A 56,212-nucleotide genomic window follows, 5' to 3' on the forward strand; every position below is an offset into this window, starting at 1 on the left:
GCCGACGCCGCCCCCGGACCGCCGTTGAAAACAAAGGTCACGGGACGAGGCGGCTGAGACGCCCCGCTTTGCTCCGCCCGATAGGAGACGGTGAAAATCCGCGCCGCCACCTCCTCTTTCGGGCCGTCGCGCAGCGGCAGAAACTCCGCTGTGGCGCTGTAGGCCAAGGGACCGGGCGCCAACGGCAAGACATGCCGCGTGACCCGACGCTGCGCGTCGAAAGCCGGTTCGCTCGGGGACTCGGTCGTTGGCCCCTCCGCCTTTTCCGGGCGATCCTGCGCCCATCCCGGATTGGCCATCACACCCCCAATCAGGACCGCCCCCAGCGCCACCGGCAGCGGGGCGGAGAACAGCGCGAACAGACGATGGGAACGCGGCGGCATGGCGACCTCTTGATTTGAAGCACTGCGCCGACATATTGCGACGATGGGGAGCGGGCGCAACGGGCGCTCAGCCTCCATCGCCGCCGCCACTCATGAAATTTGGTTGGATCCCATGCGGATAAACAATTCGTAGCACTTTTCCGATACTGTCCCGCCAATCTCTCTTACCGGGAACGACACCATGGCCTCCCTTCTGCACGCCCCCATTCGTGCGCGCCTGTTTCTGGGTTTCGGCGCAGTTCTGCTGCTCTTGGTGAGCCTGACGGTGGTCGGCGTCAACGAAGTGCGGAAGATCGAAACCGATCTCACCGTCATCAACGACGTGAACAGCGTCAAGCAACGTCACGCCATCAATTTCCGGGGCAGCGTCCATGACCGCGCCATCGCGCTGCGCGACGTGGTGCTGGTCCCCGACTCCATCCTGCCAACGGTTCTCGGCGACATCGACCGGCTCGCCAGCTTCTACGCCGACGCCGAACGGCAGCTCGACGCGATGGTCGCCACAATGACCAACCTCAGCGCCGAAGAGCGGGCGATGATCGCCGCCATCAAGGAGATCCAGACGCGCACGCTGCCTCTGGTCAAAAAGGTGATCGACGCCCGCAAGGCCAACAATGTCCCGCTGGCGCAGGAAACCCTGCTGGCCGACGCCCGCCCGGCCTTCAACGAATGGCTGGCCCGCATCAACGCCTTCATTGATTTGCAGGAAAAGAAAAACAACGTCCTGGCGGTTCGGGCCAGCGGCCTCGCCCATGGCTTCCAAACGCTGATGGTCACGCTGTGCGGCGTCGCCCTGCTGCTGGCCGTCGGCTTCGCCCTGTGGACGCTGGGGGCGCTGCGCCCGCTGCGCCGTCTGACCGACAGCACCTTGAAACTGGCCAAGGGCGACCTGAACGTCGATGTGCCGCAGGCCAGCGGCAACGACGAGATCGCCCAGATCACCGGCGCGGTCGAGATTCTGAAGACCAACGCGGTCGAGGCCGACGCCTACCGCCGCCGTCAGGCCGACAACGAGCACGCCGCCGAAGCCAAGAAGCAGGCCGAGATGAACGCGCTGGCCGACCGTTTTGAAAGCCAGGTCAAGGGCGTGGTCAACAGCGTGTCGTCGTCTTCGGACGAAGTTCGGACGCTGGCCCGCGCGTTGAGCGCCACGGCGGAGCAGACCGAGAGCAAGGCGACCACCGTCGCCGCCGCGTCGGAACAGGCGTCGGTCAACGTCCAGACCGTGGCCGCCGCCGCCGAGGAGCTGGCCGCGTCGATTTCCGAGATCGGTCGCCAGATCGGCGAAAGCACGCGCAAGGCCAAGCAAGCCGCCGATCAGGCCGACGGCACCAACCGCATCGTCGATGGTCTGTCGTCCAAGGCCAACCAGATCGGCGACGTCGTCAATCTGATTTCCAGCATCGCCGGACAAACCAACCTGCTGGCGTTGAACGCCACCATCGAAGCGGCGCGTGCCGGCGAGGCGGGCAAGGGCTTCGCCGTCGTCGCCAGCGAGGTCAAGTCTCTGGCCAACCAGACCGCCAAGGCGACCGACGACATTTCCCAGCAGATCAACGAAATCCAGGCGGCGACCGCCGACGCGGTGGCGGCGATCAAGAGCATCGCCGCCACGATTGGCGAGGTGAACAGCATCGTCGGAACCATCGCCGAGGCGGTGGACGGCCAGAACGCCGCCACCATGGAAATCGCCCGCAACGTTCAACAGGCCTCGGCGGGAACCAACGAGGTGTCCTCGTCGATCAACGGCGTGCTGCACGCGGCGGCGGAAACCGGCGGCGGGGCCACCCGCCTGCTGACCTCCTCGGGCGAGCTGTCCAAGCAGGCCGAATTGCTGCGGACCCAGGTGGACCGTTTCCTGTCCAGCGTGCGCAGCGGAAGCTGAATCAGCGCCGTCTAATGACCGGAGGAGGACTGAACAGTCCTTCTCCGGCGCGGCCCGCGTCAAAACGTAGCGAAAGCCTCAAGCGCCGCAGGTCGCTCTTGATGCGTCCAATCCAGCCACGTACAGGGTGCTCCTCACTTTCACAGGAAAGCCCGGCTCGCCATGACGTGCGACAGCGTTGATTATGGGTCGTTGGTGTGGAGCGACGATCTGATCCTGGGCATCGACCGGATCGACGAACAGCACCGCCAATGGATCGCTTTGGTCCAGGCTTACCAGAACGCTGTTGTGAATGGCGGCTCCGCCGAGGAGATTCAGCGCACGCTGTCCGCCGCCGCCGCCTACACCGAAAGCCATTTCGAGGATGAGCAGGCGGTGATGGAGGAGGCCGGATACCCCTTCATCGACGACCACCTCGCGCAACACAGACTGGCCTGGCGGCGGGTGAACGGGCTTGGCGCCGACGGCCCGGCGGAGGATGGCGAGGAAAACGAGGCTCTCCGCGACAGCCTCGCCGACTTCCTGCCGCAATGGCTGATGCTGCACATCAACACCGCCGACCGCCAGTTCGCCCGCTGGCGCCGCAGCCAAGCCGCCACGGAAGCCGCCGCTGAACAGCCCCCGGCTCCTTGCGCGCCCGCCGCCATCGACGATGGTCGGGTGTTCGCCGACATTCCGCTGTAAGCGCCAGCCGCAGGCCCCCTCCCCGACCCTCCCCCGCGTTGCGGGAGAGGGGGAGATGGGTTGCTTAACGGTTCGCCCGCCACCACGCCATCAGGCCGGTGGTGGAGGCGTCATGCGCGCCGTCCTGCGGCGCGGCGTCCAGTTCCGGCAGGATGCTGCTGGCCAACTGCTTGCCCAGCTCGACGCCCCACTGGTCGAAGCTGTTGATGTTCCAGACGACGCCCTGGACGAACACCTTGTGCTCGTACAGCGCGATCAACGCGCCCAACGTCGCCGGGGTCAGGCTTTTCAGCAGGATGGTGTTGGACGGGCGATTCCCGGTGAAGACGCGGTGGGGGACCAGAGCCTCGACGGCGTCCGGCGCTTTGCCCGCGCGGGTCATCTCGGCACGAACCTCGTCGGCGGTCTTGCCGCGCATCAGCGCTTCGGCCTGGGCGAAGACGTTGGACAGCAGGATGCGGTGATGGGCGCCCGCGCTCTCCCCGATGGGGTTGTGGCTGGTCGCCATCGCGACGAAATCGCAGGGAATCAGCGCGGTTCCCTGATGGATCAACTGGTAGAAGGCGTGCTGGCCGTTGGTGCCCGGCTCGCCGAACACCACCGGGCCGGTGGCGTGGTCCACCGGCTCCCCGTCGCGCGTCACCGATTTGCCGTTGCTCTCCATGTCCAACTGCTGGAGATAGGCGGTGAAGCGGTGGAGATACTGGTCGTAGGGCAGCACCGCCTGACTCGACGCCCCCCAGAAATTGACGTACCACACGCCCAACAGCGCCAGCAGAACCGGCATGTTGCGCTCCAGCGGCGCTTCTCGGAAATGCTCGTCCATCGCGTGGGCGCCGGTCAGCAGCTCGGCGAAGCGTTCCGGCCCGATGGCGATGGCGATGGGCAGGCCGATGGCCCCCCACAGGGAATAGCGCCCGCCGACCCAATCCCAAAAGCCGAACATGTTGGCCGGGTCGATGCCGAACTTCACCACCTCCGCCTCGTTGGTCGAGACGGCGACGAAATGCTTGGCGACGTGGGCGGGATCCTTGGCGCTTTCCAGGAACCAGCGGCGGGCCGAATGGGCGTTGGTCAGGGTTTCCTGGGTGGTGAAGGTCTTCGACGCCACGATGAACAGGGTGGTGTCGGGGTCCAGCCACTTCAGCGTTTCGGCCAGATGCGTGCCGTCGATGTTCGAGACGAAATGCAGCGCGACATGGGGGTGGACGAAGGGCTTCAGCGCCTCCGTCACCATCACCGGACCAAGGTCGGAGCCGCCAATGCCGATGTTCACCACGTCGGTGATCGGCTGGCCGGTGTAGCCGGTCCACACCCCGTCGCGCACGGCGGCGGCGAAGGCGTCCATCCGCTCCAGCACGGCGCGGACGGCGGGCATGACGTCGCGGCCATCGACCGTCACCGGGCGGGCGGAGCGGTTGCGCAGCGCGGTGTGCAGAACCGCGCGCCCTTCGGTCAGGTTGATCGGCGCGCCGCCGAACATGCGGTCGCGCCAACCCGCGACGTCCTGTTGCCGGGCGAGGTCGAGCAGGAGGTTGAGCGTCTCAGGCGTGATTCGATTCTTGGAATAATCCAGGAACAGCCCGGCGGCCTCGACCGAAAAGCGGTCGAAGCGGGCGGGATCGGCGGTGAACAGGTCGCGCATGTGGGTGTCGCCAAAATCCCGGCGATGCTGGGCGAGCGCCGCCCAGGCGGGCGAGCGGGTGAGCGCGGTCATGATGCTTGGACTCCTGAAACACGATGGTCCTTTGACGCGGCGTGTGGAGCCTAACACCGTCCGGGGCGAGCGGCCACGCGCCAATGCGCGCGGAAGGCCGCCTGCCCGTGATGTTTTCCGCTGAAAAGCGCCCTTTCCCCGGATCGCCTTACCGAATCTCCTCGATGGTCCGGGTCGGCGTCACCCCGTCGGGGCGGCCAACCAGCACGGTCAGCAGCCGGGCCGGGTCCAGCAGGCGCTTGGCCACCCGCCGCACGTCGTCCGCCGTCACCGCGTTGATGAAGCGGTCGCGCTGGTCGAGATAGTCGATGCCCAACCGGTCGCGCCGCACCTGCAACAGCGTCTTGGCGATGGACGGCGTCGATCCCAGTTGCAGCGGGAAGGATCCCGTCAGATAGGTCTTGGCGTCGGCCAATTCCTGATCGCTGACGCCGTCGGCGGCCATGCGCGCCCATTCCGCCCGCATGATCTCCAGCGCCTGCCCGGCCTTGGCGTTGACGGTGGAGCCGCCCGCGATCACCAGCGCCGTGCGGTCCATCGGCACGAGGTAACTGTAAACGCCATAGCTCAGGCCCCGTTTCTCCCGCACCTCCTCCATCAGACGGGAGCCGAAGCCGCTGCCGCCCAGCACGTAATTCATCACGGTGGCGGCGTACCAATCGGGATCGGCCCGCTTCACGCCGGGTTGCCCCATCAGAATGACCGTCTGCGCCGTCGGGCGCGGGGCGAGCAGCGTGTCGCCCAGCCCTTTGGGCGCAGCCTCCGGCAAGGCGGCGACGCTGGCGACGGCGGGCAGACCGCCGAACAGCCGGTCGAGCGCCCGGCCCAGATCGTCGGGCGCGATGTCGCCCGCCGCCGTCACGATCAAACGGTCGCGCCCGAATTGGCTTTTGACGAAGGCGCGGAGATCGTCGGGAGTGACGCGCGGCAGGCTGTCGAGCGACCCGCGCACCTCGCCGCCATAGGGATGGTCGGGATAGGCGGTGCTGTAGAAGAGCCGCCGGGCGACGTAGTTGGGATCGCCCTGTTCCCGCTTCAGCCCGGCCAGAGTTCCAGCCCGCATCCGCTCCACCGCCTCGGCGTCGAAACGCGGCTCGGTCATCGCCAGCCGGGCGAGGTCAACGGCCTCGTCGCGATGCTCCGTCAGGGTTCGCAGGGATCCGGTGAAGGCGTCGCGCCCGGCGTTGAAGCCCAGCGAAATGGCGTTGTCCTGCAAGCGGGTCTGGAAGGCTTGCGAATCGTAAGGTCCGGCCCCCTCGTCCAGCGCGTGGGCGGCGAGGTTCGCCAACCCCTCCTTGCCCGCCGGATCGTTGGCCCCCGCCCCCTCGAAGGCCCATTCCACCGCCAGGACGGGAACCTTGTGATCCTCGACCAGCCACGCCTCGATCCCGCCGGGGCTGACCACCTTCTTGATGTCGATGGCGTGGGCGGGGATCACGAACAGGCTGAGCGCCAGCGCGGCGAGAATCAGGCGTCTAGCCCCTCTGGGGGAAAACAGTGAAAACATCGGCGTCATCGCGCGCATCCTCAACCGTCCTTTCCAAGGGGCGGCAACAGCACGCCGGTGACATGATTGGTTTGGCCCAACACCGCGCGGGCGGCGGCGTTGACCTGTTCGGCGGTCACGGCGTCGATGCGCACCGGCCAGCTTTCCACATCGTCCAAACTCTGCCCGGTGGCGAGGGCCGCGCCCAGCGTTTGGGCCGGGCCGGTCAGGCTGTCGCGGGCGTAGGCGGCGGCGGCCAGCATCCGCTTGCGGGCGGTCGCCACCTCCTCCTCCGTCACGCCCTGGTCCAGCAGCTTGCGGATTTCCCCCCACAGGGCGTCTTCCAGCCGGTCCATCGGCACCCCGGCGGCGGGAGTCGCGCCCGTGTTCAGCGTGCCCATGTCCCAAGCGTTGGGGTTGTAGCCAAGCCACGCCGAGGTGGCGAGCTTGCGCTCCACCACCAAATCCCGATAGAGGCGGGAGGTGGAGCCGCCGCTCATGATCTCGGCCAAAACCTCCAGGGCGTAAACATGGTGGTCGGGATCGAGGCGATGGGAGGGAGCCACCCAACTGCGGTGAATCCAGGGCTGCCGCACCTCGGGATCGCGCAGGGTGACGCGGCGTTCGGCGGCCATCGGCGGTTCGCTCACCCGGCGGCGTTCGGGAACCGGGCGGGCGGCGACCGCGCCATAGGTGCGCTCGGCCAGCGGCTTCAGTTCGGCGGCGGACACGTCGCCCGACACCACCAGGATGGCGTTGTTCGGCGCGTACCAGGTTTTGTAAAAACGCTCGGCGTCGGCGCGGGTCAGCGTGGCCATCTCCTGCGGCCAGCCGATCACCGGCGTGCCGTAGGGATGGTGAACGAACAGGGTGGCGTTGATAAGCTCGCTCATCCGGTCGGTCGGCTTGTTTTCCACCCGCTGGCGGCGTTCTTCGATGATGACGTCGCGTTCAGGATCGACCAGCGCGTCGGTCAACCGCAGATTCGCCATGCGGTCGGCCTCCATCGTCATCACCAGTTCCAGCCGGTCGCGCGCCACATTCTGGTGATAGGCGGTGTAATCGTAAGAGGTGAAGGCGTTGTCGCGCCCGCCATTCTTGGCGACGATGCGGCTGAAGGCGCCGGGCGCCACCTGATCGGTGCCCTTGAACATCAGATGTTCCAGGAAATGGGCGATGCCCGACACCCCACGCTCTTCATCGGCGGCCCCCACCTTGTACCACACCATGTGGGTGACGACCGGCACGCGGCGGTTGGGAATCACCACCACCTGCATGCCGTTGGCCAGCGTGAAGCTTTCCGGGAAAAACACCCCCTTCTCAACGGCCAGGGCGGCCGATGGGGTCAACGGCGACAAAGGCGGCGGCAAGGCGAGCGCCGCCATGGTGAGCAGTCCAGCCACGGCAAGGCGCCGGATGGGGTGACGACGATGAGCGGCGACGGGCATGAAGGCTCCCGAACAAAAGGACGAACGCGGCGAAGGCCAGAAACAAAAAGGGCGCCTTTCCCAATGGAAAGACGCCCCCCGAAACTGGTGTGGCGAACCGCTTAGAACAAGCCTTCCAGCGGAGCCTTGTTCTTGCGTTCGATGGTCGGAGCGCCCAAGCCATCGACCGGCTTGCCCTGCGCCTGGGCTTCGCGCAAGCGCTGCTGCTCCTTGGTCGGATCGACGACCGAGAAGGGTTCCTCTTTCTTTTGCCAGAACAGCAGGCCGTCAATCCAACTCTTGTCGGCGACGATGAGCTGGGTGGTTTCCTGATCGACCGCGACGCGGATGTTGGGATCAATGCCCTTGGCGGCGATCTGGCCAACCAGCGCCGCTTCACCCGCCGTCTTGCCGCTGGCGGTCGCGCGCGCGGCGGCGGCCTTGCCGCCCAACACGGCGGCGGCGGCGGTCTGGGTCGGGCTGGCGTCCTGCGGGCGGGCCACGCCGGGGCGCGGCTTGGGCAGGTTGGCCGGTTGCAGGCTCGGCGGCAGGGTCAGCGGCGCGCGCGACACGACGGTGAATTCGTCCGGGCTGTGCCGGTCAAGCCCGATGGTCTGGCGCACTTCGCTGCACCCGCCCAACGCCAGCGCCGACAGCGCCAGCGTGACGAGAGTCCGGGAAGAGAAAATGGAGGTCTTGAGGCTGGTCACGTTCGGATTCCGTCGTCAGTCACTTGGCGTCCGTCCCGTGGCGTTCATCACGCGGGTGGTCGGCGCAGGAACTCTCTTACGACTTTTCGCGGCCCGCGAACAGTCCGTCGAGCAGCAGAAACGCCACGCCCACGCTGATTCCGGCGTCGGCCACGTTGAAGGCCCAAAAATGCCACGAGTCGATGTGAAAATCGAGGAAGTCGGCGACCGCGCCAAAGCGCAGCCGGTCGATCACGTTGCCCGCCGCGCCGCCGATGATGAAGCCGATGGCCAGCGCCATCAGACGCCGGTCGGCCTGCCGCAGCCACGCCACCAGACTGACGGCGATGACGGCGGCGATTCCGCTCAACACATAAGGCATATAGGCCGCGCCGCTGGCGAAGGCGCCGAAGCTGACGCCGTAATTCCACACCAGAACGAGGTTGAAGAAGGGCGTCACCTCGACGACGTGCGGAATCGGCTGCATCACCGTCTCAAGGATCCACCATTTCGACAGCTGGTCGAGCGCGACGACCAGCGCCGCGACGATCAAGCCGAACCGGGTGTAAGACGGGCCATGGCGGGTGGGAAAGCTGGTCATGGATGCTCCAGTGGAAGCGAACCCCGCGCCACTCCCCCTCCCCAACCCTCCCCCGCGTTGCGGGAGAGGGGGCCTTGCGGAAGGGCGGCGGCAGTTCCCTCCACCGCTGAAAGCGGGGGAGGGTTAGGGAGGGGGCGACGGTACCACAGTCTTAAGGCAGGAGAGCGCTTACCCCACCGCCTCGGCGCAGCGGACGCACAGCGTCGGGTGGTCGGCGACGGTCGAAACCTCCGGCAGCACCTTCCAGCAGCGTTCGCACTTCTCGCCGTCGGCCAGACCGGAGGCCACGGCGATTCCGGCGACGTCGGCCAGGGTGAAGGCCCCGTCGGGCGCCGTCCCCTCAACCACCGCAATCGCCGAGGTGATGCACACGTCCTGGAAATCGACGTCGGCCAACAGCGCCTTGGTCGCCGAATCGACATAGACCGTCGGGTTGGCTTGCAGGGAGGAGCCGATGGTTTTGTTCGCGCGCTCCAGTTCCAGCGCGCCGGTGACGACGCGGCGGACGCCGCGCACCACCGACCATTTGGCCGCCAGATCGTCGTTGCGCCACTCCGCCGGGATGGTCGGGAAGTCGCGCAGATGCACGCTCTCTTCGGTCCAACCCAAACCCTCGGGCCGGGCCAACCACGCCTCTTCCGCCGTGAAGCAGAGCACCGGGGCCAGCCACGCGGTCAGCGCGGAGAACAGATGCTCCATCACCGTGCGCACCGACCGGCGGCGGACCGAATCGACGGCGTCGCAATAGAGGCTGTCCTTGCGGACGTCGAAATAGAAGGCCGACAGCTCCACCGCGCAGAAATTGTGAAGCGCGACGAACAGGGCGTGGAAGTCGTAGGCCTCGATCTTCTCGCGCACCAGCTCGTCCAGCTCGGCCAGACGGTGCAGGACCCAGCGCTCCAGCTCCGGCATCTGCGCCGCGTCGATCCGCTCGGCGGGGGTGTAGTCGGCCAGCGCGCCCAGCAGGTAACGCAGGGTGTTGCGCAGGCGGCGGTACAGGTCGGCCTGGGTCTTGATGATCTCCTTGCCGATCCGCAGATCCTCCGAATAGTCGGAGTTGATGATCCACAGGCGCAGGATGTCGGCGCCATACTGGTCGCAGATTTCCTGCGGGGCGACGACGTTGCCCAGCGACTTGGACATTTTGCGGCCCTGCTCGTCCAGCACGAAGCCGTGGGTCAGCACCGCGTTGTAGGGCGCGCGGCCCCGCGTGCCGCAGCTTTCCAGCAGCGACGAATGGAACCAGCCGCGATGCTGATCCGACCCTTCCAAATAGAGGTCGGCGGGCCAGGCCAGCTCCTCCAACCGCTGTTCCAGCACGAAGGCGTGCGAGGATCCCGACTCGAACCAGACGTCAACGATGTCGCGGACCTGCTCGAACTCGTCGGCGTCGTAGCCGTCGCCCAAGAAGTCCTTGGGATCGCGGGCGAACCAGGCGTCGGCGCCCTCCGTCTCGAACAGATCGGCGATGCGGGCGAAGACGTCGTGATCGCGCAGGATGGAGCCGTCGGACTTGCGGACGAACAGCGCGATGGGCACGCCCCAGGCGCGCTGGCGGCTGATGCACCAGTCCGGGCGGCTTTCGATCATCGAGCGGATGCGGTTCTCGCCCTGCTCCGGCACCCAACGGGTGTTGGAAATCGCCTGCAACGCCGTCTTGCGCAGATCGTTCGTCTCCATCGAGATGAACCATTGCGGCGTCGTCCGGTAGATCAACGGAGCCTTCGACCGCCAGGAATGCGGGTAGCTGTGCTTGAGCTTGTTGCTGGCCAGCAGCGACCCGGCCTCTTCAAAGGCCGCCAGCACGGCCTTGTTGGCCGGGCCGGGCTTGCCCTGGTCGGTGTAGACGGCCAGACCGGCGAACAGCGGAACATGGGCGTAGTAACGGCCATCCTCGCCAACCGTCTGCGGCACCTCGACGCCGTTGGCTTGGCCGAGATGGAAATCGTCCTCGCCATGGCCGGGCGCGATGTGGACGAAGCCGGTGCCGGCGTCGGTGGTGACGAAGCCGCCCGCCAGCATCGGCACCTTGAAATCATAGCCGCTGCGGGTCAGCGGGTGATGGCAGAAGGTTCCGGCCAGCCGCGAACCGGGGAAGCGGTGAAGTTGCTTCCACTCGGTGATCCCGGCCTCCTTGAAGACGGCCTCGGCCAGCGCCGTGCCGATGACCAGACGCTCGCCGACCACGGCCTTGCTGCCCTCGGCGACGGCCGTGACCTTGAAGGTCGCGTATTCGATCTCGTCGCCATAGGCGATGGCGCGGTTGCCCGGCAAGGTCCAGGGCGTCGTCGTCCAGATGACGATGCTGGAATCGTCGATTTCCGGGGCCGAGGATCCCCACACGGCGAAGCGGGCGAAGACGGTGGTCGAGGTGTGATCGTGGTATTCGATCTCGGCGTCGGCCAGCGCGGTCTTTTCGACCACCGACCACATCACCGGCTTGGCGCCCTTGTACAAACCGCCGTTGGCGGCGAATTTGTGGATTTCGCGGACGATCTGCGCTTCCGCCGGGAAGGTCATGGTGGCGTAGGGCTGCTTCCAATCGCCCTCGACGCCCAGACGGCGGAACTCGTCGGCCTGGATGCCGACCCATTCCTGGGCGAACTCGCGGCATTCGGCGCGGAACTGGATGATCGGCACGTCATCCTTGTTCTTGCCCGCCTTGCGGTATTTTTCCTCGATCTTCCATTCGATGGGCAGGCCGTGGCAATCCCAGCCCGGCACGTAATCGGCGTCGAAGCCCTGCATCTGGCGGGTGCGGACGATCACGTCCTTCAGGATCTTGTTGACCGCGTGGCCGATGTGGATGTTGCCGTTGGCGTAGGGGGGGCCATCGTGCAGCACGAACTTCTTCTTGCCCTTGGCCCCGGCGCGCAGCTTGCCGAACAGGTCCATGTCGGCCCAGCGCTTCAGCAGCTCCGGCTCTTTGGTCGGCAGGCCGCCGCGCATCGGGAAATCGGTGCGGGGAAGAAAGACGGTCGGTTTGTAATCGCGGGTCATGGTCGGATCCCTGGAAAAAGCGTCAGCGCCGCGCGTTGGATGGGTGCGAACACGCGGCCATACAGAGTCGTCTCCCGGCTCTCCTCAGAGAACCGGGCCGGTAATTCGCGCGCCAAACGCAAGGATCCAGAATGAGACGGTCATGGCGCGCGATATTAGCGGCGTGCGCGGCGCGGTCAAGGATGCGGGTGGGCGGCGGCGGGATGGGGGCGCTTTGCAACCATCGCTCCGGGCCGAAGGCAGGGCGCCGTTCCGCCCGGAGCCAAAGCCAGCCGTCATTTTCAAGCCCGATCACTGGGAAATCACAACTCGGTAATCAGCAATAATCTATGGATTATTAGCAACAACCACACTCCATCACCATCAAAACGATTAGATTTCTAAGCAAATCAACACCACAAATCATTTCAGAACGCCGCGTATTTGTTTGACAGACGCGCTTGACTGTCAAATTATTGATTTTTACATTCTCTGCAATAGGCGACTGCCAAATGGATGTGTCGAAACTCGCGAATGGTGGAGCCACGATTCAGGGGAGCGCCGCCGCTCGGCAACTCATGGGCGCTGCGGCTTCCTCGCCATTGACCAAGGCGACGACCAACGCCAACCGCTCAGCCAATCCGGTCGACACCGTCGTCCTGTCGGACCAAGCCAGCCGGGCCTTGAGCGTCGATCTCAGTCCAGCGGCCTTCGCGACGGGGGCGCCGACAAACCCCAGCACCGCCGCCGCCGTCAAAGACATGGATAAAATCATTCCCGCCATGCAGCGCTACACCGAAGAGAGCAGCCGCTACGCGGAAAAGCTCAGCGGCTTGGTTCGGGAAAAATTTGGTTTGCCGGACAACATGAGCGTGACGACCGGCGGGGCCGCCAACGCCATGATGGACTCCCTGGCCAAGGAAAATGGGCTGATGAAGCCGGAAATTCCGCAAATTCTAAAGGATCACGGCCTGTTGAGCGACGACACGCAGGAGGTGGACAGCCAATCGCAAACCGGCCTCTTCGGTTTGAGCGTCACCACGGTCGGCGATCCCGATTTTGGCAAGCGCATGGACCTTGCGTTCGACCGCAGCGCGGCCATTCCATCCGACAAACAGACCCTGGTCGCCCTGAAATCTGGCGACCCGGCGACGGCGGGAACCTTGAATCGCGTCAAGACAGGCGCGCTGGGCGGCCTGACCGACACAGCGTCGCAGGACGGCGCCCATCTGTTCGCCATCACCGACGGCAAGGCGAAGGTCGCCGCATCGGTGCGATCCGTCGGGATGGATGATCGGGTCAACAGCTCGGCGCTCACCCTTCTGGCGACGATCAAGCGTTATCTGCCGGGTTGATGAGGGATCACCCGCTGGCGCCGCTTACGCCAACAGTTTGCCATGCCAAACACGAAGAATCGTCACAGCCGGGGCTGACCACAAAACCTTCACGAGCGAGGGGCCGCCGCCTTTTTGCCCTGCGCCAGATTCAGCAGCCATTCCCGGACCCGATCATGCGGGATGACGTCGCCGCGCTGGACCGCCGCGCGCGCCTCATTCACCGCAGCGCGAAGCGGCGCCGTTTCCATGTCGTCGCCGTCATCGGCTGTGCGCAGGGCTTGGCTCATGGAACCAGAATGGCATTGGTTGGCGGGGCTGTCGAGCGGTTGACGGTGGACGCCCAGGGCTATCGCATTTGGCGACCATCGCCCTCTCCCGCTCCGGGAGAGGGAGGGGACCCACGAAGTGGGGAGGGTGAGGGGTGGCCCGAGAGGCCGGAACTGTATGGCTCCTTGGATCACCCCTCACCCTTCCCACCGCTTCGCGGCAGGCCCCTTCCCTCTCCCGAAACGGGAGAGGGAGATTCGACGTCCAATCACCCCTCGTCGTTCGCCGCCGCGAAACGCAGGCGCGCTTCGCGGACCGCCGGGTGGTTTTCTTCCGCCCAGGCCACCAGACTTTCCAGATGGCGCAAAAAGGATTGGCCCATCGGGGTCAGGCGGTATTCGACGGCGGGCGGTTTGGTTGGGAAGACGTGGCGGGACAGCAGCCCGTCGCGCTCCAGATTGCGCAGGGATTGCGTCAGCATCCGCTTGGAAATGTCCGGCACCGCCCGGTGCAGCGCGCTGAAGCGGCTGGGGCTGGATCCCAGCGTCAGGACGATCAGCGCCGTCCATTTGTCGCCAATGTGATCCAGCACGTCGCGAACCGGGCATTGCCCCTGGTTGATTGAGGCCGGTCCCAGACTGGCCCAGGGGGTCGGCGCCGTCTGCGGCAGGAGGTTCCCTTTTGATAACCTGGACACGAAAAGTTGCCTCCTTCTGCCGACGCGGAACAGTCTCTATCTTAGACCAATCATCGGATTGAGACCAGATTGGAGCGTTCCCATGTCACACAGCCCCCGCCTTCTCGTCACCGGCGCCAGCGGCGCGCTTGGCCGTCTTGTCGTTGAGGCGCTGCTGGAGCGCGTCGAGCCGTCGCGCGTCGTCGCGGCGGTGCGCGATCCCGCCAAGCTGGCCGACCTCGCCGCCCGTGGGGTGGAGGTTCGGACCGCCGATTACGAGCAGCCCGCCACGCTGGCCGCCGCCTTCGCCGGAATTGACCGTCTGCTGCTGATTTCGTCCAACGCGGTGGGCCAGCGCTTGCCCCAACACGCCAACGTCATCGCGGCGGCGAAGGACGCGGGCGTCGGCCTGATCGCCTACACCAGCGTCCTGCACGCCGACCGCTCCCCCCTGAGTCTGGCCGCTGACCATGTGCAGACCGAGGCGTTGTTGGCGGAATCGGGCGTCCCCTTCGCGCTTCTGCGCAACTCCTGGTATCACGAAAATTACTTCGGGGTGATCGCCCCGGCCCTGGAGCATGGGCTTGTCTTCGGCAGCGCCGGGGAGGGGCGGATCGCGGCGGCGAGCCGCGCCGATTACGCGGCGGCGGCGGCGGCGGTCCTGACCGCGACCGAGGATCAAGGCGGCAAGATTTACGAACTGGCGGGCGACGACGCCTTCACCATGGCGGAATGGGCGGCGACCCTGGCCGAGGTCGGCGGCAAGCCCGTCGCCTACCGCGATTTGCCGCAGGCGGACTATGCGGCGCTGCTGGTCCAGCACGGGTTGCCGGAGGGATTCGCCGGGCTGCTGGCCGATTCGGACGTCGGGGCGTCCAAGGGCGGCCTGTTCGACGACGGCGGCGCGCTCGCCCGGCTGATCGGTCGCCCGACCACCACGCTGAAAGCCGCGCTGGCGGCGGCGCTGAAGGGCTGACCGCCCGGCCCGGAGACGGGGCTTTTCAAAAGGCTATGGGCGGTTGGGGATGGCGTCGCCACCCCCAACCGCCCACAAAACCCTCAGCTCATGCTCGACTTGCCGCCATGGGCGGCCGACCAGCCGACCGGATCGTTCAGGAACTTCTCGACCTCGTTCAGGGTGTTCTCGTCGAAATACTGGTTCTCGCGGGCGACCTTCAGAACGTCCCACCAGGTGCACAGCGCGTGCAGACGGACGCCGATGGCGTCCATGTTGATTTTCGATTGCGGGAAGATGCCGTAATGGAAGATCACGAAGGTGTCCGTCACCTGGGCGCCGCCGTTGCGCAGGGCGGTGACGAAGTTTTCCTTGCTCTTGCCGTCGGTCGCCAGATCCTCGACCAGCAAAACGCGCTGGCCCTCGGTCAACAGCCCTTCGATCTGGGCGTTGCGGCCAAAGCCCTTGGGCTTCTTGCGGACATACTGCATCGGCAATTCGAGTTTGTCGGCGATCCAGGCGGCGAAGGGGATGCCCGCCGTCTCGCCGCCCGCCACCGCGTCGATAGCCTCATAGCCGATCTCGCGCTCGATGGTCGCCACGGCGAAGTCCATCAGCGCCTTGCGCGCGCGCGGGAAGGACACGATGCGGCGGCAATCGGTGTAGACCGGGCTGGCCCAACCCGAAGTGAAAATGAAGGGCGTCTCGGCGTTGAAATGCAGCGCCTTGATTTCCAGCAGGATCTTGGCGGCGGCGGCGGCGATGGTCGCCTGATCGGGAAGGCTTGACATGCTGGGATGGCTCCGGGCAGCGGGGAATGCGGGTTGGCCCGCAGGTCTGGCCCCCTGTGTAACGGCGCGCCCGACGATTCGCAATCGCGCCTGTGTCCGGTTGACCGCCAGCGCGCCTCTTATCCCGTCTTGACCGTGCGGGTGTAGCCCTCGACCTCCGCGCGCAACGCCGTCATCTGAACGTTCAATTGCGCCGCCGCGACCGCCAGATCGGCGGCGGCCCGGTCGGTTTCGGCCACGCTGTCGTGAACCCCGCTCAAATGATCGACCACGACGGTGGCGGAGGCGGCCCCGTCGGTCATGGCTCTGACGATGCCATGGGTGGCGTCGGTTTGGCGGCTGACCGCCTCGGCGATGGCGGCCCCGGTCCCCCGCACCGATTCCACGGTGGCGGCGACGCCGCTCATCGCCTGGACGGTGCGCTGCACGATGTCCTGAATGCCGACGATCTGCGCCTGGATGTCTTCCGTCGCCCGCGTCGTCTGGTTGGCCAGGCTCTTGACTTCGGTAGCGACCACGGCGAAACCCTTTCCGGCTTCCCCGGCCCGCGCCGCCTCAATGGTGGCGTTGAGCGCCAGCAGGTTGGTTTGACTGGCGATGCTGGTTATCAACCCCACCACGTCGCCGATCCGCTGCGACGCCTGGGACAGTTCGTGAATGCGCTGGGTCGCCTCGCCAGCGCGGGTGACGGCCTCCGCGCTCATCCGCGCGGCCTCGCCGGTGTGCCGCCCCACCTCGCCGATGGACGCGCCCAAATTGTCGGCGACGGCGGACGCGCCGCGCACCGTGCTTGCCGCATGGTCGGCATGGCCGCGCAGATCGTTGATTTCCGCGCTGGCGTGGGCGGCGCTGCGGGCCATGGAGTCGGCGGTGGCGTGCAGTTGGCCGCCGGTCGCGCCAAGCGTTTGGACGATGGTTTCGACCTGACGGGTGAAGGCGTTGGTCGCCTCCTCCAGCGCCGCCATCTTCTGGCGTTCCGCCTCGCGATTGGCTTTGGAACGGTCGCGAGCGGCGTCCAGGGCGATGGCCTGCTGTTGCAGAGTCATGACCGCGCCGACCACCCGGCCAATCGTGTCGTCCACCGGGTGGGACAACGACAGATCCCGGCGTCCGGCGCCAATCGCCTCGATGGCTTGGGCGGCGGCGTTGAGCGGACGGCTGATCGACCGCCCGGCGTGCCGGGTCAGCAGCGTGGCCCCGACCAACGCCAGCAGGGTGATGACCCCGACCAACCCAATGGTTTGCGTGCCCAGCCGGGCGGCCCGCGCCGCGCGGACGCGGTTTTCGGCGAGAATGAGGGTGGAGATGGCGTCGTTGCGCTCCTCCAACGCGGCGAAGATCTTGGCGAAGCCGGGGAGTTCGGCGTTGGCTTTGGCCGTGTCGGTCAGGGCCAAAGCCACCATGCGTTCGGCGGCGCGGATGTACTCGTCCAGCGCCGGGGCGACGCCGGACACCGCGCCGCGGATGGTCGCGGGCAGAGCCAACGCGCTGTTGCCGCGCAAAGCGGCGCGGAAACTTTCGGTGTGCTCCGCCAAATCATGCTGCAAGTCGGCGCGAGCCTCCGCCGACGCCTGCGGCCCGGCCAGCAGCCCGGCCAGCACATCGGCCCGCAAGGCGTCGTGCATCATGTCGCCTTGCTGGTGGTTGGACAGCGCCTCGCCAATCACGATGACCTCGTCGGACGCCTGGGAGGCCAAATACAGGCTTCCCGTCGCGATGCCGCCGACCGCCAGCAAGGCAAGGGCGAAAGAGATCGGAAGAATCGCCAACCTCTGGCGGAGCGTAAGCCTGACCATGAACGCCTCCCCTGAGGTTCACACCGGCGAACATGCGGGTCAGTTGAACAATACGTTGATGCCCACAGCTTAATAGGGAAACAATCACGCTCCGTAAATTAGGGCGACTCCTAAAACGTCGCAGCCCGCGACCGCAGCCCCGTGATGGGGATGCGGATCGCGGGCCGCGACGCTCAGACGCAGGCGTGACGGATCAGAACACCCAGAGCTGTTCCGGCGGTAGATGCAGCCAATGCGACCCCGGCGCCAGCGCCCGGCCAAAGGTGCGCAAGGTCAGATCGCCGCAGCGGAAGACATGCTCCCACTGGCTGCCGAGATAGAGGGAGGTTTCCAACTCGGCCTTCACGCAATTCTCGCCTTCGCCGTCCACCACGGAGACCTGCTCCAGCCGGATGACGCCGGTGACGTCTTCCGACACCGCCTTGCCGCCGCGATCCTTGCCCCACAGGGGGAAGCCCGACAGGTCGATCAGGGCGTAGCCGCCGCGCTTGTCCTGCACCCGGCTCTTGATCTGGTTGTTGGTGCCCATGAATTCGGACGCGAACAGGCTGACCGGCTCGGTGTAGAGCTGTTCGGGGGTGCCCGCCTGCACGATCCGCCCGCCGTCCAGCAAAACGATGCGGTCGGCGATGGCCATCGCCTCCACCTGATCGTGGGTGACGAAGACGGCGGTCAGGTTCATCCGCTTGATGAGGCTGCGGATCCAGATCCGCGCCTCTTCGCGCAGCTTGGCGTCCAGGTTGGACAGCGGCTCGTCCAGCAGGATGACCGGCGGGTTGTAGACCAGGGCGCGGGCCAACGCGACGCGCTGCTGCTGACCGCCCGACATCTGGTGCGGGTAACGGTCGCCCAGATGGCCAAGGCCGACGCCCTCCAACACGGCGGCGACGCGCTGGGCGATGTCCGCGTTGGGCACGTTGCGCAGGCGCAGGCCATAGGCGACGTTCTCGAACACCGTCTTGTGCGGCCACAGGGCGTAGGACTGGAAGACCAGACCCAGGCCGCGCTTTTCCGACGGCACGTTCAGACCGGCGGCGCCGTCGAAGACCGGCGAGTTGCCGATGGTGATGGCGCCCTTGGACGGCTCCTCCAACCCGGCGATGGAGCGCAGCAGCGTGGTCTTGCCGCTGCCCGACCGCCCCAGCAGGGCGACGATCTCGCCCTGGGCGAAGGTCGCGGTGATGCCCTTCAGGATGTGGTTGCTGCCGTAGGACAGGTGCAGATCGTCGATGGTGAGCTTAGCCATGGGAGCGTTTCCCGAAGAGCGACATCAGCAGCAACCCGCAGCCGATCATCGCGATGTTGACGGTGGAGAGCGCGGTCACGAGATCCACGGCGCCCGATCCCCAGAGCGACACCAGCAGCGAGCCGATGACTTCGGTGCCGGGGCTGAGCAGATACACGCCGGTGGAGTATTCGCGCATGAAGGTGATGAAGATCAGCAGCCAGCTTGAAATCAGGCCGACCTTGATGAGCGGCAGGGTGAGGTCGCGGCTGACCCGGCCCGCCGAGGCGCCGACGACGCGGCCCGCCTCTTCCAACTCCGGCCCGATCTGCAACAGGGCGCCGCTGACCAGCCGCATGCCGTAGGCCAGCCACACCAGCGTGTAGGCGACCCAGATGGCGACCATGGTCTGACGCATCGGCGACAGGAAGGGCGTGAACAGGAAGACCCAGAAGATCGCCAGACCCGCCACCAGACCCGGCATGGCGCGCGGCAGCAGCACCAGATAATCCATCAACCGCGTCCAGCCCGATTGCCAGCGGTGCGCCGCCAGATTGAGCGCGGTGTAAACGCCGACCGACAGCGCGCCGCCGACCGAGGCGATCAACAGGGTGTTGACGATGCCGCGCACCAGATTGGGGAAATGCGTCAACTCGCGGAAATGGTCAAGCGTCAGAACCTCGCTCAGATGAACCCCCTCGCCCCAGCTCGACACGAAGGCGCGCAGAACCAGGCCGCTGATCGGGATCACCACGGTGAAGGCCAGCCAACCGACGATCACCGCCACGGCGGGCCAACGCCAGAAACCAATCGTCACCGGGCGTTGGGCCGACGCCTTGCCCTTGACCGAAACGTAACGGTTGGCGGCGCGCAGCAGGTAGCGCTGCATGGCGACCAGCGGCAGGGCGATGCAGATGATCGCCACGACGACCACGGCCATCAACTGGTAGGACGGCGTGCCCAGCTTGTTGGTCAGCTTGTAGAGATAGGTCGCCAACACCAGGATGCCTTCGGGATCGCCCAGCACCAGCGGCAGGCCGAACAGCTCGAAGCCCAGAAAGAAAACCAGCACGGCGGCGTAGAGGATGTTCGGCATCACCATCGGCAGGCTGACGGTCACGGCGACGCGCAGCGGCCCGGCCCCGGTCATCCGCGCCGCCTCTTCCACGTCCGACCCCAGGCTGCGCAGCGCCGACGAGGTGTAGAGGAAGACGTGCGGAACGTGCGTCAACCCGGCGATGACGATCAGCGTCCATTTGGAATAGAGATACCACGGCACGAAACCCAGCCATCCCTTGACCCACAGCGTGACGAATCCCGCCGGGCCGAGGCTGACGACGAAGCCGAAGGCCAAAACCACCGACGACACGAACATCGGCACCAGGATCACCGGCTCGATCCAACGGCGGCCCGGCAGATCGGTGCGGGTCATCAGAAAGGCCAGGATGGCGCCGACCGGCACGGCGATCGCGGTCATGCCAAAGGCGATGATGACCGAGTTCGACAGGGCGTCGTAAAAATCCTCGTCATCCAGAACGAAGTCATACGCCGACAGGGTGAAGGCGGTTTTCGGCTGGAAGAACGGCCCGTCCAGAAAGCTCTGGTAAACAACCAGCCCGATGGGGGCCAGCACGGCGATCGCCATGGCGACGATGACCGCGATGCGCGTGGCGCGGTTCATGGGGAATTTTCCTTGGAGTCTGGGCGCCGAGAGGCCCTCTCCTGTTTCGGGAGAGGGAGGGGACCCATGCGCGGCATGGGGAGGGGGAGGGGTGAGCCAAGGATCAACGGTCTTTCGACCGATCACCCCTCACCCTTCCCGCCGCGTCGCGGCGGGTCCCTTCCCTCTCCCAGAGCGGGAGAGGGCGCAGTGGGGCTGTCTTACTTCCCTTGCAGGGACTTCTGCCAATCCTTCAGGAACTTCAGGCGCTTGGCCTGATCCAGATAGGTCAGCAGCTCCGGACCGACATGGATCGGGCGCAGCATGGATTCCGGCATGTCGGCGGTCGGGTTGATGTGGGCCAGATCGGTGCGGATCGACCCCATGTAGCGCGCGACCATCGCCTCCTGCCCCGGCTTGGACAGCAGATAATCCAGGAACAGCTTGGCGGCGTTCGGATGCTTGGCCGCCTTGGGAATGAAGGCGATGCGCGACATCAAGATGGTGTAATCGTTGGGCAGGATCACGCCGATGGAGGCCGGATCCTTCTTCTGCCGCTCCAGCACGTAGGAGCCGATCATGTTGTAGCCGATGGTGTGCTCGCCCGAGGTCAGACGCTCGATCATCGCGCCCGACGAGGTGTAGAGCTTCACGCCGGTCTGGCCCATCGCCTTGACCAGATCCCAGGTGTTCTTGCTCGCCTGGGCGTCCTGCGTGATGTAGAGGAAGCCGACGCCGCTGCGTTCGGGATCATAGGACGTGACCTTGCCCTTGAAGGCGTCGGCCTTGTCGGTCAGCAGCTTGGCGAGGTCGGCGTGGGTCTTCGGCACGTCGGCGGCGGCGACCAAGCGCTTGTTGTAGGCGAAAACGATGGGTTCGGCGGTGGTGCCATACGCCTCGTTCTTCCAGTTGGCCCAATCGGGCAGCGCCTTGACCTCCGGCGACGCGTAAGCCTGGGCGTAGCCGTCGTTCACCAGCTTGATCTGAAGATCCATCGCCGACGACCACATCACATCGGCGGTGCCGCTGTTGGCGGCGGCCTCGCTGATGAAGCGGTTGTACATCTCGGTCGAATTCTGGTCGGCGTATTCCAGCTTGATCTTGGGATAGAGCGTCTCGAAGCCCTTCAACAGCTCCGACACGGCGGCGGCGTCGGTCGCCGAATAGATGCTGAGCGCGCCTTCCTGGTTGGCCGCCTCAATGATCTTGGCGTAGGCGGGGTCATACCCGGCGGGAACGCTCTGCGCCTGCACGGTCGCGGCGGTCAGCAGCGGGGCGGCGATGGTCAGGGCGGTGGCGACCAGAAGGGCGAATTTGCGGCTCATCTCTTTTCCTCTCCATGAACGCTTCGTTGTCCGTCGCGCGGGCGCCCCCTGAAAGCCGGGCCATTGTTCCGTTGCGAGCGGGGTTGGTTGGACTTACAAGCGACTATAGGCGCTCAACCTGTCGCCAATCTGTCGCGGGTAAAAATTGTTTGGCGAACGGACGACCCAGCGTGAAGACTGGGCGCAAAGACCGGGCCACGCGGAACAAAGGGGGGAGGTTCGCCGCAGCATGAGAATTCTGATTGTCGAAGACGACGCGGCGCTGGCGCGCGGGCTGGTCGGTTCGTTGAAGCTGGCCGGTTACGCGGTCGATCATGAATCGTCTGGGGAAGAGGCGACGCGCTCCGAACAGGCCGAACCCTATGGCTTGGTCATTCTGGATCTCGGCCTGCCCGACCTGTCCGGGTTCGAGGTGTTGAGCCGCATCCGACGGCGCGGCTCGACCGTGCCGGTGATGATCCTGACCGCGCGCGAGGCGGTGGCCGACCGGGTCAAAGGGCTTGATCTCGGGGCCGACGACTATCTGCTGAAACCCTTTGAACCCGCCGAGTTCGAGGCCCGCGTTCGCGCGCTGATGCGCCGGGGCCAGGGATTGCCGACGCCGGAACTGGTCTGCGGCGGCCTGCGTTACGACCGTTCGACCGCCAGCGTGACGGTGAACGGGCGGGCGCTTGACCTGCGCAAGCGGGAGTTGGCGGTTCTGGAGGGGTTGATAACCCGCGCCGGAAAGGTGGTGCCGAAGGATCGGCTGTCGGGCGAGGTCTTCGGCTATGACGAGCCGGTCGCCCCCAACGCCATTGAGCTGTACGTCGCCCGCCTGCGCAAGAAGCTGGAACCCGACGGCCCGCCGATCCGGACGATTCGCGGTTTGGGCTATCTGATGGAAATCCCCGGCTGATGGAAATCCGCGAATGAGCGACTTGTCCGGCCAGGGACGCCGCGCGCCCTCGCTGCGGCGGCGCCTGCTGACCCGGCTGCTGGCGCCGCTGGTGGCCTTGGCGGTCGGTTTGGGGGTTGGCGGGGCGGCGTTGATCCACGGCTTCGTCCAATCCACCCACGACCGGGTGCTCGCCGGATCGGCGCTGGCCATCGCCGAACGGCTGGCCGTGGGCGACGATGACGGCGAGGTGACGGTGGATCTTCCGGCGGTCGCCTTCGGCATGCTGGAGAGCCAGGCCCGCGACAACATCTACTACAACGTCGCCTATCGCGGCGGCGTCATCACCGGCTATCTCGATCTGCCGACCCTGGATCCCGAATCCTTGCCGCCCAACGTCACCCAGTTCCGCGACGATCAATATCATGGCCACCCCGTGCGCATCGCCGCCCTGGCGCGGCGGCTTTACGGGGAAAGGCAGCCGGTTCTGGTGCAGGTGGCCGAAACCACCGACGGCCGCCGTGGTCTGGAAATCAATTTGCTGCTCTGGCTGACCCTGCTGGAGCTGGCCCTGGTCGCCGGCAGCGGCCTGTTGGTGTGGGGCGCCGTCGGTCGGGGCTTGGCCCCGCTGCTGCGGTTGCGCCGGGTGATCGACTCGCGCTCAGCCAGCGGGGCGATGGCGCTGGTTCCCCTGCCGCTGGCCGTCGTCCCGCGCGAGGCGCTGCCGCTGGTGGTCGCCATCAACGGGTTGTTGGAGCGGTTGGACCAGTCCATCGGCGCGATGCGCCGTTTCACCGCCGACGCCTCGCACCAGTTGCGCACGCCGCTGGCGGTGTTGCGCACCCATCTGGCGCTGCTGCGCCGTCATGGCTCCGACACCCCGGAAGGCCGCGCGGCGCTGGACGACGTGGACGGCGCGGCGCGGCGGCTGGAGCGTCTGTTGACGCAGCTTCTGGCGCTCGCCCGCGCCGACGAGGACAGCCCGATTCCCGCGCCCGCCGAAGTGACGGAACTGGCGCAGACGGCGGCGGAGATCACCGCCGAACAGGTGCCCGCCGCGTTAGCCAGCGGCGTGGAGGTGCTGTTCGACGCCCCGCCCGACGGCGACGGCCTGCGGGTGAGCGGCAACCCGGTGTTGGTGGGAGAGTTGCTGGCCAACCTGATCGACAACGCCATCCGCTACAACCGGCCCGGCGGATCGGTGGCGGTGCGGGTGACGGGATCCGCCGACGCCCCGCGCCTGGAGGTCGAGGATGACGGTCCCGGCATTCCCGCCGACCAGCGGGACCGCGTGTTTGAGCGATTCTTCCGTCTGCCGCAAACAGCGGAAGCGGCGCGGAGCGGCAGCGGGCTGGGGCTGGCGATTGTCCGGGCGCTGGCCGACCGGCTGGGGGCCGAGGTCGCCTTGCAGGACCGGGCGGACGGCGGGCCGGGCCTGCGGGTGGTGGTCACGTTCCGCCCGCCGGTGTGAGCGTCGGCGGTCACGCGGAAGCGTCGCTTACGGTCTTGCCCCCTCCCCGGCCCTCCCCCGCTTTGCAGCGGGAGAGGGGGCCAGGAACCTTGCCAAAGCGCGGCGTCGTTCCCTCTCCCGCTCAAGCGGGGGAGGGTTAGGGAGGGGGAAAAGCCGCGCCCGCCAACGCGTCGCGGGTGTGCCGCGCGATCATCCGCTCCTCGTCGGTCGGGATGACGTAGACCGGGATGCGGCTATCGGGGGTGGAGATCAGCGTCGCGTTGGCGGCGTTCGCCGCCTCGTCGATGCGGACGCCCAGCCACGCCAGCTTGTCGCCGACCCGCGCCCGCACCGGGGGGGAGCGTTCGCCGATGCCCGCCGTGAAAACCAGCGCGTCAACGCCGCCCATCGAAGAAGCCAGCGCGCCAGTTTCCTTGGCGATGCGGAAACAGAACAGCTCCACCGCCTCTTCCGCGTGGGGATCGGCGCTGTCCAGCAGGGCGCGCATGTCGTTCGACACGCCCGACACGCCCAGCAAGCCCGACTTGTTGTAGAGCAGCTTCTCCAGAGCGCCGGCGTCCATCCCCTTCTGGCGCATCAGATAGATCAACACGCCGGGGTCGATGGCGCCGCAACGGGTGCCCATCGGCAGGCCGTCCAGGGCGGTGAAGCCCATCGTGCTGTCCACGCTGCGCCCGCCATGGATGGCGCACATGCTGGCGCCGCTGCCCAGATGGGCGACGACGACGCGGGAATCCCCCAGCTCCGGGGCGATCTCCGGCAGGCGACGGGCGATGTACTCATAGCTCAGGCCGTGGAAGCCGTAACGGCGCACGCCCTCCTCGGTCAGCTCGCGCGGGATGGCGAACATGCCCGCCTGCCAGGGCTGGCCCCGGTGAAAAGCGGTGTCGAAACAGGCGACCTGCGGCAAGTCCGGATGCGCCTCGGCCAACGCGCGGATGGCGGCGAGGTTGTGCGGCTGGTGCAGCGGGGCCAGCGGAATCAGCCCGTCCAGCTCCGCCAGAACCTCCGACGTCAGCCGAACCGGGGCGGCGTGGCGCACGCCGCCATGAACGACGCGATGACCGGCGGCGATCAGCGTCGCCCCCTCCAATCGCTCTTCCACCCAATCGAGCAGATAGCCCAACAGGGCCGTGCGGTCGGACGCCTCCCCCGCCGCCCAGCTCTTGGACCCCAACGGCTGACGCCGGGCGTCCTTGGCCTCGAACACCGGCGCGGTGCCGATGCCCGAGATCTGGCCGTTGATGGTGGCGACCGGATCGCCGGTCCCGCTGTCGCGGAAGACGGAGAATTTCAGGCTGGACGAGCCTGCGTTGATGACGAGAATCGCCTTCGGCATCGCGTCCCCTCCTTATTCCGCCGCCAGCGCGGCGGCGACCCGGCGCGAGGCCGCGACCAGAACCGCGACCGCGCAGGACGCCAGACGGGTCCGCACATTGTCGGCGCGGCTGGTCAGGATGATCGGCACGCGCGCGCCCAGCACGATGCCCGCCGCGTCGGCGTGGGCCAGGAACGACAACTGCTTGGCCAGCATGTTGCCCGCTTCCAGATCGGGAACCAGCAGGATGTCGGCCTTGCCCGAGACGTCCGACGCGATGCCCTTGGTGATCGCCGCCTCGCGGCTGATGGCGTTGTCGAAGGCCAGCGGGCCGTCAAGGATGCCGCCCTTGATCTGGCCCCGGTCGGCCATCTTGCACAGGGCCGCCGCCTCCAGGGTCGAGGCGATCTTTGGGTTGACGGTCTCCACCGCCGACAGAATGGCGACGCGCGGCGTGGCGACGCCCAGAACCTTGGCCAGATCGATGGCGTTCTGGACGATGTGAACCTTGTCCTCCAGCGTCGGGTAAATGTTGATGGCCGCATCGGTGATGAGCAGCGGACGCGGGTAGGTCGGGACGTTCATCACGAACACATGGCTCAACCGCCGCCCGGTGCGCAGGCCGGTTTCCTTGCGGACCACCTCGCCCATCAGCTCGTCGGTGTGCAGGGAGCCTTTCATCACCGCTTCGCATTCGCCGGTGCGGGCCAGCCGAACGCCGGTTTCCGCCGAGGCGTGGCTGTGCGGCACGTCAACGACGCGGTAACGGGAAATGTCCAGCCCGTTGGCCAGCGCCACCGAGCGGATCTTCGCCTCCGGCCCGACCAGCACCGGGTCGATCAAACCGGCTTCCGCCGCCTCGACCGCGCCGCGCAGCGAGCTTTCATCGCACGGGTGCACCACGGCGGTCGGGACCGGCGGCAGCTCCTCGCACTTCTTCAGCATCAGCTCATGGCCGTCGTGGCGGATGACCTGGACCTGCGGCAGTTCGGCGGCGGCGCGGCGCACCTTTTCGGTCGGGGCGATCACCTCGGCGACGCCGGTCACGACGGGCTTGCCGTCCTGGTTGGCGGCGAGGCAGTCGAACACCACGGACTTGCGCGCGCTGTCCTTGGATTTCGCGGTGACGGTCACAGTGATGACGTCGGCCAACCGCACCGGGCGGTGGAACTTCAGATCCTGGCCGAGATAGACCGTCCCCGGCCCCGGCAGCAGCGTGCCGAGCACGGCGGAGATCAGCGACGCCGACCACATGCCGTGGCCGACCACCCGACCGTCCGCCGCATAGCCCTCGTCGATGTGCGACGGGTTGAGGTCGCCGGACACCGTGGCGAACAGCTCGATGTCGGACATGGTCAGGCGCCGCGACAGGCTGGCCTGCTGGCCGACGTGGATTTCCTCGAACGTGACGTTTTCGATCATGGTGCTGCCGTTGTTGCCGTTCTGCTCGATGCCGCTGCGGCCATAGAGATCGGTCGCGAGGTCGGCGGGGGCGGTGTCCATCTCAAACTCCTAAAAGGATCGCGACCGGCTGAGGGCCGTATCCTCCCGATCCCGGTTCCTGATTTGGCCGAGACCCTGTTCTTGGATTCCGGAAAGCCGGAACCGGCAGCGTCCAAAGACTGGCGCTGATCGCAAAGCGTCGCTTGGCGACGCGTCACAGATACCGCGCCGCACAGCGTCGCCCAATGACCTATGTCAATAGCGATGGCTAAGCTCTTGTTACGGAACGGTTACTGATGTTGTTTCAGACTATTGAGCAGACGCAGCATAAAGGAAATCTGATGAACGGGAACGGAAAAATCCCAATCAAAGGCCAGACTGCCGCGATTGCGCGCCGCCGTCCCGACAATCTGCTCGTAAGGCTGTTTCAGCAGAGCGCAGAGGATGGCGTATTGCGGCAGAACGCAGCGTTCGTGCGTGAGTTCCAGAACCCGCGTTCCCGGCGGCGCGAAAGCCACCGCCGCCGTGCCGCCGCCGATGGGAGCGACGATGGCCTCGGCCTGCGCGAAGACGGCGATCTGCTCGGCCATCGACCGCCCATCGGGGACATAGGCCTCAAAACCTTCGGCGGCGAGGATGGCGGCGACCTCCTCCTCGTTCACCAACCCGCGATAACCCGCCGAGGCGCGGGTCAGGTACAGGCGGCGACCACGTCCCGGCGCGCGCGGGCTTGACGGGATCCCCAGCCGTCCGCGCAGGAAGGCCAGATGCTCCGGCGCCATATATTGGAACTGGTGGGTCAGCGACGGAACCCACAAGCGGCGGCAAGAGAAAAGCGCGCCCGGCGTCACCCGGATCAGGCGGTCCGCCGACAGGCCCAGCAAGCCGAACAGTTCGACCACCGCCGGGCGCAGGGCGGCGGAGACCAGGACCGGCAAGCCGGACAGATGGGGGAACTGGTCCAAGACGCACAGTTTCGACGCCCAATCGAGCACGCCATGGGCGAAATTTCCGTCGCCGCCCAGCAAAATGGCCTCCTCCTCCACCCGCTGAGCCGTGAGCGGCAGATTGACCAGCAGCCGGTCGTCGCCGCTGTGATGGACGACGTGCGGCAGCATGGTCAGGCTGCTGCGGGAATAGGCGTGCAAGCCGTCAAGCAGCAGGGCGCCGCCCGGCGTCTCCACCGTGAAATTGTGGGGATGGACCAACGCCTCATCGACGCGGGTCAGGAAGGATTCGGGCAGACGGTAGGTGATCTCGCCCCAGCGCGCCGTCCCGGTGTCCACCGCCAGTTCGCGCGGCGCGGACACGCGCTGGTGCGCCGACCCGGTGGCCTGATCGGAGGGCTGAACGCGCAAACCAACGACCCGACCCAGCGTCGCCCCGTCCAGCGCCGCGCCGCGCCGCGCCCACAGGGCCGCTCCCGCCTCGTCCCCTTCCACGAACAACAGGGCGCCGAACACCCGCAGGCTGCGGCGATCATCAGGGCGCAAGGCCAACGCCCGTCGCAGCGCCGTCCCAGCGTCGGTGGCCTCGGCGCGCGCCAACGCCTCGCCCAACGCCAGACGCCCCACCGCGTCATCCGGACGCAGACGAGCCAACCGACGCAAGAGCGGAAGACCACCCGCCCGCCGATCATCGACCAGCAGCGCGCCAAGGGTGGTCAGCGCTTCAGCGGAGTCCGGGCGCAAGGCCAGAACCGACCGGCACAGGTCCAGCGCCCCGTTGACGCGCCCCAACGCCCGCAGGGCGTCGGCCAACCCAAGCCGCGCCGGAACCGATTCTGGAGCCAGCCGCAGCGCCGCCCCGAACCGCTCTGCCGCCTCCGCGGGTTCCCCCAAGGCCAGCAAAAGATCACCCAAGCGACGCCGTGGGTCGGGATGATGGGGCAGCAGGCGCGCGGCCCGCGCGTAGGACGCCGCCGCGTCGCGGCTTGGCCCGTCGCCGCCGTCGCTCTGCGCGTTGCCCAGATTGAACCACGCCACGGGAAAGGCCGGGTCAAGCGCCAACGCCCGCCGTTGCGCCGCCAGCGCGCGCGCCGCCGAACCGGCCCGACGCAGCAGAGACGCCAAATTGGCGAAGAACGGCGCGTCGGCCCCCGCATGGGCCACCGCGCGCGCCAGCAGAGAAAGCGCCTCGCCCTCGTCCCCCCGACGCAAGCGCAGGGCCGCCAACAGGGCCAGCGCGTCGGCATGGTCCGGAACCACGCCGACGATGGCCGTCGCCAGCGCTTCCGCCGGGTGCGGACGCCCGTCCCGCTCATGCTCCAAAGCCAGCCGCAGGGCCTCGCCCACAGTCATGTCGCCCCCGGAAGAGGCGGGGGATGGCGGGGGCGTCGAGGAGGAGGCTGTTCGTGTCATGCTGGTCCTACCCTACAGCAGAGCCGCCCCGTCCAACAATCGGCGCCGTTGTCTCTACCTTCTGGTCGTGAAACATAAGGCCACGCACAACATTACGCAGCGCCCATCGTCATCCAAAGTCTCCACATCAGAACTTGGCCCGGCGCGCCCGCAGAGCCGACAATGAACACGATGAATTTTGTTAAAGTTTTAGCATAACGTTGCAAATCTTCCTTGCCCTCGCCAGAATTTATCAAACACTCTCCTGATATTTCGCTCCAATCTTTATGGATTGTTAGGGTTGGCGCGGCAAGAATTGCCGCCATGGACATCAGTGCGCAAGAATGGCTGAACAGACGGAGGCTCGACGATCGAGACGCCGACGGCCACGCCACGCGCCGAGATTCGCCTCAAACCCAGCGTCATCCTCCCGATGGTCTGTCGGCCGCCGCCATCGCCCTGCTGCCCGACGCCGTCGGGGTGTTCGCCTCCATCTACGACGACTCGGGCGCCCTGATTGATTTTGAGTGGATGCTGGCCAACCGCGCCGCTGAAACATTGATCGGGCGGTCCGCTCTGGTTGGCTTGCGGTTGCGTCGCGACGGCGCCAACGACCGCTGTTCCGGGCTGTTCGCCGGGTTGGCGGCGGCGCTGAACGGCCCCGTCACCCGCACGCTCAGCGCGAGCCTCGGCGGCGGCAACCGGGCGCGCTGGCGTCTGTCGGCCACCCCCTTCCCCGACGGGGTGTGCGCCACCCTGGTCGATCTTGGCCCCGACTCGCCGTCGATGGCGGAAACGCTGGCCACCGCGTTGGAGCACAGCGCCGAGAGCTTCGCCCTGTTCGACGCCGACGACCGGCTGATTCACGCCACCGGGCGCTTGAAGCAGTTCCTGCCGGAATTGGCCGACCTTCTGGTCCCCGGCGCGTCGTTTGAGGCGCTGGTTCGCCGCGCCGCCCAGATGGACGGCGCCCTGCCAACCGACGCCGAACGGGACCTGTGGGTCAAAGCCCGTCTGGCCCATCACCGGCAATCCGACAAGCCCTTCACCTTGCGGGCGCAAGATGGCCGCTGGCTGTTGGTCAGCGAGCATCCCGCCGCCGACGACAGCGTGCTGTTGGTTTACGCCGACGTCACGCCCATCAAGCACAACGAAGAGCGCCTGCGCGCGCGCGAAGCCGAGGCCCGCGCCGCCCGTCGCGAAGCCGAACGCGCCGGACGCGCCAAGAGCGAGTTCCTGGCTCTGATGAGCCACGAGTTGCGCACCCCGTTGAACGCCGTGTTGGGCTTTTCCGAATTGCTGATGTCGGAAGCCTTTGGACCGCTCGGCAACCCACGCTACCGCGACTACGCCGCCGACATCCGCGACAGCGGGGCGCATCTGCTGGCGTTGATCGACGACATCCTTGACCTCTCCCGCATTGAGTCCGGGCGGTTGCCGATGTCCAACGAAGGCGTCGATCTGACCGCCTTGTCCGCGCAAACGATCAGCATGGTCCGCGACAAGGCGGTTGAAGGCGGGGTCGCTCTGCGCGCCGACATCGCCCGCGACCTGCCGATGCTGCTGGGCGACCCCCGCGCCATCCGCCAGATGCTGCTGAACCTGTTGACCAACGCGGTGAAGTTCACCCCGCCGGGCGGAACGGCGATGCTGACGGCGACGGTGACGCCCGACGGCGGCATCGGCGTCATGGTGGCCGACACCGGCGTCGGCATTCCCGCCAGCGAGCTGTTCCGCATTCAGGAGCCGTTCGAGCGCGCCGACGTCACCATCGCCCGCACCGCCGACGGCGCCGGATTGGGCCTGCCCATCGTCAAGCGACTGGCCGAGTTGCATGGCGGACGGTTGGAGCTGACCAGCGACGTGGGGGTCGGCACCTCGGCGGTGTTGATCTTCCCGGCCTCCCGCAGCCTGCCGCGCGGTTTGTGCCCGCCCCTGCCGATCACCCCGCACAGCAAACGTTGAAAAGCGAACGCCGCGCCGCCGGGCGCGTTCTTCCTTGGCGAACCGGCCTGGATTGGTCATTCTAGGGTTTGTTCGCCAACTGTTCCAATCGACCCCGCCAATCCCTCCCCCGCCAATCGCCCGTGTCATGCCCAACCCGTCCAACCCGCCCGCCGCTCCGTCCGACCGTGACGACGACGCTTTCGACCTGCTCAGCGGCGCCCCGCCCATTTTCCGTGGGGTGCGGCGAGCCTTGGCCTTTCGCGGCTTTTCCAGCCTGATGGAGTTCCGCTTGGCCTCTGGACGGCGCGCCGACGTGCTGGCGCTGGACGCGAATGGGACGATCATCATCGTCGAGGTGAAAAGCGGCGTGGTTGACTTCCGTACCGATCAAAAATGGCCCGACTATGCGGAGTGGTGCGACGCCTTCTATTTCGCGGTGGACGAGGCGTTTCCCACCGAGCTGATCCCGGAGGAGTGCGGCTTGATGATCGCCGACGCCTACGGCGCGGAGGTGGCGCGCGAAGCCCCGCTGCGCAAGCTGGCCCCCGCCCGCCGCAAGACCCTGTTGCTGCGCGCCGCCCTGGCCGGGGCTGGACGCCTGCACCGGATCGAGGATCCGACCTTCCGTCAGGCCCCGCCCATCGTTTGATTGGGTCGTCACGCTTACGCCGATCCGCAACCTTGCAGCGCTGTGACGTTCCTGCGACACAGCTTTTCGGCCCGTGCGCCCCAGACGGAAAGCCGCTACACTGACGGTTCATGGTCATCACGCGCCACATTTCAGAGGCCAAGCGTCACGTCATGAAGCTTTCAGCGGACAGCTTGCCGACGGACCAAGCCATCACGCGCCCACTGCGCGTCCTTGTGGCCGAGGACGAAGCGGTCAACCGCATGGCCGCGTTGGCCTTGCTGCGCCGGGCCGGTCACAGCGTGGTCGCGGTGGAGGACGGGCCTTCGGCTGTGGCCGCCGCCACCGATCCAAACAGCGCCGGGTTCGATTTGCTTTTGATGGATCTCGGCCTGCCCGGCTTTGACGGCGACGAGGCGGTGCGGCGCATCCGCAACCACCCAACCACAACCAACGCCGCCCCCCGCATTCTGATGCTGACCGCCACCGCCACGCCCAACGGCTTGGAGCGTTGCCGCGCTTGCGGCGCCGATGGCCTGCTGACGAAGCCCTTGCGGCTGGACGCCCTGGAGACCGCCTTGAACAACAACGCCACGCCCGGCCCTGCGCCGGAGGAGACCGCCGCCTTCGATCCCGACGCCATCGCCCAGATGCGCGACCTGCTGCCCGCCGACCGCGTCAACACGCTGATCGCAAAGACGGCGGACACGCTGCGTCAATACCGGATCGCCCTGGCCGACGCCTGGGTGAACGGCGATTCACGCGCGGCGGGCGCGATGGCTCACAAAATCGCGGGCGTGTCCGGACAATATGGCTGCGTCGCCCTGCGCCGCGCCGCCCAAGGGTTGGAAGCCATCCTGGAGCGCGATGGAATCCTTGGAACCGCATCAGCGGCTCTCGGCCTTTTTGACGACGCCTATGGTTTGGCTCTGTCCTATCTGGACCGCCAGACGCAGGGGTGAGAGCGCAGGGGCAAGAGCGGGAGAGGGCGGCCCCTCCCCCTTACAATTTCTCTCCGGGAGGAACCGCCACGCAGTGATGCCCGTGCCGGGACAGCTCCGAACAGGCCTTGCGCGCCGTCTTCTCGTCCAACCCGACCATGCGGGCGCGGAAAACAGTGTCCTTGCCGTTTTTCGTCGCAAGCACCGCGTTCTTGACCCCACGCAGCAGAAACGGCGCCTGCTTGACGGCCTGGGTCAACGCCTTTTGGCCAGCGGCGTGGCTGGAGAAGGCGCCAACCTGGATGCCCCATTTTCCTGATGACTTGGCCTCTTTCTCAGCCTTCGTCACCGCCGCCTTCGCGGCCGCTGGCGAGGCCAGAGACGCCAATTGCACCGTCACCCTTTTGGGCGCGGCCTTGGCGCTCACCTCGGGTTCATCCTCTTCCTCATCGTCATCGCCCTGAGCGTCGGGCGACTCCTTGGCGAGCCGTTCGGCGCTGGCCACCAGAGCGCCGTCGTCGCGGCCCCGGTTGGGCTTGCCAAACGCTTGATCCAGCAGCGCCGCCATGCGGTTGTCTCGCGACACCGGCGATTTGCCCCCCAACACCACACCGACCAGACGACGCCCCTCGCGCACCGCCGAAGCGGCCAGATTGAAGCCGGAGGCGACGGTGTAGCCGGTCTTGATGCCGTCCATGCCCTCATACCGAGACATCAGCCGGTTGTGGTTGGGCAACTGACGACCGCCATAGGTGAAGCTGCGGCGGCTGAAATAGGGGTAATATTTCGGGTGATCGGCCAGCATGGCCCGCGACAAGATCGCGTAGTCGCGCGCGGTCGTCACCTGCTCCATGTTCGGCAAGCCGGACGCGTTGCGGTACACCGTGTGGCGCATGCCAAGCTCGCGCGCCTTGCGGGTCATCATCTCGGCAAAGCGTGACTCGGTGCCGCCCAACGCCTCGGCCAACACGACGGCGGCGTCGTTGGCCGATTTCGTCACCAGCCCGAGAATCGCGGTCTCAACCCGCAGCGACGATCCGGCCCGCAGACCCAGCTTGGTCGGCGACATGCTTTCGGCCCAGGACGACACCGGCAGCGACTGGTCCAACGACAGACGCCCGTCGTCCAATGCGTCGAAGGTCAGATAGAGCGTCATCATCTTGGTCAAGGACGCCGGATGCGTGAGGGCGTCGGCGTCCTGCTCGTGCAGCACCTCGCCCGTGCGGGCGTCGACAATGATTGAGGCGGCCTTGGCCGCTTCCGCCTGAACGGAGGTCAACCCAGAGCCGACCAAACCGGCGACCGCCAAGACGGCCACGACGAAGAACGCGCGGAGCAGCCGCCTCGCGTTCCTCACCCCCATCGCCTGAAAAACGAACGGAAACAGGCCGTTGGGAGCGGACTTTCGCGTTACGGTCATGATGGCCCCGCCAAAGGCTAATATTTGCTGCTCGGCGTGATCGTAAATATGTGGCAAATCAGTGTCTAGCAGGAATTCGTTAATTTCTTGCTTTGGCTTTTTCCGCCGCCTGTGGCCACAATGGCGCCCGGTCATTCAACGGTTGGAAACCCCTGAAGCGCGCGCGTCGGAGCGCTGGTTTGACAGCGCCGCCGCAACCACCATATCCCGTATCAGACCGCACAGGATCAGACCGGCGATCTCGTATCAGACCCCGTGGACGCAAGGCAAGAGACGATGAGCCGCAACATCCCCCGCACCAATCTTCGCCCCATCTCCACCATCGCGCTGGCGATGGCGCTGGCGACGCTGGCGGGCTGCGCCGCCTTTGGTCCGACCGACAACCCGGTGGCCCGCAAGCTGACGTGGTTCAGCTACCTCAGCGGCGACGATCTGCGCGCCAGTTGCGACGCGAACGGCGGCGACCGTTACCGGGTGGTGTTCAACGCTGATTACAACCGGCATGTCCGCACCTACGACATCACCCTTGATCCGGCGGACGCCGGCGGCGCCCTGGTGGAAGCCCGCGTGATCGAGGCGACCGACCTCGCCCGGCTGAACCCTCTGGATCCGCTGTCCGCCGCGCGCGGCCAGACCGCCACGCTGCGTTTGACTCCGCCGCAATTCGCCAGCGTCCTCGCCCGCCTGAAGGACAAGGGCGCGTTCGAGCCGCCTTCAAGCACGATGCGGCTGCCGTCTAACGGCGTCTATTGGCTCATCAACGGCTGTCGGGCCGGTCGCTGGTTTTTCGCCATCCACCCCTATCCGGCGTCGCCCTTCACGGACGCGACGTTCCTGGAACCGACGCGCGCGCTGGATCCCGCCATGATCGCCTTCCCCACCCTGCCGCCGCCCGACGCCGCGCCGCGCGCCGGATCTGCCGGAAACCAGCGGTCTGAGGCCGGGGTGTATTTCGAGATTGAGGCGAATCGCGACGGCTTGGTCGGCCCCACCGCGCCCTTCGGGCGTTGGTTGCCCGAAGGACCGCTGGCGGCGCTGCTCAACCGCTGACGCGGCTCACTCGCCGATTGGCGCGCGGACGCGCAGGCTGTCGGGAACCAGTGTTTCAACCCACGGACCATCCGGCATCCGGCGGGCCAACTCGGTCAAATTGCGGTTCCACCACTGACGCTGTTCGCCCAGATCGTCGTAATCATAGTGCGACTCGCGCCATGTCCGCGCTTCGGCGTGGTAGGACACCATGTCGATGGGGAAACCAACGTCGTTGGTGGAAAAACGGGTGCTGTCGAACGACAGGTAGGCCAGCTTCAACGCCGTCTGCATGTCGGTCTGATAGGTCAGCGCGCGATCCAGGATCGGCTTGCCATAGGCGGTGGCCCCGATCGACAGGTAAGGCGTGCGCTCGTCCACCTCGATCCAATTGCCTTCGGGATAAACCAGGAACATGTAAGGCTCCCGGTCTTCCGCCAATTGCCCGCCGATGATGGCGTGCAGATTGAAGTGCAGCTTGGACGCCTCCAGCGACTCGCGGTCTTCGGTGGCGACCTGACGCAGGCAGGTGGTGAAGGCCGACACCGCGTCCAGCATGGTCGCGTAGCTTTCGCCCCGCCGCTTGCCCATGTCGCGGCGCAGATAGGCCAGCGTCTTGTCACGCACGCTGCGCAAACCGGAATTCATGATGAAGAAACGGTCGCCGCCGCTGCCGACCATAGTCACTTTGCGGGCGGACGACAGTTGGGAACCGCTGGTGATGCGCCCATCTGACAGACCAATCAGGCCGTCACGGGTCTTGATGCCAAGGCAATAGGTCATGCTTGAAACGTCCTGTCTGGGCGGCCCAGGAAATTGATGGGGCAAAGGTCCGATGCGACGCTTCGGCGCACCGCTTCTTACTTTTGTCTGAAGCGCGCGGCAGGCGGCTTCGCGCTACACTTGTCGCACATTCGGTAAAGCCTTGGTTAAGGAATAACCACAGAGGCGTTCGGCGGCGCCACAATGGGGAGCCTCTGAAAAAATGACGCGGCGCACAAAACCTTCTGTTGACTCCCGCCTCGTGGTTGCATAGTTTCCTTATATTGCAGTGCAGCATTCAGCCAACGCCCAGCCGGACGTCGGGTTTGAAACCGCAACGGAACATCGTCTCGGAAACACGCTGTCGGCAGGCTTCGCGACCCGCAAACCTTGCGGCCGGGGCCAAACACTCGCCCGGCAAACCTTGCACGGACGAGACCGGCATCAGCCAGGAAGGAACGCGCGTTATGACCAAGTTCACGCCGAAGTCGCTCGAACTCGTCACCACCCAGGCCAAAGAGCAGTATGAAGGTCTGGTGAAGGCGGGTCAGGAACAGTCCATCAAGCAGTTCGAGCAGACCGCTTCGGTCGCCAAGGAACAGTTCGAGAAGACCACCGCCCAGCTCCTGAAGAGCTATGAAGACCTCCAGGCCACCAGCAAGGCGAATGTCGAAGCGCTGGTCGAAAGCAGCGCCATCGCCGCCAAGGGCGCCGAGGATCTGGGTCGCGAGGTCGTCGCCTTCAGCCAGTCGGTGCTCGACAAGTCGATCACCACCGGCAAGGCCCTGCTGACCGCCAAGAGCCTGCAAGAAGTCGTCGAATTGCAGAACGGCTTCCTGAAGTCCAGCTTCGACGCGTTCGTCGCTGAAGCCACCCGCATTCAGGAACTGTCCGTGAAGGTCACGAACGACGCGTTGGCTCCGCTGAACACCCGCGTGACCGCCACCGTCGAAACCCTGTCCAAGCCGCTCGCCGCCTAACGTCCTGGCAGACAATCGGCAACCAACGGAGCGGCCGAACGCACGGCCCGGCAACCCGCGACGGTTGCCGGGCCGTGTCTGTTTGGATCGCGTCCTTTCGCGCCGTCAGGCGACCAAGCCGCTTCCGCGATTTTTGTGCAGTGCACAAAAATCCCTTTGACAAGCTCCCCCGCTCCCCGTATATCAAGATCATGTTGCGGTGCAGCATAGCTCGGGCGCCTGCCCTGCCGGGGTCCGGGGAACTCAAACCACATCGCGTCGGTTGCCGCTTTCGCGGGATCACGCGGTTGCCCCACCCGAGGGCAGAAGGAGCATAATCATGTCCGACAAGTTCGCCGCCGCCAGCAAGACCATCGAAGACGCCGTTTCCACCGCCAAGCAGAACCTCGAAGGCCTGGTCAAGGCCCAACAGGAGCAGGTGGAAAAGGCCTCCGCCAAGATTCTCAAGAGCTACGACGATCTGTCGAGCCTGACCAAGGGCAACGTCGACGCCGTCGTCAAGTCCTCGACCATCGTCGCCAAGGGCGCCGAAGAGGCTGGCAAGCAGGTCGCCGCCTTCACCCAGTCCTCGCTGGAAAAGGGCGTGTCGAACGGCAAGGCTCTGTTGGCCGTCAAGACCATCCAGGAACTGATCGCGTTGCAGAACGCCTACGCCAAGGCCAGCTTCGACGCCTTCGTCGCCGAAAGCGCCAAGCTTCAGGAACTGTCGGTCAAGATCGCCAACGAGGCGCTGGCCCCCCTGAGCGAGCGCGTCAACCTGACGGTCGAGACGCTGGGCAAGCCCGTCGCCGTCTGATCGACGCCAAAATCCGCTTGTGAAAAGGCGCTCCGCTTGCAAAGGCGGAGCGCTTTTTTTATGCCCGACGCGCGGCCCAGCCGCGCGTCGCTTTATCCGCGATACAAATGCGGCGCCATCGCCGAATCCGGGCCGACGCGCGGGTCGGTCGATTCGCGCACCGCCATGCCCAGGCATTTGTCGGCGACGACCCAGGCGTGCAGCACCGCGTGGACGCCGTCGCTCTGAAAGCCCGGCGGGGTTTCCAGCCAGACGGCGCCCTGCGCGTCCACCTCCGGGCCATCGTCCAGAATCACCGCGCCGCGCTCATACATTCGTTGCGGCGCCGAATCCAGCCCGCGCAGCGCCCGCGCCGTCACAGCGTCGCACGGCCCCAGAACGCTGGCGTCCAGCGCCGCTCGGCACAGGTTGGGATGGCGCGGGTAGAGGTGCGAGAGCACCGCCAGCAGCCCATGATTGGACCACAGCCAACACCACAGGGGTGACAGCACGCTCATGCCGCCAACCCGCAGCCGTTGCAGGAAAGCGTCTTCAGCCAATCCATCCCACGGAAACAGCTTGCCCAGCCACGCCATCGCCTGCCCCTCGTCGTCGAGGAAGCGACGGCCATCCCAGCCAATGCTGTGCAAGGGCAACAGGCGGGTCTCCAGACCCGCTTCCGCCGCCGTCGCCGCCAGATAGACCAGTTCCCCCTCCCGCGCCGGATCGGGGGTGGCGCAGGTCAGGTGAACCCGATTCCGACCCGGCAGGCCCGTCGCCAATTCTTCCCACCGCTCGACCAGCGCCTCGTGCAGACCGTTGAACTGGTTGGCGTCGGGAGCCAACGCCTCGCGCCAGTTGCGTTGAACGATGGAGGCGGCGAACAGCCCTTCGCTGGTGTCGTAGTTGCAGGCCAAAAGCTTGACGCTGTCCCGCCCGTCATAGGCCAGGGTCAGACGCCCAGCCAATCCCCCCGCCCGTTCGTTGTGGCGGCCCGCCGCCCAATAGTCGGTCCAAGAGGCTTCCACCATCCGCGCCGCCTCGCCACGGATGCCCAGCGGTCCAAACAGCTTGTTGTCGATCACGTAACGGACGGCGGCGCCGATCATCGTGTGGAGTTCGTCGGCCACGCTTTCGATCAAGTCGATTTGCGAGGCGCTGAACTCATACCCGACATCCTCCCGCCACCCGGCGCCGGCGGACATCGCCCGAACGCCGTAGGGGTATTTGCGAAGGCCGGGACGCCAATCGGCGCGCGGTTTCAGGGATACGCGGCGCATGGTCGAACCGGGTCCGTCCGTATCAGGAAAACGAAGGCGCGCGGAGCGCAACGGGCGACGAGCTGGTCAACGATCCTCTCCGAACATCGGCGGCGCGGCCTCGCCATCACCAGCGGGACACGCGCGCATCGCTGCGTGTGTAGCGCGCGAACGCTCGTCACGCCACAACGGATCACGGCTGACGTTGGGGCAGTCTGATAAAAATTTGGGGATATCTTGAGGGAGCCACAGCGCGGGGGTCCGGCATTGCCGGACACACCCTGCACGGTGATCGTCTTGAAGATGTCTGAAGTCTTTTTCAAGACCTCCGACGTCCCGTCCAGGTTGACGGGAAGAAATGGTGGAGCCGAGGGGGATCGAACCCCTGACCTCCGCAATGCCATTGCGGCGCTCTCCCAGCTGAGCTACGGCCCCATTTGGTGCGCTCGAAGGGAGTCGAACCCCCACGACCTTTCGATCACTAGGACCTGAACCTAGCGCGTCTACCAGTTCCGCCACGAGCGCGTCCCGCGTTACTTGGGGTCACGCGGGGCGCTCTATGTACCCAGCCACGCTGTTTGGCTCAAGAGAAAAATGACGTCGCATCAAAGATTTTTGGGGGAGAGCGTTGGAAGGGCCGGCGGGAGGGCGCGCGCCCTCCCGCTCAATCCGCCTTATTCCGCCGGTTTGATCGCGTAGAACCGGAACACCCGCATGCCGGCCTCAATGGCGGCGACCCGGCGGACCCACATCTCAACCTCTTCCATCACCGCCACCTTGGTGCTGGCGTCCATCTGGTGCTTTTCCAAATGCTCCACCAAACCTTGAATGGCGCTCAGGATCAGGTGGCGGTGGGTGTCGGAAATGTCTTCGGAAATGCGCAGGTCCAGATTGCGTTGCGCAAAAGCGTTCGCCATCTGGTCCTTGTTCCACAGATGCGGCTGCATCGGCTCCTTGTCGCACCAGTTTTGAATCGCCTTGGCCCCGATCTTGTCGGGTTCGGCGATGTAGTCGGTGATGAGCAGATGGCCGCGCGGCTTCAGAACGATTTCCATTCCGTCAAACATCTGGTCCTTGTCGCGAACAGCGAACAGGCCCTCCTTGTAGACGATGGCGTCCACCCGCTTGGGATAGCCGAAATGCTCCGGGTTGAAGGTTTCAATCGGCGCCTTCTTCTCCAACCCCATCTTGAAGGAGCGGACCATGCCCTCCTTCGCCAACAGTTCCGACGCCTCCAGCCCCGTGACCCAGCAGCCGAACTTGCCCGCCATGGTGCGGCTGGTGCCGCCCAGACCAGCGGCCAGATCCAGCACGCTCATCGCCGGATTCAGCCCCAGCGGCTTGACCAGATAGGGGATGTGCTCCGCGCCGCCCGGGGTGTTGAAGCCCTCGCCCCACAGCTTTTCCGCCACCTCGATTCGGGTGGCCGTCCACAGGGGCTTGCCCCAGCGGTTGACGCCCGGCCCTTGCGCCTCGGTCGGCGGGGGCGGGGGCGACGCTTCCGCTTTTTTGCCCTTCATGCCGGACAGGTCATAGCCTTCCCACCACGCGTGGAGGCGGCTTTTCAAATTCGGCCCATGCCCGCCGTTGTCGCCCTTGTCCGTCATCGCCGCCACACACCCCTTTGGCCGATCAACACCGCAACCCCGGTCAACGCCCCCGCATCGACCGCACACGCCGCCACAATCCTGCGGCGAACGCTGTTCATTTCCGCGTCCGCGCCGCAAAGAGCTTACAAAAAGGCAGGCTAATCACACCCTGACGTCGCGCAAGAGGAAAATGCCTCCCCGCGCGCTCCCGCCGTCATTCGGACGGCCTTTCCCCCGGTTTTGACGCCTTATCGACGGCAAGCGCCGCCATCCGCGTTCCTCCGGCCCGCAAGACCGGCTCACAGGCGGCCGGCACATTGGCGACGCGCGGCGTCGGACGGCTGGCCGGAGCGGCAGAACGTTCGACCGCCGGAACCGCGCGAACCAACCAAGACTCCAGCTCCTCGCCGCAGCCGTCGCCGTCGGGTTGAGGGGCCTGATCCTCGCACTGCGGGCTGCCGGGCGGACAGCTCAACCGGATGTGCATGTGGCCGTCGTGACCGTACCAGGGGCGCAGCTTGCCCAGAAAGGCGCGGTCGCTCCAGGCATGCGCGCACATCGCCTGCTTGATCGCCGGATTGACGAAAATGCGAACGACGCGCGGGTCGCTGGCCGCGATCTGGATCAAGCGGGCCTGGCGTTCCGACCAGCCGTCGTTCACCCGCATGCGGTCGTGATCGACGAACTTGACCTCCTCCAGATTTTCACGTCCGCCCCGCCCCATCGGCGGCAGGTCGAGCCGCAGCCAGACGTCGGCGTCCAGCCCGATCTGGTGGCTGGCGTGGCCCATCGGCATCGGCCCGCCCCGCGCCTGCCCCATGTCGCCGATCAACGCCGCGCCCAGCCCGGCGGCGGCGACCTTGCGCCCGAACTCCTTCAAGGTTTCAACCAACTGCGGATGACCGTAATTGCGATGGCGCGACAGGCGGATCACCTGATAGCCGGTTCCCTCCCCGGCCAAGGGCTGCGCCCCGGCGATGCACCCGGCGGCGTAGCCGCCAATCGAACGGGCCGGACCCAGCGACGGACCGGACACCCCCGCCCAGACGACGCTGGAGGCGTAAGCGGGAAGCTTGCGCGGCGTTTTCTTGCGTGTTTTGGCGTCGGCGTCGCCCGCCAGCGCGGCAAGCATCCCGACGCACGCGACCAGCCCCACCGCAAGACGCAGCATGACGCCCCCATTCCACAGCTCTGTGGCAAACCTTATAACACACTGACCGTTAAGGAATGATGGAAAGGTAAGACCAGTTCGCGACGCGAACCCCGCCCGCCTCAGTCGAGCGTCTGCCGGTAGCGTTTCAACGCCACGACCGTGACCACCAGCAGAAAAGCCAGCAGCGGCGCCAGTTCGCCCAGGATGTCGGCGAAACCGTTGCCCTTCAGCAGAATGCCGCGCACGATCCGCAAAAAATGGGTCAGCGGCAGAACCTCCCCGATCATCTGCGCCCAACCCGGCATGCCCCGGAACGGGAACATGAAGCCCGACAGCAGCATCGACGGCAGAAAAAAGAAGAACGACATCTGCATCGCCTGCAACTGGTTCTTGGCCAGGGTGGAAAAGGTGAAGCCGACGGCCAGATTGGCGGCGATGAACGCCACCAGCACCGCCGACAGCAACAGCAGGCTGCCGACGATGGGAACCCCGAACAGCAGACGCGCCGCGCCGACGATCAACACCACCTGGACATAGCCGACGCCGATGAAGGGCACGATTTTGCCCAGCATCACCTCGAACGGGCGCACCGGCATCGCCAGCAAATTTTCCATGGTGCCGCGTTCCCGCTCACGGGTCACGGCCAGGGCGGTCATCATCACCATGGTCATGGTCAGCACCACCCCCATCAGACCAGGCACCACATTGTATTGGGTGATTCCTTCCGGGTTGTAACGGCGGTGGACGCGCAGTTCGATCGGATCGGGCGTCGCCCGCAGCGCCGCCAGCGGCCCGACCAGATCGGGATCCAGCGCCTGCCGGGCGATCACCGCCAGGGCCGACAGCGCGTTGCTGGTCGCCGCCGGGTCGGTCGCGTCGGCCTCCACCAGCAAGACGGGGCGGTCGCCCCGCTGGAGGTCGCGGGAGAAACCGGCGGGAATGGTGATGGCGAACTGCGCCTGTCCGGTCGCCAGCAAACGGTCCAGTTCAGCCTCGTCCGACACCGTGCGCCCAAGGTCGAAATAGCCGGAGTTGCCCAGCGCGGCCACCAACGTCCGGGCAAAGGGGCTGACGTCGGCGGTCAGCACGGCGGTCGGCAAGCGCTTTGGATCGGCGTTGATGGCGAAGCCGAACAAAATCAATTGCAGGATCGGCACCCCGACCATCATGGCGAAGGTCAGCCGGTCCCGCCGCATCTGGATCAGCTCTTTCACCATCACCGCGAGCAAACGGTTGACGGACAATCCAGCCATCACGCCCGCCTCCCCGCCCGGTTGCGGTTATATTTCAGAACAGAAAGATTGCAACAGATTGACGCAGCAATATTTTTTATCGGCCCGCCCCTTGACAAAAAGAGAGTTCTTATGAAGAAAGTAGTGCGGAGAGTTACTCTTATTCCTGGAGATACGTCGTGAAGGCTTTTGTTGCCAAGAGCACTGTTTTTGCCGCCGCTCTGTTCCTGATGCACGGCGCCGCTCTGGCCGGGCAGCAGGATTTCAGCATCGTCAACAAGACGGGCTATCCGCTGAAGCACATCTACGTGTCGGAATCCCACAGCAACAGTTGGGACGAGGACATTCTGGGCCGCGACGTCCTGGACGACGGCGAAGCCTTCGACGTGTCCTTCGGCAAGGCCGAAAAGACCTGCAAATGGGACATGAAGGTCGCCTATGACGACGGCGAGACCGCCGTGTGGGAAGGCCTGGATCTCTGCCAGATCTCCAAGCTGACCTTGAAGTGGAACAAGAGCACCGGCGTCACCAGCGCCATCAAGGAATAACGACGGCGGGGGCGCCGCGACAAACGGCGCCCCTCCGCTTCCCCATTGCTCATAGCCCAAAGCCGCCGCGCTCATTGAAAATTGTCCGTGCTGCGGTTCATCAGATGGATGAAGACGTCTTCCAGCGTCGGATCCGCCGCCGTCACCCGCAGATCGCTCCGCTCCGCCCAGGGTTTCAGCGCCGAGTCCAGCGCGTCGCCATCCATGCCGCTGACATGCAGGCGGCTGCCAAACACCGCGACCATCTCGACACCCGGCTGTCCCGTCAACGCCGCCGCCATCGGCCCCAGGTCGGCCCCGGCCACCACCCGCGTGCGCAAACCAGATTCGGCGATGACCCGCTCCACCGGCCCGTGCGTCATCAGCGTGCCATACGCGATGTAGGCGATTTCGTGACAGCGTTCCGCCTCGTCCATGTAATGGGTGCTGACCAGCACGGTCAGGCCATCGGCGGCCAGCCGGTGAATTTCGTCCCAAAATTCGCGCCGCGCCTTGGGATCGACGCCCGCCGTCGGCTCGTCGAGCAGCAGCAGCTTCGGTTCGTGCAGGATGCAGGCGGCCAGCGCCAGCCGCTGTTTCCAGCCGCCGGACAATTCCCCCGCCAACTGGCGCCGCCGATTCGCCAGGCCCAACCGCTCCAACGCGCCGTCAACGCGGCGGCGGCGATCCGACAGCCCATACATGCGGGCGACGAAATCCAGATTCTCGGCGATGCTCAGATCCTCCCAGAAGCTGAATTTCTGGGTCATGTAGCCGACTTGCCGCTTGATCGCCGCGCTGTGCGTGCGAATGTCCAGCCCCAGACAGGTTCCCTCCCCGGCATCGGGGGTCAACAGTCCGCACAACAGGCGGATCGTCGTCGTCTTGCCCGATCCGTTGGGGCCGAGAAAGCCATAGATGGCCCCCGCCGCGACGCGGATCGACACGTCGTTGACGACCAGCTTGTCGCCAAAGCGTTTGACCAGCCCGCGCACGTCAATCACCGGCGGAGGATTCGCCGACACGGCGGCGGTCATGGCGCCAGCTCCACATCCACCGGCAATCCGGGACGCAAGACGCCGCCCCCCATCGCCGCGTCGGGCGCCGCCTCGACCCGGAAGACCAGCTTTTCCCGGCTGCCAACGCTGTAGATCACCGGCGGGGTGTATTCCGCTTTGGACGCCACATGCGTGACCCGCGCGACCAACCCCGGCGGGCAGGAATCGCAACGCACCCGCAGCGCCGTTCCCGGCGGCGCCCGCGCCACCAGCGTTTCTGGAACGAACAACACCAGCTTGATCCGTTCAGGCGGCAACAGCGTCACCACCGGCGATCCGGCGGGAACCCACTCTCCACCGTTGTAGAGCGTGTCCTCGACCAAAGCCGCGACCGGGGCGACCGGGGCCAGATCAACCAACCGACGGTCGGCCTGGACCAGCGCCGCGTCGGCCTGCGCCATCGCCTGCTCCGCCGCGCGGATCTGATCGGGCCGGGCGCCCAGCCCGCCAACGGCCAGTTGCGCCTGGGTTTCCGCGAGACGGCCCTGGTCGCGCTCAAACGCCGCCCGCGCGCCGTCGAGCTTGTCCACGGAGCTGACCTTGCGCGCCGCCAGCGCCGCCTGCCGCTCCCACTCGGTGGCGGACAGACGCAGCGCCGCTTCGGCTTGGGCCTTTTGCGCGGCCAGCACGGCGATTTCCTCAGGCCGCTTGCCGGTCGCCAGATCGGCGCGCTGCGCCTTGGCCTGGGCCAGCGCCGCCGCCAGCCGGTCACGCTCGGCCAACGCGGTGGAACGGTCGATGGTGAAAAGCGGCGCGCCCGCCGCGACCGTTTGCCCCCGCGCCACCGACAACCGCTCCAGCACGCCCGCCGCCGGGGCGGCGATTCGCAGATACTCGCCCTCGACATAGCCATGGGCCAACGGACGGGTGTCGGCGGCGCCAAACGGCAGCCCGACCGTTTGCGCCACCGCCAGAGCCATCCCCCACGCCGCATCCAGCCAACCGCTCATGATCGGTCTCCGTCAGGCGTTTCCCCATCCACCAGCAGCGCGCGGCGCAAATGATCGCGGTGGGTGGCGATCAGGGCCGGAACGTCCAAAGGAGCCACCGCGTCAAAGGCGCTGCGCCACACCGCGCTCATCAGCAAAGGCGCGGCGATCAGGCGAACCGCGTGGTCGATGTTCAGCGGGCGGAACTCGCCGCGCGCCACCCCCCGCTCCAGCAGATTGGCCAGCAGCCCAAAGCCGCGTTGAATGACCTCGCGATGGTAGAAAGCCGCCAGTTCAGGGAAGTTCCCGGCCTCGGCGATCACCAGCTTGGGAATGATGGCCGCGCGGGTCGTCGCGATCAACTCCGCCACCATCGCCAGCAACCGTTCCAGCAGGGCGAAGGACGGCCCCGGAACCTCGGCGATCATCCGTTCGGCCCGCTCCAGATTGGGCAGGATGGCGGCGCGGATCACCGCCTTGAACAGATCCTCTTTGCTGGGGAAATAGAGATAGAGCGTGCCTTTGCTGACCCCGGCCCGCGCCGCGACGTCGTCCAGCCGGGCGGCGGCGAAGCCCCGTTCGGCGAAGACGTCCAGCGCGGCGGCGACGATTTCCTGCGGGCGATCCACCTTGCGACGGCGCCAGCGTGGAGAGGAGGGGGGATCGCTGAGCGGCATCGGCGGGTCTATTAATGACTAACTCGTCAGTTATTAACACACGCCTCATCCCCGCGCCATCCTCTTTGCCTGCGACGCCCCGCCTCAGCCAAAGGACATTGTGCGACGCAGCAATGCCCTTACAAAAAGGCTTGCCTTTCCGGGCGTCGTGCCCGAGACTTTCTCTCGGCTGACCAGAGCGCGTTTGCGCGCCGCAGCCGCGATCAACCGGAAAACGGATGCCGGATCAACGGCTTCCATCCCTTCAGGGGGGAACAACGTCACGGCGCAGTTGCCGGGCCTCGGATTGTGGCGTCGCTTTGCGGCGCACCAGAACCGCAGGTCCCTCAACCGAGCGAGGGGATGACCATGCCGAGTGCCGCGCGTTCGTCGCAATCCGCGTCCTCATCCAATTTGGAACTGCTGACGATTTACGAAGTCAGCAAGATTCTTGGCTCGTCGCTCGATCTGGAACAGACGCTGCGCGAGGTGTTGCGGGCGCTGTCCTATCAGCTTCAGATGCAGCGGGGCCGCGTGTATCTCCAGGGCGACGACAACACCCTGCGTCTGGTCGCCGCCCATGGCCTGTCGAAAGAGGCGCTGGCGCAGGACATCGACCTTCGCGAGGGCGAGGGGATTTCCGGACGCATCCTGAAAACCGGCATGCCGGTGGTGGTTCCCAATCTGGCCGACGAGCCGCTGTTCCTCAACCGCTCCGGCGGGCGCGACGATCTGGACGAACAGGTGGCCTCGCTGGTCGGCGTGCCGATCAAGGCGGCGGGCGCCGTCGTCGGCGTGTTGACCATCGACCGCATTTCCGACGAGGGGCCGAACGGCCATTTCGGGTCCGACGTCCGCTTTCTGACCATGGTCGCCAATTTGATCGGCCAGACCGTGCGCCTGCACCGCACCGTGGCGGAAGAGCGCCGCTTCATGATGCGCGAGACCTTCCGCGTGCAGAAGGAACTGCGGCCCGTCGCCATCCCGGTCAACGACGTGGTGTGCACCAGCGCCAACATGGTGGACGTGCTGTCGCAGGTTCACCGCGTCGCCCCCTTCAAATCGACCGTGTTGATTCGCGGCGAGAGCGGCACCGGCAAGGAGCTGATCGCGCGCGCCATCCACAACATGTCGCCGCGCAAGGACGCGCCCTTCATCCGGGTGAACTGCGCCGCCCTGCCCGAATCCCTGCTGGAATCGGAGCTGTTCGGGCATGAAAAAGGCTCCTTCACCGGGGCGCAGAAGGACCACAAGGGCCGGTTCGAGCTGGCGTCCGGCGGCACCCTGTTCCTGGACGAAATCGGCGACATCTCGTCCAACTTCCAGGCCAAGCTGCTGCGCGTGTTGCAGGAGCAGGAGTTCGAGCGGGTCGGCGGATCCAAGACGATCAAGACCGACGTGCGGCTGATCTGCGCCACCAACCTCAATCTGGAGGAGGCGGTCGGCCATGGGAAATTCCGCGCCGATCTCTATTTCCGCATCAACGTCGTCACCATCCATCTGCCGCCGCTGCGCGAACGGCGCGGCGACATCGCCCTGTTGGCCAAGCATTTCGTCGCCAAATTCGGCAAGGACAACGGCCTGAATCTGGACATCGACAACGAAGCGCTGGAGGTGCTGAACCGCTGCACTTGGCCCGGCAACGTGCGCGAGCTGGAAAACTGCATCGAGCGGGCCGCGACGCAATGCCGCGACGGCAAGATCCGCCTGCCCGATCTGTCGTGCAGCATGAATCTCTGCAACTCGTCGGTGCTGTTCCAGTACCGCACCATGGGCGCGGCGGTCGGCGGCTTGGCCCCGACGACCAGCGCCGCGCCGACCAACCCGAACATCACGCGCGCGCCGCAACCCGGCGTCGGCGCGGCGGCGATGCCCAGCGCCGTTCCGGCCCCGGTCGGCGCCAATGGCGCGGCGTGGCCCGCCTGCGCGTCCGGCTGCGCCGCCGGGCCGACGCCGGGCTGCGGCGCGGCGAAACCCATGGCCCCCACCGCCATTCTGCCGCTGCCCACCCCCGAACGCGGCGCGCCCAGCGCGCCCGCCGCCCCTTCGGCCCCCGCGCCGGTCGCCGCGCGGAACGGCCATGCTCAGCCCGCGTCCAACCCGCCGCAGCCGACGGCGGACAACCCCGACCTGCCGCTGGACGAGCCGGATTCCGGCCCGCTGCGCGACCGCCTGCTGTGGGCGATGGAGCGCACCGGCTGGGTCCAGGCCAAGGCCGCCCGCCTGCTGGGCATGACCACCCGTCAGGTGAGCTACGCCCTGCGCAAATACAGCATCGAAATCAAGAAGTTCTAAACGGGTTGAGCGGCAGGATCGGCAAGGGCGGCGGCGCGACGGCGACCGCCGCCGTCGCCCTGTGGTCATGCCTGTGCTACAGTTCCCGGCGACCGCCGTCTCTACCCGTCCGAACGGATCCCCGGCCTTGCCCGCTCTGGAAAAGCCTCTCGCCCTGCTGTTTGTCGACATCGCCGACAGCACCATGCTGTATGAGCGGATCGGCAACGTCACAGCCGCGACCCTGACCCAGCGCGTTCTTGGCCATCTGCGACGGTTGGTGGACGGCAACGGCGGCGCGGTCATCAAAAGCCTGGGCGATGGGCTGCTCGGCGCCTTTCCCTCCCCCGACGACAGCGTGCGCGCGGCGCTGGCGATGATGGCGGCGCAGGAGGATTACGGGCTGCGGCTGCGCATCGGCATCCACCATGGCCCGGTGATCGAGGGGATCGGCGATCTGTACGGCGACGCCTGCAACGTCGCCGCGCGGGTCCAGCAGATCGCGCGGCCCGGCGAGATTCTGGCGACCGAGGCGCTGATCGGCGGTCTTTCTCCCGATCTGCTCGCCAAATCCAAGCTGTTGAGCAACGTCGCGATGAAGGGCAAGGCGATCCCCATCCGCGTCCACCAGATCCGCACGGTGGAGGAGGTGGACGAGGCGCAGGACAGCACGACGCTTGGCTTCTCCACCGTCAACACCAGCGGCAACGCCATGGTGACGCTGCATCTGTCCTATCGCGGCCAGGACATTCTGATGAGCCGCGCCCTGCCCCGCGTCACCATCGGGCGGGAGGAGAGCAGCGGCCTGCGCATCGCCTCGCGCCAGACCTCGCGCCAACACGCGGTGATCGACTTCAGCCGCGAAAGCTTCATCCTGACCGACCATTCGACCAACGGCAGCTACATCCGCAGCGGCGGCGCCCCGCCGGTGGTTCTGCGCCGCGATTCCACCAAGCTGGTCGGCAGCGGCCTGATCGGTTTCGGGGCCGAGGTGCGCGACGAGGCCCAAGACCACGTCATCGCCTTTCGCGGCGAGCTGGCCTGAGCGCCCGCCCAAAACACCACAAGGCCGTGTCGCATCCCTGACAGCGCCCCTGACAGCGCCCTGGCTTTGTCGCAATGACGACAGGGTCAGCAAAGCTGACAAACCGCGTCAACTCCTTGTGATTCCTCACACTCCTCCGTTGGCCCCGAACTTGCTTTTCTCTGGTCTGACCGTTGGTGTCGTCAGGCACGGCAGGCCATGCGCCACCCGGCGCGGCAGGGAAGGAGTGGATGATGGGCAACGTGATTTCGCTCGACAGCATTCTTGGGGTGGGAGAGCTGAAGGCTCCCGCCGAATCCACGCCGGTGGAATCCTCCGGCTGCTCGTCGTCGTCCTGCGGCTCGTCCGATGGACCGGCGGACATGGATCCGGCGGTGTGGGACAAGGTGAAAAACCACCCCTGCTATTCGGAAGAAGCCCACCATTATTTCGCCCGCATGCATGTTGCGGTGGCTCCGGCCTGCAACATCCAATGCAACTACTGCAACCGCAAATATGATTGCTCGAACGAGAGCCGTCCGGGCGTGGTCTCTGAAAAACTGACCCCCGATCAGGCGATCAAGAAGATTTTGGCGGTGGCCCAGGACATCCCGCAATTGTCGGTGATCGGCATCGCCGGTCCCGGCGACAGCCTCGCCGCCGGGGCGAAGAACACCTTCGCCACCTTCGAGCATCTGCAAAAGAAGGCCCCGGACCTGAAGCTGTGCCTGTCCACCAACGGGCTGGCCCTGCCGGACAATGTGGACCGCATCGCCCAATACAACATCGACCATGTGACGATCACCATCAACATGGTCGATCCCGAGGTCGGCGCGCAGATTTACCCCTGGATCTTCCACAAGCACAAGCGTTGGACCGGGCTGGACGCCGCCAAGATCCTGCACGAACACCAAATGCTGGGGCTGGAAATGCTGACGTCGCGCGGCATCCTGGTGAAGGTCAATTCGGTGATGATCCCCGGCGTCAACGACGAGCATCTGCTGGCGGTCAACAAGGCGGTCAAGGCGCGCGGCGCCTTCCTGCACAACATCATGCCGTTGATCTCCGACCCCGCCCACGGCACCCATTTCGGTCTGACCGGCCAGCGCGGCCCGACCGCGCAGGAGCTTAAGGTGGTGCAGGACGCCTGCGAGGGCGGGGCCAAGCTGATGCGCCATTGCCGCCAATGCCGCGCCGACGCCGTCGGCCTGCTGGGCGAGGATCGCGGCGACGAGTTCACCGCCGACAAGATCGAAGCGATGGGCGAGATCGGGTACGACGACGAGGCCCGCCGGACCTACCGCGAGCATGTCGAGGCCGAACGATCCGGGCGTCACGCCTCCAAGGCCGCCGCCCAGGCCGATGTGCGGGAGGCCGTCGGCAGCGCCGTCGATCCCATCCTGATCGCCGTCGCCACCAAGGGCGGCGAGCGCGTCAACGAGCATTTCGGCCACGCCAAGGAGTTCCAGATTTACGAGGTCGGGCCGCAGGGCGCGAAGTTCGTCGGCCACCGCCGCGTCGATCAATATTGCGAAGGCGGCTCCGGCGACGACGACGCGCTCGACGCCGTGCTGTCGGCGATCAACGACTGCACCGCCGTCTTCGTCGCCAAGATCGGCGGCTGCCCGTCCAAATCGCTGGAATCGGCGGGCATCGAGCCGGTGGACCGCTTCGCCTTTGAATACATCGAGGAATCGGCCCTGGCCTATTTCAAGGATTACGCCGAACGCCTGGGCCAAGGGTCGATCCAGGCCCGCGCCGGGCAGGACGCGGTGATCCGCACCGGCGCGTTGACCGCCAAGCGCGCCTGACCCCACCCACCACAGCCATCCCCCCAAATTTTGCCAAGCAAGGAGAGAAAGCCATGGCCTACAAGATCAAATCCGCCGAATGCACCGTCTGCGGCGCCTGCGACGCCGAATGCCCGAACATGGCGATCAGCCTGAAAAAGGGCACCTACGTCATCGACCCGGCCAAATGCACCGAATGCAAAGGCCAGTTCGACAGCCCGCAATGCGCCGCCGTCTGCCCCGCCGACTGCTGCGTTCCGGCCTGATTGCCCCCTGACGCCCAAAGCCCTCCCTCTCCCGAAACGAGCTACCGGATTCACACATCGTTCAATAAGGCAAGATATTGGAAGTCAATGACTTTAACCGTCATCCCCGCGAAGGCGGGGATCCAGGCTTCATCACAGGGTACGTCTTGCGAACTCTGGATCCCCGCCTTCGCGGGGATGACGAACCCGAGAGTCATTCCGTTCCACTGTTTTGCCAAACGGGTCGATGTGTGAATGCCGCAGCTCCCGCGACGGGAGAGGGAGGGATCGCGGGAACAACAGAAACCGACGGTTCCAACCGGAGCGCCGCCATGTTGGACGAGGTGGATGAAGACTGGCTCGCCCGCCGCTATTACGGCGGGGATCTGCCGCCCGAGGCGGAACGCTGCCTGCATCTGGCCGCCGCCAGCTACGCCGATTCCGCCCGCGCGCTGCGCCACCTCGCCGACGCCGAGGCCGCCGCCCCCGGCCACCGTCTGGTCGATCTCGGCCATTACAAATTCCATTTTTACAAGGCCAACCTCGACGACGCGGCGGTCTATGGCGAGCGGATGCTGGGCCACGCCATGGCCGCGATTGGCCTGAACCACAGCGATTGGCGCGCCGTCACCCCGGCCTCCGCCGATTTTTCCGGGCTGGAGCCAGCGCCCCGCTTGTTCCTCTTCGCGCTGCTCGCCATCGGCTATCTCAACCTGCGCCGGGGCCGGATGGCCGAGGGGCGGGAGGTTCTGGCCAAGGTTTGCGCGCTCGACCCCGACGATCGGTTCGGAGCCGCCCGTCTGCTGGCCGTCGCCGACCAACGCGAACGAGCCAACGCCGGGGAGGAGGTGGACGCATGACCGACGACGACGCCCTCCCCCCCACGGCGCTCAGCGACGACATCGACGAGACGCTCGACTGGACGGGCGCGCCGGTGGATTGCGCCGCCTGCGCCCACGCCGACCGTCGGGTCGAACCGGGCGTCGCCCTGCTGGGCGGTCGCGACTGTCGTCAATGCCAGCCGGGCCGAGCCTGCGTCCATGACCGCTACGCCAAGCGCATCCAACGCTTTTTCGAGTGGAACGCCGATCTGGCGGGAACCCATCTGACCCACCCCTATTTCGAGGTCCGCGCCAACGCCGCCCGCGTCGCGCCGATTTTCCTGCTGCCGCGCCTGATCGACGATCCCGACGAAACCGTGCGCGCCACGCTGGCCCGCCGTCTGCCGCGCCGCCTGCTGCTGAAGCTGCGCGACGACCCCGACCGCGAGGTGCGCATCGCCGTCGCCGTCCGGTTGGAGGACGCCGACCTCGCCCCGCTGATGCGCGACCCCGATTGTTCGGTGCGGCTGCGCGTCGTCCGCCGGATTCCCGACGGCATGCTGCCCGCGATGATGCACGACGAGGATCCCGAAATCCGCGTCGAGGTCGCCCGCCGCATCGCCGCCGATTGGCTGCCCAGCCTGATTTGGGACGACAGCCCGCGCGTCCGGCTGGTGGTGGTCCAACGCCTGCCCGCGTCCAAGCTGCATGTTCTGATTCAGGACGCCGACTGGATGGTTCGGCTGGCGGTGGCCGGGCGGATCGACAGCGACCAACTCGGCCCCCTGCTCGACGACCCGGAGGAGGAGGTGCGCACGCTGGCCCGCCAGCGCCGCGACGGCGTCGCCATCGCCAACGACCTGCCCCCGCTTTGACCGCCCCGCCCGAAGGAGCCGCCGCCATGACCCAGACCATACGCCGTGAACGCGCCCGCGATCCCAACGACGCCAACGAGCTGGTCGGCCCGGCGGCGTTCGAGCAGGGCCACAAGGTGCGCGCGCGGAAGGACGTCCGCAACGACGGCACCTATCCCGGCTGCCCGGTCGGCGAGTTCCTGATCCGGGAGGGCGATGTCGGCTACGTCATCTCCATCGGCACCTACCTTCAGATGTATTACATCTACGCCGTTGATTTTTATGAGAAACGCGTCGTCGTCGGCATGCGCGCGAAAGAGCTTGAAATGGTCGACGCCCATTGCAACGACCCGCAGTGACCCCCTCCCCCCTCTTGTGAACAGCCCGGAAGGAGCCTCGCGATGACCGAAGCCGCCACCCCCGCCAAGTCGGGTTTCATCCCGCCGCGCGAACCGCTGTACGACTGGGGCCTGTCGGTCACGGCGCAGGAGGATCTGTTCAACGACGGCAGCCACCCCCACGCCCAACCCGGCGCGATCCTGGCCCCGCAAGGCACGCCCGGAATCATCGTCCGCGTCGGTCGGTCGGAGGAAGGCCATCTGCCGGTCTATCTGGTCGAATTCCCCGGCGGAACCGTGGTCGGCTGTCTTGAAGAGGAAATCGCCCCCGCCGATGGGTCGCGCCGTGGCGTGCCGGGGGTGCTGGCATGACGATCTATCTCGACAACAACGCCACCACCGCGTTGGCGCCGGAGGTGCGGGAAGCGATGCTGCCCTGCCTGTTCGGCGATTACGCCAACCCGTCCAGCCCGCACAGCGCCGGGATGGCCGCCCGCCGTCTGGTCAGCGACGCCCGCGCCCAGGTCGCCGCCCTGATCGGGGCCAAGCCCGCCGATGTGATGTTCACCGGCAGCGCGACGGAGGCGACGCACGCCGCCATCCTCGGCGCGCTGCGCAGCCTGGAGGAAACCGACCACACCCGCGACCACATCGTCGCCACGGCGGTGGAGCATCCGGCGACGCTGGCCCTGTTCGACGATCTGCGGAACCAGGGCTGGCGCGTCAGCGTCCTGCCGGTGAACGCCGACGGCCTGCCCTCGCTGGTCGATCTGGGCGCGCTGGTGTCGGAACGCACGGCGCTGGTGTCGATGATGTGGGCCAACAACGAAACCGGCGTGCTGATGCCGGTCGCCGGGGCCTCGGCCATCGCCCACGCCCATGGCGCGCTGTTCCACACCGACGCGGTGCAGGCGGCGGGCCGGGTGACGGTGGAGTGCGGCATCGCCGATTACCTCACCTTGTCCGCCCACAAGATGCACGGGCCGAAGGGCGTCGGCGCGCTCTACGTCCGCAAGGGCGCGCCCTTCCGCCCGCTGGTCCATGGCCACCAGGAACGGCGGCGGCGTGGCGGCACCGAAAATGTGCCGGGCATCGTCGGCTTCGGGGCCGCCGCCTCGCTCGCCGCGCTGTGGCTGGACGAGGCCGGGTTGCTGGGCTTTCTGCGCGACCGGCTGGAAAGCGGCGTGTTGGCCCGCTGGCCGGGGGCGCTGGTCAATGGCGGCGGCGCGGCGCGCCTGCCCAACACCAGCAACATCCGCTTCGCCGACGGCCAGGGCCGCCCGGCGGACGGCGAGGAGTTGCTGATGCGGTTGGACCGCGCCGGAATCGCCGTGTCGATGGGGGCCGCCTGCTCTTCAGGTGGGAATGAGCCAAGCCATGTCCTGACCGCCATGGGGCTGAGCGGCGCGGCGGCGGCCAGCAGTTTGCGCTTTTCGCTCAGCCGCTACAGCACGGCGGCGGAAATCGACGCGGTGCTGTCGGAATTGCCCGCCCTGCACGCCCGTCTGGTCGCGGCGTGATCCCGACCGCCGCCAACAACCAACAACAACAGACTTTGGAGCCGTGATTATGAAGGTGATGATCCGCAAGGTGGCCGAGGGCCACACGATCTACGTCGCCAAGAAGGATCTGGAGGAACCCATCACCGAGATGGAGAACCCCGGCCTGTGGGGCGGTTGGATCAAGGTCGCCAACGGCTGGACTCTGGACCTGCCGGAAATGCCCGCCGACACCCGCCTGCCGATCACCGTCGAAGCCAAGAAACGCGGCGCGGAGTGACCATCATGGCCCTGTCCCTTGAGCGCATCGACACCATCGCCACGCTGGCCAACCAGCTTTTTTCCGCCGGAAACCGGATCGACGACGTCGCCCGCGCCGTCCGCGCGGCCAACCCGGATCTGAAGACCGTCACCACCGCCCACGCTTCAGTGATGGCCGAGGATCCGTTCCGCGAAGAAAACGGCTTCGATCTGCATCTGGTGGACGGCAACAACCACTGCTGGCTCATCACCGACAAGCCGGAGCTTGCCACCGGCCTGGTGATCGCCCAACGGGACGAGGATGAATGAATGACCGCTTCCCCCGCGACGTTGGCCACGCAAAACGACACGATTGACCCCGCCGAGGATGACGGCGACGGTTTCATCGCCCTGACCACCCCCGACATGTCCGGGGCTGAAGTGGAGATGCTGAGCCGCGTCCTGACCTCCGGCGAGTTGGGCGACGGGCGGATGGCGCGGGCGTTCGAGACCGCTTTCGCCGCCTATGTCGGGCGCGCCCACGCCGTGGCGGTGTCCAGCGGCACCATCGCCGCCCTGCTGGTGATGAAGGCCTATGGGATTGGGCCGGGGGACGAGGTTCTGTGCAGCCCCTTCGGCTGGCATCAGGCGCAACATGCCGTGGCCTTGAGCGGGGCGACGCCGGTGCTGGTGGACATTGATTACTGGCAACACAGCATCAACCCGGAAAAGGCCGCGACGCTCATCACCCCGGCGACCAAGGCCATTCTGGCCGCCAATCCCAACGGCCACCCGGCCCATTGGGACGAACTGACCGCGCTGGCCAAGGATCACGGCTTGATCCTGATCGAGGATTCGACCGAGGCCATCGGCTCCACCTACAAGGGGCGGATGGTCGGCGGGTTCGGCGA

The 56,212-nt window shown here is 66.4% G+C and carries 52 protein-coding genes and 2 tRNA genes (2 of these 54 only partly in view); 25 read left to right on the plus strand and 29 right to left on the minus strand.

Annotation, left to right across the window (positions count from 1 at the left end; genetic code table 11):
* Positions 1-383: the start of a S10 family peptidase gene (locus tag ACODS4_RS12600; protein WP_488864091.1), read on the minus strand. Its footprint begins 1,180 nt before the window's first position; the window shows 383 of its 1,563 coding nt (coding positions 1-383); its start codon is at positions 381-383; its stop codon lies beyond the left edge, outside the window.
* A 181-nt stretch (positions 384-564) separates the two neighbouring features.
* On the opposite strand from ACODS4_RS12600, the gene ACODS4_RS12605 reads away from it, so the two are divergent.
* On the plus strand, positions 565-2,268 hold the full coding sequence (locus ACODS4_RS12605; protein WP_488864093.1) for a methyl-accepting chemotaxis protein: 1,704 nt from the start codon (positions 565-567) through the stop codon (positions 2,266-2,268).
* 162 nt (positions 2,269-2,430) lie between these two features.
* Positions 2,431-2,952 (plus strand): bacteriohemerythrin, encoded by a 522-nt coding sequence (locus ACODS4_RS12610; RefSeq protein WP_488864095.1) that lies wholly within the window; start codon positions 2,431-2,433, stop codon positions 2,950-2,952.
* A 64-nt stretch (positions 2,953-3,016) separates the two neighbouring features.
* Here ACODS4_RS12610 and pgi read toward each other — a convergent pair whose 3' ends face one another.
* The 6 genes from pgi to ileS all read right to left on the minus strand — a co-directional run bounded on the left by pgi (position 3,017) and on the right by ileS (position 11,872).
* Complete coding sequence (gene pgi, locus ACODS4_RS12615) at positions 3,017-4,669, minus strand: glucose-6-phosphate isomerase (RefSeq protein WP_488864097.1); 1,653 nt, start codon at positions 4,667-4,669, stop codon at positions 3,017-3,019.
* 148 nt (positions 4,670-4,817) lie between these two features.
* Positions 4,818-6,185 (minus strand): M16 family metallopeptidase, encoded by a 1,368-nt coding sequence (locus ACODS4_RS12620; RefSeq protein ID WP_488864099.1) that lies wholly within the window; start codon positions 6,183-6,185, stop codon positions 4,818-4,820.
* An 11-nt stretch (positions 6,186-6,196) separates the two neighbouring features.
* Complete coding sequence (locus ACODS4_RS12625; protein ID WP_488864101.1) at positions 6,197-7,603, minus strand: M16 family metallopeptidase; 1,407 nt, start codon at positions 7,601-7,603, stop codon at positions 6,197-6,199.
* A gap of 101 nt (positions 7,604-7,704) precedes the next feature.
* Positions 7,705-8,292, minus strand: a complete 588-nt coding sequence (locus ACODS4_RS12630; RefSeq protein WP_488864103.1) for a DUF3035 domain-containing protein — start codon at positions 8,290-8,292, stop codon at positions 7,705-7,707.
* 76 nt (positions 8,293-8,368) lie between these two features.
* Entirely contained in the window at positions 8,369-8,872 is a 504-nt protein-coding gene (lspA, locus tag ACODS4_RS12635) for a signal peptidase II (protein ID WP_119830093.1), read from the minus strand.
* Between the two features lie 168 nt (positions 8,873-9,040).
* A complete protein-coding gene (ileS, locus tag ACODS4_RS12640) occupies positions 9,041-11,872 on the minus strand; it encodes an isoleucine--tRNA ligase (RefSeq protein ID WP_488864105.1) in 2,832 nt (943 codons plus the stop codon).
* Between the two features lie 581 nt (positions 11,873-12,453).
* Between ileS and ACODS4_RS12645 the strand changes: the two genes are divergently transcribed.
* Complete coding sequence (locus ACODS4_RS12645) at positions 12,454-13,206, plus strand: hypothetical protein (protein ID WP_488864107.1); 753 nt, start codon at positions 12,454-12,456, stop codon at positions 13,204-13,206.
* A gap of 89 nt (positions 13,207-13,295) precedes the next feature.
* Here the strand turns inward: ACODS4_RS12645 and ACODS4_RS12650 are convergent, their stop codons facing one another.
* Complete coding sequence (locus tag ACODS4_RS12650; RefSeq protein ID WP_488864109.1) at positions 13,296-13,475, minus strand: hypothetical protein; 180 nt, start codon at positions 13,473-13,475, stop codon at positions 13,296-13,298.
* Positions 13,476-13,723: 248 nt separating this feature from the next.
* Entirely contained in the window at positions 13,724-14,152 is a 429-nt protein-coding gene (locus ACODS4_RS12655) for a winged helix-turn-helix transcriptional regulator (protein ID WP_488864111.1), read from the minus strand.
* 82 nt (positions 14,153-14,234) lie between these two features.
* On the opposite strand from ACODS4_RS12655, the gene ACODS4_RS12660 reads away from it, so the two are divergent.
* Positions 14,235-15,107 (plus strand): SDR family oxidoreductase, encoded by an 873-nt coding sequence (locus ACODS4_RS12660; protein WP_488864113.1) that lies wholly within the window; start codon positions 14,235-14,237, stop codon positions 15,105-15,107.
* An 83-nt stretch (positions 15,108-15,190) separates the two neighbouring features.
* Here ACODS4_RS12660 and ACODS4_RS12665 read toward each other — a convergent pair whose 3' ends face one another.
* The 5 genes from ACODS4_RS12665 to ACODS4_RS12685 form a co-directional block, all read right to left on the minus strand.
* Positions 15,191-15,877, minus strand: a complete 687-nt coding sequence (locus ACODS4_RS12665) for an orotate phosphoribosyltransferase (RefSeq protein ID WP_488864115.1) — start codon at positions 15,875-15,877, stop codon at positions 15,191-15,193.
* A 119-nt stretch (positions 15,878-15,996) separates the two neighbouring features.
* Positions 15,997-17,673, minus strand: a complete 1,677-nt coding sequence (locus tag ACODS4_RS12670; protein WP_488864117.1) for a methyl-accepting chemotaxis protein — start codon at positions 17,671-17,673, stop codon at positions 15,997-15,999.
* A 193-nt stretch (positions 17,674-17,866) separates the two neighbouring features.
* Entirely contained in the window at positions 17,867-18,919 is a 1,053-nt protein-coding gene (locus tag ACODS4_RS12675) for an ABC transporter ATP-binding protein (protein WP_488864119.1), read from the minus strand.
* Entirely contained in the window at positions 18,912-20,579 is a 1,668-nt protein-coding gene (locus ACODS4_RS12680; protein WP_488864121.1) for an ABC transporter permease, read from the minus strand. The genes ACODS4_RS12675 and ACODS4_RS12680 overlap by 8 nt, the downstream gene beginning before the upstream one ends.
* A gap of 200 nt (positions 20,580-20,779) precedes the next feature.
* Positions 20,780-21,883, minus strand: a complete 1,104-nt coding sequence (locus ACODS4_RS12685) for an ABC transporter substrate-binding protein (protein WP_488864123.1) — start codon at positions 21,881-21,883, stop codon at positions 20,780-20,782.
* A gap of 229 nt (positions 21,884-22,112) precedes the next feature.
* Between ACODS4_RS12685 and ACODS4_RS12690 the strand changes: the two genes are divergently transcribed.
* Both ACODS4_RS12690 and ACODS4_RS12695 read left to right on the plus strand, forming a co-directional pair.
* Positions 22,113-22,781: a response regulator gene (locus tag ACODS4_RS12690; RefSeq protein WP_488864125.1), complete on the plus strand. Its 669-nt coding sequence runs from the start codon at positions 22,113-22,115 to the stop codon at positions 22,779-22,781.
* 13 nt (positions 22,782-22,794) lie between these two features.
* On the plus strand, positions 22,795-24,231 hold the full coding sequence (locus ACODS4_RS12695) for a sensor histidine kinase (RefSeq protein ID WP_488864127.1): 1,437 nt from the start codon (positions 22,795-22,797) through the stop codon (positions 24,229-24,231).
* Positions 24,232-24,367: 136 nt separating this feature from the next.
* Here the strand turns inward: ACODS4_RS12695 and ACODS4_RS12700 are convergent, their stop codons facing one another.
* The 4 genes from ACODS4_RS12700 to ACODS4_RS12715 all read right to left on the minus strand — a co-directional run bounded on the left by ACODS4_RS12700 (position 24,368) and on the right by ACODS4_RS12715 (position 29,657).
* Positions 24,368-25,570, minus strand: coding sequence for an acetate/propionate family kinase (locus ACODS4_RS12700; RefSeq protein WP_488864129.1), 1,203 nt, complete (start codon positions 25,568-25,570; stop codon positions 24,368-24,370).
* A gap of 12 nt (positions 25,571-25,582) precedes the next feature.
* On the minus strand, positions 25,583-26,971 hold the full coding sequence (locus tag ACODS4_RS12705; RefSeq protein WP_488864376.1) for a bifunctional enoyl-CoA hydratase/phosphate acetyltransferase: 1,389 nt from the start codon (positions 26,969-26,971) through the stop codon (positions 25,583-25,585).
* Positions 26,972-27,282: 311 nt separating this feature from the next.
* Entirely contained in the window at positions 27,283-29,292 is a 2,010-nt protein-coding gene (locus ACODS4_RS12710; protein WP_488864131.1) for a glycosyltransferase 61 family protein, read from the minus strand.
* A 152-nt stretch (positions 29,293-29,444) separates the two neighbouring features.
* A complete protein-coding gene (locus ACODS4_RS12715) occupies positions 29,445-29,657 on the minus strand; it encodes a hypothetical protein (protein ID WP_488864133.1) in 213 nt (70 codons plus the stop codon).
* Between ACODS4_RS12715 and ACODS4_RS12720 the strand changes: the two genes are divergently transcribed.
* The 3 genes from ACODS4_RS12720 (at position 29,656) to ACODS4_RS12730 (ending at position 32,868) form a co-directional block, all read left to right on the plus strand.
* Positions 29,656-31,296 carry a sensor histidine kinase gene (locus ACODS4_RS12720; protein WP_488864134.1) on the plus strand — a complete coding sequence of 547 codons (1,641 nt, stop codon included), beginning with the start codon at positions 29,656-29,658 and terminating at the stop codon, positions 31,294-31,296. The two genes, ACODS4_RS12715 and ACODS4_RS12720, sit on opposite strands and share 2 nt — an antisense overlap.
* A gap of 127 nt (positions 31,297-31,423) precedes the next feature.
* The gene (locus ACODS4_RS12725) at positions 31,424-31,927 is read left to right on the plus strand and encodes an MmcB family DNA repair protein (RefSeq protein WP_488864136.1); all 504 of its coding nucleotides are present in this window, start codon (positions 31,424-31,426) and stop codon (positions 31,925-31,927) included.
* A 152-nt stretch (positions 31,928-32,079) separates the two neighbouring features.
* The gene (locus ACODS4_RS12730) at positions 32,080-32,868 is read left to right on the plus strand and encodes a response regulator (protein ID WP_488864138.1); all 789 of its coding nucleotides are present in this window, start codon (positions 32,080-32,082) and stop codon (positions 32,866-32,868) included.
* Positions 32,869-32,908: 40 nt separating this feature from the next.
* On the opposite strand, the gene ACODS4_RS12735 is transcribed toward ACODS4_RS12730, so the two are convergent.
* Complete coding sequence (locus ACODS4_RS12735; RefSeq protein ID WP_488864140.1) at positions 32,909-34,267, minus strand: D-alanyl-D-alanine carboxypeptidase family protein; 1,359 nt, start codon at positions 34,265-34,267, stop codon at positions 32,909-32,911.
* Between the two features lie 276 nt (positions 34,268-34,543).
* On the opposite strand from ACODS4_RS12735, the gene ACODS4_RS12740 reads away from it, so the two are divergent.
* On the plus strand, positions 34,544-35,317 hold the full coding sequence (locus ACODS4_RS12740; protein ID WP_488864142.1) for a hypothetical protein: 774 nt from the start codon (positions 34,544-34,546) through the stop codon (positions 35,315-35,317).
* 6 nt (positions 35,318-35,323) lie between these two features.
* Here the strand turns inward: ACODS4_RS12740 and ACODS4_RS12745 are convergent, their stop codons facing one another.
* Entirely contained in the window at positions 35,324-36,079 is a 756-nt protein-coding gene (locus ACODS4_RS12745; protein WP_488864143.1) for a proteasome-type protease, read from the minus strand.
* A 446-nt stretch (positions 36,080-36,525) separates the two neighbouring features.
* On the opposite strand from ACODS4_RS12745, the gene ACODS4_RS12750 reads away from it, so the two are divergent.
* Together ACODS4_RS12750 and ACODS4_RS12755 are read left to right on the plus strand one after the other, a co-directional pair.
* Positions 36,526-37,038: a phasin family protein gene (locus ACODS4_RS12750; protein WP_488864145.1), complete on the plus strand. Its 513-nt coding sequence runs from the start codon at positions 36,526-36,528 to the stop codon at positions 37,036-37,038.
* A 319-nt stretch (positions 37,039-37,357) separates the two neighbouring features.
* Complete coding sequence (locus tag ACODS4_RS12755) at positions 37,358-37,834, plus strand: phasin family protein (protein WP_488864147.1); 477 nt, start codon at positions 37,358-37,360, stop codon at positions 37,832-37,834.
* Positions 37,835-37,926: 92 nt separating this feature from the next.
* Here the strand turns inward: ACODS4_RS12755 and ACODS4_RS12760 are convergent, their stop codons facing one another.
* From ACODS4_RS12760 to ACODS4_RS12785, 6 genes are all read right to left on the minus strand, one after another.
* A complete protein-coding gene (locus ACODS4_RS12760; RefSeq protein ID WP_488864149.1) occupies positions 37,927-39,093 on the minus strand; it encodes a glutathionylspermidine synthase family protein in 1,167 nt (388 codons plus the stop codon).
* A 338-nt stretch (positions 39,094-39,431) separates the two neighbouring features.
* A tRNA-Ala gene (locus ACODS4_RS12765) sits at positions 39,432-39,507 on the minus strand.
* 3 nt (positions 39,508-39,510) lie between these two features.
* Positions 39,511-39,597: transfer RNA gene (locus ACODS4_RS12770), tRNA-Leu, on the minus strand.
* Positions 39,598-39,746: 149 nt separating this feature from the next.
* Entirely contained in the window at positions 39,747-40,679 is a 933-nt protein-coding gene (locus tag ACODS4_RS12775) for an SAM-dependent methyltransferase (RefSeq protein ID WP_488864151.1), read from the minus strand.
* A gap of 196 nt (positions 40,680-40,875) precedes the next feature.
* Positions 40,876-41,832, minus strand: a complete 957-nt coding sequence (gene mepA / locus ACODS4_RS12780; RefSeq protein ID WP_488864153.1) for a penicillin-insensitive murein endopeptidase — start codon at positions 41,830-41,832, stop codon at positions 40,876-40,878.
* Positions 41,833-41,933: 101 nt separating this feature from the next.
* Complete coding sequence (locus ACODS4_RS12785; RefSeq protein ID WP_488864155.1) at positions 41,934-43,067, minus strand: ABC transporter permease; 1,134 nt, start codon at positions 43,065-43,067, stop codon at positions 41,934-41,936.
* Positions 43,068-43,225: 158 nt separating this feature from the next.
* On the opposite strand from ACODS4_RS12785, the gene ACODS4_RS12790 reads away from it, so the two are divergent.
* Positions 43,226-43,594, plus strand: coding sequence for a hypothetical protein (locus ACODS4_RS12790; protein WP_488864157.1), 369 nt, complete (start codon positions 43,226-43,228; stop codon positions 43,592-43,594).
* A 71-nt stretch (positions 43,595-43,665) separates the two neighbouring features.
* On the opposite strand, the gene ACODS4_RS12795 is transcribed toward ACODS4_RS12790, so the two are convergent.
* Genes ACODS4_RS12795 through ACODS4_RS12805 form a run of 3 tightly spaced genes read right to left on the minus strand, consistent with a single transcriptional unit; the run spans position 43,666 to position 46,237 of the window.
* A complete protein-coding gene (locus ACODS4_RS12795) occupies positions 43,666-44,610 on the minus strand; it encodes an ABC transporter ATP-binding protein (protein ID WP_488864159.1) in 945 nt (314 codons plus the stop codon).
* Positions 44,607-45,581: an HlyD family secretion protein gene (locus tag ACODS4_RS12800; RefSeq protein WP_488864161.1), complete on the minus strand. Its 975-nt coding sequence runs from the start codon at positions 45,579-45,581 to the stop codon at positions 44,607-44,609. Before ACODS4_RS12800 ends, ACODS4_RS12795 begins: the two co-directional genes overlap by 4 nt.
* A complete protein-coding gene (locus tag ACODS4_RS12805) occupies positions 45,578-46,237 on the minus strand; it encodes a TetR/AcrR family transcriptional regulator (RefSeq protein ID WP_488864163.1) in 660 nt (219 codons plus the stop codon). Before ACODS4_RS12805 ends, ACODS4_RS12800 begins: the two co-directional genes overlap by 4 nt.
* 342 nt (positions 46,238-46,579) lie before the next feature.
* Here ACODS4_RS12805 and nifA point away from each other — a divergent pair, with 342 nt between their 5' ends.
* From nifA to ACODS4_RS12865, 12 genes are all read left to right on the plus strand, one after another.
* Positions 46,580-48,511: a nif-specific transcriptional activator NifA gene (gene nifA / locus ACODS4_RS12810; RefSeq protein ID WP_488864165.1), complete on the plus strand. Its 1,932-nt coding sequence runs from the start codon at positions 46,580-46,582 to the stop codon at positions 48,509-48,511.
* A gap of 127 nt (positions 48,512-48,638) precedes the next feature.
* Positions 48,639-49,535 (plus strand): adenylate/guanylate cyclase domain-containing protein, encoded by an 897-nt coding sequence (locus ACODS4_RS12815; protein WP_488864167.1) that lies wholly within the window; start codon positions 48,639-48,641, stop codon positions 49,533-49,535.
* Between the two features lie 230 nt (positions 49,536-49,765).
* Positions 49,766-51,325 carry a nitrogenase cofactor biosynthesis protein NifB gene (nifB, locus tag ACODS4_RS12820; RefSeq protein WP_488864169.1) on the plus strand — a complete coding sequence of 520 codons (1,560 nt, stop codon included), beginning with the start codon at positions 49,766-49,768 and terminating at the stop codon, positions 51,323-51,325.
* A gap of 53 nt (positions 51,326-51,378) precedes the next feature.
* Positions 51,379-51,570, plus strand: a complete 192-nt coding sequence (locus ACODS4_RS12825) for a 4Fe-4S dicluster domain-containing protein (RefSeq protein ID WP_119830120.1) — start codon at positions 51,379-51,381, stop codon at positions 51,568-51,570.
* A gap of 311 nt (positions 51,571-51,881) precedes the next feature.
* Positions 51,882-52,409 (plus strand): hypothetical protein, encoded by a 528-nt coding sequence (locus ACODS4_RS12830; protein WP_488864172.1) that lies wholly within the window; start codon positions 51,882-51,884, stop codon positions 52,407-52,409.
* Positions 52,406-53,245, plus strand: a complete 840-nt coding sequence (locus ACODS4_RS12835; protein WP_488864174.1) for a 4Fe4S-binding leucine-rich repeat protein — start codon at positions 52,406-52,408, stop codon at positions 53,243-53,245. Before ACODS4_RS12830 ends, ACODS4_RS12835 begins: the two co-directional genes overlap by 4 nt.
* 26 nt (positions 53,246-53,271) lie before the next feature.
* Positions 53,272-53,583, plus strand: a complete 312-nt coding sequence (locus tag ACODS4_RS12840; RefSeq protein ID WP_488864176.1) for a nitrogen fixation protein NifZ — start codon at positions 53,272-53,274, stop codon at positions 53,581-53,583.
* Between the two features lie 42 nt (positions 53,584-53,625).
* A complete protein-coding gene (locus tag ACODS4_RS12845) occupies positions 53,626-53,934 on the plus strand; it encodes a nitrogen fixation protein NifZ (protein WP_488864178.1) in 309 nt (102 codons plus the stop codon).
* Complete coding sequence (locus tag ACODS4_RS12850) at positions 53,931-55,082, plus strand: cysteine desulfurase family protein (protein ID WP_488864180.1); 1,152 nt, start codon at positions 53,931-53,933, stop codon at positions 55,080-55,082. The genes ACODS4_RS12845 and ACODS4_RS12850 overlap by 4 nt, the downstream gene beginning before the upstream one ends.
* Before the next feature lie 49 nt (positions 55,083-55,131).
* Entirely contained in the window at positions 55,132-55,341 is a 210-nt protein-coding gene (gene nifT, locus ACODS4_RS12855) for a putative nitrogen fixation protein NifT (RefSeq protein ID WP_488864182.1), read from the plus strand.
* A 5-nt stretch (positions 55,342-55,346) separates the two neighbouring features.
* Complete coding sequence (locus tag ACODS4_RS12860) at positions 55,347-55,631, plus strand: hypothetical protein (protein WP_119830864.1); 285 nt, start codon at positions 55,347-55,349, stop codon at positions 55,629-55,631.
* A protein-coding gene (locus tag ACODS4_RS12865) for a DegT/DnrJ/EryC1/StrS family aminotransferase (RefSeq protein ID WP_488864184.1) crosses the window boundary here: on the plus strand, positions 55,632-56,212 show its start. 631 nt of this gene lie beyond the right edge of the window; only the first 581 of its 1,212 coding nucleotides appear in the window; its start codon is at positions 55,632-55,634; its stop codon lies off the right edge, out of view.

This window comes from Azospirillum sp. FG154 (assembly GCF_057809575.1).

Bases quoted from the DNA above. Each gene is read 5' to 3' on its own strand.
- ACODS4_RS12605 (WP_488864093.1), top strand. From the start codon at position 565: ATGGCCTCCCTTCTGCACGCCCCCATTCGTGCGCGCCTGTTTCTGGGT.
- ACODS4_RS12610 (WP_488864095.1), top strand. From the start codon at position 2,431: ATGACGTGCGACAGCGTTGATTATGGGTCGTTGGTGTGGAGCGACGAT.
- pgi (WP_488864097.1), bottom strand. From the start codon at position 4,669: ATGACCGCGCTCACCCGCTCGCCCGCCTGGGCGGCGCTCGCCCAGCAT.
- ACODS4_RS12620 (WP_488864099.1), bottom strand. From the start codon at position 6,185: ATGACGCCGATGTTTTCACTGTTTTCCCCCAGAGGGGCTAGACGCCTG.
- ACODS4_RS12625 (WP_488864101.1), bottom strand. From the start codon at position 7,603: ATGCCCGTCGCCGCTCATCGTCGTCACCCCATCCGGCGCCTTGCCGTG.
- lspA (WP_119830093.1), bottom strand. From the start codon at position 8,872: ATGACCAGCTTTCCCACCCGCCATGGCCCGTCTTACACCCGGTTCGGC.
- ileS (WP_488864105.1), bottom strand. From the start codon at position 11,872: ATGACCCGCGATTACAAACCGACCGTCTTTCTTCCCCGCACCGATTTC.
- ACODS4_RS12650 (WP_488864109.1), bottom strand. From the start codon at position 13,475: ATGAGCCAAGCCCTGCGCACAGCCGATGACGGCGACGACATGGAAACG.
- ACODS4_RS12660 (WP_488864113.1), top strand. From the start codon at position 14,235: ATGTCACACAGCCCCCGCCTTCTCGTCACCGGCGCCAGCGGCGCGCTT.
- ACODS4_RS12665 (WP_488864115.1), bottom strand. From the start codon at position 15,877: ATGTCAAGCCTTCCCGATCAGGCGACCATCGCCGCCGCCGCCGCCAAG.
- ACODS4_RS12670 (WP_488864117.1), bottom strand. From the start codon at position 17,673: ATGGTCAGGCTTACGCTCCGCCAGAGGTTGGCGATTCTTCCGATCTCT.
- ACODS4_RS12675 (WP_488864119.1), bottom strand. From the start codon at position 18,919: ATGGCTAAGCTCACCATCGACGATCTGCACCTGTCCTACGGCAGCAAC.
- ACODS4_RS12680 (WP_488864121.1), bottom strand. From the start codon at position 20,579: ATGAACCGCGCCACGCGCATCGCGGTCATCGTCGCCATGGCGATCGCC.
- ACODS4_RS12685 (WP_488864123.1), bottom strand. From the start codon at position 21,883: ATGAGCCGCAAATTCGCCCTTCTGGTCGCCACCGCCCTGACCATCGCC.
- ACODS4_RS12690 (WP_488864125.1), top strand. From the start codon at position 22,113: ATGAGAATTCTGATTGTCGAAGACGACGCGGCGCTGGCGCGCGGGCTG.
- ACODS4_RS12695 (WP_488864127.1), top strand. From the start codon at position 22,795: ATGAGCGACTTGTCCGGCCAGGGACGCCGCGCGCCCTCGCTGCGGCGG.
- ACODS4_RS12700 (WP_488864129.1), bottom strand. From the start codon at position 25,570: ATGCCGAAGGCGATTCTCGTCATCAACGCAGGCTCGTCCAGCCTGAAA.
- ACODS4_RS12705 (WP_488864376.1), bottom strand. From the start codon at position 26,971: ATGATCGAAAACGTCACGTTCGAGGAAATCCACGTCGGCCAGCAGGCC.
- ACODS4_RS12710 (WP_488864131.1), bottom strand. From the start codon at position 29,292: ATGACTGTGGGCGAGGCCCTGCGGCTGGCTTTGGAGCATGAGCGGGAC.
- ACODS4_RS12720 (WP_488864134.1), top strand. From the start codon at position 29,656: ATGGACATCAGTGCGCAAGAATGGCTGAACAGACGGAGGCTCGACGAT.
- ACODS4_RS12715 (WP_488864133.1), bottom strand. From the start codon at position 29,657: ATGGCGGCAATTCTTGCCGCGCCAACCCTAACAATCCATAAAGATTGG.
- ACODS4_RS12725 (WP_488864136.1), top strand. From the start codon at position 31,424: ATGCCCAACCCGTCCAACCCGCCCGCCGCTCCGTCCGACCGTGACGAC.
- ACODS4_RS12730 (WP_488864138.1), top strand. From the start codon at position 32,080: ATGAAGCTTTCAGCGGACAGCTTGCCGACGGACCAAGCCATCACGCGC.
- ACODS4_RS12735 (WP_488864140.1), bottom strand. From the start codon at position 34,267: ATGACCGTAACGCGAAAGTCCGCTCCCAACGGCCTGTTTCCGTTCGTT.
- ACODS4_RS12740 (WP_488864142.1), top strand. From the start codon at position 34,544: ATGAGCCGCAACATCCCCCGCACCAATCTTCGCCCCATCTCCACCATC.
- ACODS4_RS12745 (WP_488864143.1), bottom strand. From the start codon at position 36,079: ATGACCTATTGCCTTGGCATCAAGACCCGTGACGGCCTGATTGGTCTG.
- ACODS4_RS12750 (WP_488864145.1), top strand. From the start codon at position 36,526: ATGACCAAGTTCACGCCGAAGTCGCTCGAACTCGTCACCACCCAGGCC.
- ACODS4_RS12755 (WP_488864147.1), top strand. From the start codon at position 37,358: ATGTCCGACAAGTTCGCCGCCGCCAGCAAGACCATCGAAGACGCCGTT.
- ACODS4_RS12760 (WP_488864149.1), bottom strand. From the start codon at position 39,093: ATGCGCCGCGTATCCCTGAAACCGCGCGCCGATTGGCGTCCCGGCCTT.
- ACODS4_RS12775 (WP_488864151.1), bottom strand. From the start codon at position 40,679: ATGACGGACAAGGGCGACAACGGCGGGCATGGGCCGAATTTGAAAAGC.
- mepA (WP_488864153.1), bottom strand. From the start codon at position 41,832: ATGCTGCGTCTTGCGGTGGGGCTGGTCGCGTGCGTCGGGATGCTTGCC.
- ACODS4_RS12785 (WP_488864155.1), bottom strand. From the start codon at position 43,067: ATGGCTGGATTGTCCGTCAACCGTTTGCTCGCGGTGATGGTGAAAGAG.
- ACODS4_RS12795 (WP_488864159.1), bottom strand. From the start codon at position 44,610: ATGACCGCCGCCGTGTCGGCGAATCCTCCGCCGGTGATTGACGTGCGC.
- ACODS4_RS12800 (WP_488864161.1), bottom strand. From the start codon at position 45,581: ATGAGCGGTTGGCTGGATGCGGCGTGGGGGATGGCTCTGGCGGTGGCG.
- ACODS4_RS12805 (WP_488864163.1), bottom strand. From the start codon at position 46,237: ATGCCGCTCAGCGATCCCCCCTCCTCTCCACGCTGGCGCCGTCGCAAG.
- nifA (WP_488864165.1), top strand. From the start codon at position 46,580: ATGACCATGCCGAGTGCCGCGCGTTCGTCGCAATCCGCGTCCTCATCC.
- nifB (WP_488864169.1), top strand. From the start codon at position 49,766: ATGATGGGCAACGTGATTTCGCTCGACAGCATTCTTGGGGTGGGAGAG.
- ACODS4_RS12825 (WP_119830120.1), top strand. From the start codon at position 51,379: ATGGCCTACAAGATCAAATCCGCCGAATGCACCGTCTGCGGCGCCTGC.
- ACODS4_RS12830 (WP_488864172.1), top strand. From the start codon at position 51,882: ATGTTGGACGAGGTGGATGAAGACTGGCTCGCCCGCCGCTATTACGGC.
- ACODS4_RS12835 (WP_488864174.1), top strand. From the start codon at position 52,406: ATGACCGACGACGACGCCCTCCCCCCCACGGCGCTCAGCGACGACATC.
- ACODS4_RS12840 (WP_488864176.1), top strand. From the start codon at position 53,272: ATGACCCAGACCATACGCCGTGAACGCGCCCGCGATCCCAACGACGCC.
- ACODS4_RS12845 (WP_488864178.1), top strand. From the start codon at position 53,626: ATGACCGAAGCCGCCACCCCCGCCAAGTCGGGTTTCATCCCGCCGCGC.
- ACODS4_RS12850 (WP_488864180.1), top strand. From the start codon at position 53,931: ATGACGATCTATCTCGACAACAACGCCACCACCGCGTTGGCGCCGGAG.
- nifT (WP_488864182.1), top strand. From the start codon at position 55,132: ATGAAGGTGATGATCCGCAAGGTGGCCGAGGGCCACACGATCTACGTC.
- ACODS4_RS12860 (WP_119830864.1), top strand. From the start codon at position 55,347: ATGGCCCTGTCCCTTGAGCGCATCGACACCATCGCCACGCTGGCCAAC.